We start from the raw sequence: 49,575 nt of genomic DNA, 5'->3' as shown, positions 1-49,575 counted from the left end.
CAAAGCCCTATTGACCGGTCTAGGATTCAGCGCCCGCCAAGCTGGAAGCCATATCACTTTCGCCAAGGGAGCCAGCCGGATCACCATTCCCGCCGCTTCTCAGGTAAAGCCGGTATATCTCCACCAGCTTTGCGAAATCCTTAGGGGGTTGGGTCATTAGACCCTCCCCCACCTCAAAGGCCATTAGGAAGGGTTTACAATGAAAGAAACCGTTAAAAATCTGGAATATTACATTAATCTCCCTTGGTCTTTCAGCGTTGAGCGACACAACGAAAAAGGCCGGGAATATTATGCCTCTAGGGTAAATGAATGGAAGTGTTTTTCAGACGGCGCAACACCAGCGGAAGCGATGAACAATTTAATGGAGGCGCTACAGCTTCACATTGAAGCCTCTATTGAAGATGGGACGCCTATTCAGGAGCCTCCCAAACCTGAAGAATTCAAAGGCCAAATCGCCTACCGTACAAAGCCTGAAAAACATTACCAGATAGCGAAAGAAGCCAATCGCCGGAACATATCAATTAACAAGCTGATTGATCAGGCGGTTGATTCTGTAATATCCGCTTAACTAAAAGCCCCCGGTTCGCTGGGGGCTTTTTTAATTTGTAAAGATTCAGGCCGCCAGCTTTACAAAAAGCCGAGAAATCAACGGGCCGTGTAAAGATATCGTATTAATAAGTTCGCCCCATTGGGGGTACCACTCTTTCTCATTAGAGAATCCAGTCTCAGAAAGCTTTTTAGCCTCCTGAGACTTTTGAGTTTTTAGGGGTCTGTGTCGTTCCTGTGTCAGTGACTCGTTTTTTTTACCAGAGTCATATTTCTCTTGCAGCCGATCCATGGCCTGTTGGATATGCTCATTGTTATGATGGCTGTAGCGGTAAACCATTGATGGGGTCTTATGGCCAGTAATCGCCTGAACTGTTGGAAGATCTACCCCGGCCTGAACCAAATGTGTGGTGGCGGTGTGCCTTAAAACGTGCGGCGTTATTTCTTTAGCATCCAATCCCGCATTTGTAACAACCCGGCGAAAAGCCTCTTCCATACTGGTGGAATAGCCTGATTTGGATTTAAAGTTGCCAATGCTCGGAAACAGCCAGCCTTCTCTCAAGCCATGGCCGGAAATATGAGTACCCAAGCATTCCGCTAACCGTCTTGTGATTGGCTGTACCCTTGCACCGGCTTTTGCCTTGGGTATAAAAATTGTTTGGGTTGTAAAATCAATATTCTCAACCTTCACCGTTAAAATCTCAGTCTTCCGCATGGCCGTTTCCAAGCCAATCAGGATGAACAAATAAATTTGCGGGTTCCTGTCACTTTTGGCCATTTCTAATAGCCTATTACATTGTTCAGGTGTGAGGTAGACAGTCCGGGCATTGTCTTCTTTTAATAAAAGCTTTGGTTTCCCTGGTAAGTGGCTAATCCAATCCCACTCAACGGCCCGATTCAATAAATGCGAAATAACTGCCAGCTCACGATTGATCGTTGCGGGCATGGCTTCTTTCCCCTTCCGGTATTTTTTATACCGTTCAAGCTCAAAGCTGGTCAGCTCCATCAAGGGCTTTGATTTGAAGTACGGGATCAAATGATTCTTGAGCCTTTGCTCTTTCTTCTCTATATCTTTGCCGTCTCCTTCTCTGAGGCGGGCAATATATTTTTGCGAAGCCTCTTTAAAGCCCACAATGGTTTTTCTGCCTTTAGGAAGGTTTAACCGTTCGTGCCGGGCATCGGTCCGGGCTTGCTCAATAAACTTTTCGGCATCCTCTCGGGTAACGCCTTCAGACTCCAAGCCAACCGTTCTATGAACCCGCTTTGTATCCACCCTGATATTCACGATAAATCGGCCATCCCCATTGGTAAGGCGTTCAAAAATAATGCCATGTTCCTGAACCCGTTGACCGGGTTCCAGCTTTCGCATGTTCGGGCGGGTAAGAATATCAAACTTCTTTGTCATGGACATCTTTCTTTAAAATGGAATATCGTCTTCAGTAAGGGTTTCAGAATTGTTTTGTGTAACAACTCTTCGCCCTTCAACTTTTCTTTCAACTGGCATCCAATGTGTTAAAAGTTTGACGGCATTTGGTTCGTCAGGGACTTTTTTTAAAGTTTCCCAGTCTGCAATAACTTTTTGAATGTTTAAGTTGGACTCATCTCTGGTGTCCCAAATGAATTCATCAGAGCGGCTTTCTCCAACCCAATAAAAAGCGTTATCACAAATGGTCTTCCAGATTAGTTCTTCTTCATAGGCCATCAATTGAGGCCAATCGTATGCCAGCCTGATGAGTCTAACCACTTCAGAGGGATCCCATAACCGATCAAGCATCAAGGTGGGCTCACTGAGAGTGAAGCCTGTTGAGTCATTGATCGCTAATCCCTCGTCAGGGTCATTTACCAAAGCGCTAAGAGCCCTTTCCATAACTGAAGTTAAGGTTCTATGTTGCTTTCTACAAAGGAGTTCCAATCCATACTTTAGTTTTGGATTTACTCTCATTGTGAGTGCTTCGGCCTTGTTCTGAGAGCCTTTTGATGCTTTTTTGGCCATGTTGTCCTCAAATGTTTCTTCTGGAATGTTCTAGTTTTATCTCAGCCATTGCATCAAGTCAACAATTTGATTAAAGTGTTCTCCAGTGATACATGAATTCGTTTTTTGGATGGAGAGAAGAGCTTTGGAAACCTTGAAAATTCAGGTAGAAGTGTTCCCGGATGGGCGTTTGGATACGGTAAACGCCGCCAAATACCTGGGCCTTAAAGAAAAAACCTTGGCCATGATGCGCTGTGATGGCAGCGGCCCGCAGTTTATCAAGCGGGGGCGCATCTTCTATTTTAAAGAAGATTTGGATGCGTGGCTGAATGCAGGTGGTAAAGCGTTCAGTACTGCACAAGCTCGATTAACAAGGATCTAGGAACGATGGGATTGAGTGAAATCAAAAATTGGCTTTGGGAAGGGACGCGCAGCTCCCAAACTACCAGCTCCGGGCCTGGTACCTCTTCCCAACACCATCTTCTATTAACCGGAATCGACGGTGCCAGCGCAGAGGCTCAAAGCAAATATATGAACTACCAGACAACAATGAAAGGGTTTAGGAAGGGCGCCACTCAACTTCCACTCAATCCGGTCTTCTTGAGGCCTCTTTTGTGTCATCTGCTACCAATGAAACCGAAAAATCAGAGACTGGGGCTTAAGGCTAAACCTAATATAAATAAAAGAGAGCCTAAGGTTGTACCCGACATCAACAATTCCACCAAGCCTGGAACTACCTCTTTGGACGTTACTCCTCTTGATGCGCTTGGGAGGAGTAATCCCCTCGAGAATGGAGGCTTAAGCTCTAATTTTAAGAATAGCATTTCTACTACAACCCCGCAATCCTTCAAGCAAGCGGTTAAACTGACTGGCTCGATAAAAGAAGTGGTTAATCAAGCCAATGGTAGAAAACAAAGGGTTAATTTAAAAAAGAAAAAAGAGTTGACGGTAAACCCCGCTGATTTACCCAGTGAATCCAAGTCACCCACTGTTACTTCGCAAGCAAGCACTCAAAAACTTGGGAATGATGCTCCGGGCGGGAGGGAAGTCAACTCTGAAGCATTGAAAAAACTGGAGTTACTCTGGGAGAAGCTGCAGACCACTTCTCAAACCAACTCCGGTGTTGGCTCGAATTCTCAAGGCTCCCTGATTGAAGCCGGAACGGAAGCCAGGCTCGCTAACGATCAAAGTAATACATGCCAGAATAGCATTCCTAATATGGCTCCGCAAGCCTTCAAACATCCGGTTAAATTGACTGGCATCTTCGATCAAACCGTTGAATCATGTGGAGTGCAATTAGTTGATTGGAATGATACAAAGCCAAAGATATTACTCATTATCTGCCGGTTCTTCAAAAGTGAAAGCCAAGCCTCTAGCGCCAAAACCTCTCTTGTAAACCGCCAGTTGCACCCCAAAATGAAACCGTTGGTTGCAGAAAGCCATGGCCATGTTGCTTGAGTCACCCGCCACCATTATTCAGAATGAATCCGATCGGCCTTTTCATCATGAGCTGGCCATGGCCGCCTATGAGGAGAGCTTTCGGCATCGGTGCCTGACTGACAAATACCGAGTGAATGAAATCCGGCGGCTTCAGGATGTTTGCTCAAAAGTATCTATTGCGGATCCTGAACGGGTTGACGCTCAAAAACTGGTGGATACCTTTGATTTGTTCAATCCCTATCAGGCGGCCAAAGTACGAGAAGCGGTTTACCGGGATATTCCCTCTAAGGCGGGTGCGGTGGCTTGCCTCAAGTCTATCGATCGCTATTGTCGATACCTGAAAGACAATCCCACGGTTTCCATTGAAGGCCAGCCGTCTCTGTATCTGCCAAGCCTGTATGGCCCCATTGAATCCCCCGTCAACCGCTATACCATTCCCCGGAACCAAGCGGATCGCACACCCAACCGGAACTATTTAGAGGCATCGGAATATCAGCAATGGCTCAAGTTCACCTGGAGTCAGATCCAGCCGGGTTTATCCATAGATAAACGACTCAAGGCCAGCCAGCTTCATTTAATGTGTGTGATTGCCGGGGAAATGGGCTTGCGGCTCAAGGAAATACTGGGCCTGCAACCGGAGCATTTCATTTTGCCGGATGGTGTTTGTGTGGTCTTACGGGGTAAAGGCTCCAATGGATCAGGCGATAGAAAACGGGTCGTTCCACTTTCCGCTTTGGTGAAAGCAACGTTCTCTGATTTTCTGAAGTCTTTTCCCCGTAATAAGGGAGAAGCCCTGTTTCAGAACCGCCATGGCCAAAGGTTAAGCAGTAATACGGCTCATCACTGGATGGATGAGCTGATTGAAAAAATTCAGGCCGCTGGCTTGCCCATCTTTGTGGAAGCTGGCTTTGGCTGGCATGGTTTTCGCCGCACCTATACCCGTCACTATCTGGAGCAAGGCGGCAATATCTTTGAACTCAAGCGCAACACGGGCTGGGTTTGGACCAGTACCATTTCCCACTATATGGGAGATTGTAAGCAGAAAGCCACACCCTCCGGGCCGCCATTACTGGGAAGGATGCCCGGCCATGGCCGTTGAGTGGCAACTTCAGGCGGTGATGCAAGATCGAGGCATTCGGAATGCTTCTCAATTGCAAGCGGCCATGGCGGATAGGCTGGGGATTCAGATTAGCCGGGTGGCTCTGGATAAGTTGCTCAAGAAAGCGCCCGCTCAAATCCGTTTGGAAACGGCTCAATACCTTTGCACCTTATTACAGGTCCCACTGGAAAGCCTTCTCATCATTACGCCGGAAGCGCTCATTCGCCAGCCGGTTTTGATTCAGCCTTTTGGGAAATCTTCTCAAACAAGCGAACCCTTCATGGTTGATCCCAGTCAGTTTTTCTAATGGCGGATTTGCCCCAAGCCATCCGGCCTTATTTTGAGGCCATGGCTCATGGGCTGGAAGCCTTACTTCCCCCAAGCCGGATTCAGAACCGGGGATTATGCTCAATCTCCAAAGCGCCTGGGAAGCGAAGCCAAGTTTCTCTCAATTGGATTTGGAACACCTGAGAACCATTATGGAAATGGCGGATCGGGTGGCTTTTCCCCTGATTGAAGATGTGAAAACCTTTTGCCAAGCGGAAGCATTACTGTTTCAGGCTTTGCCGAATATGGGGCGGTATGAAATCCAGCTAGCCATGCGCTGGATGCTATTTTTGTTAGCCCGCCATGGCTGTTTAAAGGTGGATTTATCCACCATTCAGGATGGGTTGCTGGTTTGGCGGGGCGTACAAGGCTTGCCAGCAAATGAAAAGACATTTACAGAGGGCTTTGTTTACTGGATGGAAAGCAAGGGCTTTTCTCTCCGTAGTATGACAGACATTTTAAGAGAAGCCCGCAAGTTCCGGGCTTGGATGAATGGCCATGGCCTGAACGGATTAAACGAGATTGGCAATCTTGAGCTTCAGCGGTACTTGCTGTATCGGGCCAATGGGTATAAGAACTCATCCAAAAAGGAGATATTAGGGCGTATTCGGGCCATGCTGTACTATTATCAGGAAGCGGTTGAAGGTGGCTACCGGGTGCCGGATTACACGGTGAAAGCTCCCCGGCTTTTGGGGGTGACTGAATCTGCCACCAGTGAAGAGATTGAAAAGCTGTTGGATGCCTTGACGCATGAGGCGCTTCCGGCCATGGCCGGGCTGATGCTGGTTTGTGTGCTGGGCTATGGCGTTCCCCTGAAAACCTTACCGCTTTTGAAACTGGCGGGAGAGCCGGGCCTATTAACCTATAGAGAAAGGCTCCCTTGTCGGCGGGGCAGTGTGGAACGCTTCCTCTCGCTGGATTTATCGTTGCCCTGGATTGCCAGCTATTGGCGGGACTGGATGGCAGAGCGAGAGGAAGAGGGGGAAGCTTACCTCTTCACTTCCGGCCATGGTCAGAAACGAGGGCGGCCTGTTTCAGCGAGTCATTGCCACCGGGTTATTCAAGCGATTACAAAAGCGGTTCTAGGCTACTCTATTCCCGTCAATCACTTGGAGCGGGGCGCATTGAAGCGATTGGCCCGGATGACCTCATTGACCCAATTTATGGTGCTAACCTCCGATCTCTCTAAAACCCGTCTCACCCGGATGATGAACTGGATGGTTCAAAGTGCCTTGGCCTAGCGCTTTACCCTACTATGGGAGGGGGCTTTGCATGCGTTACTTTTGTATTATGATTTGTTAAGTATTGTTGAGCCTCAAGCTCAACCGAAAAGATCACTCTCAAGCCATGGCCCTACAAGAAAGTATTACTCTCAGCCATGGCCAGCTCATAAAAAACAGACAGCGTGGAGAATCCTTATGGCGGGTGGTAAGAAGTCCCCTAAAACGGGTAAAGTATCGACTTTAAGCTTTGAGCAACAGCTTTGGCTGGCGGCGGATAAGATGCGGGGCCATATGGACCCGGCGGAATACAAGCATATCGCCCTGGGCTTAATCTTCCTAAAATTCATTTCCGATGCCTTTGAAGAGCAATACCAAATCCTGAAATCTCAGGAGGACGAAGGTGCAGACCCGGAACACAAGGACGAATATACGGCGGAGAATGTTTTTTGGGTTCCTAAAGAAGCCCGCTGGCAATCCATTGTGGAAAAAGCCAAAAGCCCCGAGATTGGAAAGCTTTTAGATGATGCCATGCTGGCCATTGAGCGGGAAAACGTCTCTTTAAAAGGTATTTTGCCAAGGGATTACAACCGCCCGTCTCTGGATAAACAACGCCTGGGCGAATTGATCGATCTCATTGGCAATATGGGCCTGGGCGATAGTGTGAGCCGCCAAAAAGATTTGCTGGGCCGAGTGTATGAATACTTTTTAGGGCGTTTTGCCAGTGCAGAGGGCAAGGGTGGCGGCGAGTTCTATACCCCGCCTTCCGTGGTTCAGGTATTGGTGGAAATGCTGGAACCCTACAAAGGCCGCATTTATGATCCCTGTTGCGGTTCAGGCGGTATGTTTGTGCAATCGGAAAAGTTCATTTCCGCTCATGAGGGCAAGCGAGGGGATATTTCCATTTACGGGCAAGAGAGCAACCCCACCACCTGGCGTTTGTGTAAAATGAACCTGGCCATTCGGGGCATTGATGGCGATATTGGCCAACAAAACGCCGATAGCTTCCACAATAACCTGCACAAGGACATGAAAGCGGATTTCATTTTGGCCAACCCGCCCTTTAACATTAGCGATTGGGGCGGCCAGCATTTGCGGGAAGATGCCCGCTGGCAACATGGCATTCCCCCGGTGGGGAACGCCAACATGGCCTGGGTGCAACATATGGTGCATCATCTATCCCCCCGAGGGTTTGCCGGGTTTGTACTGGCCAATGGCTCCATGAGTTCCAATACTAGCGGGGAAGGCGAGATTCGCAAAAACCTGATTGAATCCAATCTGGTGGATTGCATGGTGGCCTTGCCGGGACAGTTGTTTTACACCACCCAAATTCCGGTTTGCCTGTGGTTTTTAGCCAAGGATCGCAGCAATGGGCTGATTAAATACCCCTACAACGGCGGCGATGCCAAATTGCGGGACCGCCGGGGGGAGATTTTGTTTATTGATGCCCGCAAACTGGGCTACCTGGAAGACCGGGTACACCGCAACCTGAGCAAGGCCGATATTTATAAAATTGCCGATGCTTACCACGCATGGCGGGGCGAACCCCTGAAAGACCCCTTCCGCAAGGATGATGAGGGCCAGCCTTACCAAACCGAATTTGCCGATGGTTATAAAGACATACCCGGCTTTTGCAAAAGCGCCACGCTGGAGGATGTGCGCCAACACGGCCATGTGCTAACCCCCGGCCGCTATGTGGGAGCCGCCGAGGAAGAAGAGGACGGCGAACCCTTTACCGAAAAAATGCAACGCCTGACCACTACCCTAAAAAACCAACTGGCCGAGAGCCGACACCTGGATGATGAAATAGCAAAACAATTGGCAAAGGTGGGTTATGGGGATTAAAACTTTAAAAGAGGCTGTTATTAAAGCTAATACAGGGGCAGATGCTATCAAAAGAGCTCCTATTGTTGATTATGACACTGGTTTTAGATGTTTAAGAATTACGGACATTTCTCAGAAAAAATCTTTTGAAAGTTGGGGGTTTTGCACTGTTTCCAGTCAGGACTTTTCAAGATTTCAGTTGAAAAAGAACGATATTTTTGTTGCTAGAACTGGTGGTTCTGTGGGGGTAAATCAGCTTATTGAAAAAGACTATAATTCTGTTTTTAATAATGGCTTAATTAGACTGAAGATTAATACAGATCTTTATTTGCCAGAATTTATTTACTTTCAATTGCAATCAAATGCTTTTAAAGAGTTTATTAATACTATAGCTTTTGGGACTTCAACTCAGCCGAATATTCAAATTCAGGATCTGTTAAGATTTGACATATTTGATTATGAGCTTGAGTCTCAAATAAGTATTGTAAATATTTTAGTTGCCTTAAATGACAAAATTGAAGTCAACCGGCGGATGAACGAAACGCTGGAGGCCATGGCCAAGGCGCTGTTTAAAAGCTGGTTTGTGGATTTCGACCCCGTGCGGGCCAAAGCCGAAGGTCGCCAACCGGAAGGCTTGGCCCCCGAGATTGCAGCCCTCTTCCCGGATGGGTTTGAGGATAGCGAGCTGGGAGAGATCCCGAAGGGGTGGGAAGTTAAGAGCCTTGATGAAATTGCTACCTATTTAAATGGCTTGGCGTTACAAAAATTTCCGCCAGATAATAATGACTTTTTACCTGTTATTAAAATTGCCCAACTCCGAAAAGGGGATACAAAAGACGCTGATAGAGCCAGTATAAATATACCTCCTGCGTATGTCATTAATGATGGAGATGTTTTATTTTCTTGGTCTGGTAGTCTTGAAGTAGTGCTTTGGTGTGGAGGAAAAGGGGCGTTAAATCAACACTTATTCAAAGTTTCATCAGGCGTTTATCCCAAGTGGTTTTATTACTTATGGACAAAACACCACTTGGCAGATTTTCAACATATTGCAGCCAGCAAGGCTACCACTATGGGGCATATTCAGCGACATCATCTAAAAGATGCTAAAGCCTTGGTACCTCATGATTCTCTTTTAATAAAGATGAGTTCAATTTTCACCCCTCTTGTCGAAAAAGCGATACTTGGCAACATCGAATCCAAAACTTTGATGCAAACTCGTGACTCCCTCCTCCCCAAGCTGATGAGCGGGGAAATTCGGGTGCAGCAAGCGCAATCTCTGGTGGAGACGCTAGCATGAGTCTTGATGCGGACAGCTTATTAACAGCACTACTCACACAAAATTACTTTCCGAACCAAAAAGAAAAAAAAGATGAACTTCCGCCTTTCTTCTCAACGATTACTTTTAGTAGAGAAGTAGCTAGTCAACTTCGTAGTTTGAACAATTCCAAGCCAAGGAAAGAGGGCTATGATCAGGTAGATATCCGTTTTACACGGCATAATAATCTCTTTCGGCTTATGAATATTCCTCATCCCAAGGCATATGCACATTTATGCTTTTGCTTACATGAGAATTGGGCTGAAATTTCAAAAATATCAAAAAATAAAAACAGCCTTATTCGTCCTAAAAAACATAGTGACGGACGAATGATTATTATGGATTATGAAGGTTTTAGAGTTCGGAAAGATCGAGAATTTCGCAAGTCATTTGGAAAACAGTTTCTAGTTCATACTGATATTACCAATTTTTATCCAAGTATTTATTCTCATGCGATACCTTGGGCTGCTGTTGGAGTTCAGGAAGCGAAACGCACAAAAAATGAAGTGGACAAATGGTATAATCAGCTGGATAGGTATGTTCAGAAGAATAAAAGAGGTGAGACCAATGGTATAGCTATTGGTCCTGGTGCTTCCAACATCATTGCAGAATTATTATTAGAGAAGATAGACGCTGAGCTTTCAGAAAAATATTCATTTGTACGCTTTATTGATGATTATAAATGCTATTGTGACACTTATGAAGAGGCAGAACATTTTATAACGGATTTGTCAGAAAAGCTTTTGGATTTCAAGCTGTGTCTTAACCTGAAAAAGACTGAAATTATAACTTTACCTGCAAATATTAATGATGTTTGGGTTTCGGATTTGTCTACCAGAATGCCACAAGGTAAAGATATTAAACTGAGAGACGCCTTGAGTTTTATTGACTATGCTGTGGATATCCATAAAAAAAGTCCTAATGGTAGTGTTTTAAAGTTTGCCATTAACTCTATTGCATCAAGATTGGAAAAAAAGACAGACTCTATTATTGACTTTAAAAAACGTTTGCTTGGACTTTCTTTCCATTACCCAATATTGTTACCTTCATTACGTTTTGTTAGCGATAATATTTTTGATAATTGGACCCGTTCATTCAGAAATAAGTGGCTCTCCTATACTGAGCAGGAACTAAGTAGTATTTTAAGAGAGAATGCAAAATATAAGCGTTCAGATGCTATGGTTTGGTCCTTGTATTTCTTACAGAAACAAGGTTTAAACGCTGATCCAAAGTGTGTTGAGGCTGTTATAGAAACAAAAGACTGCCTGGCAATAACAGCTCTATTAAATTATGAAGAAAATAATCACAAAGTTTTAGAGTTCATATCCGGTATAACCAACACAGAAGATAATTATTTTATGGATAATTATTGGATTTTACTTTATGAAGCTTACTTTAGAGGCCTTATATCAAATCCATATATCAACGACAAAACATTTTCGATTCTTAAGCGTAATAGAGTATGCTTTTTGACCAACCCCCTCAGCAATGAAGAGTTGCATTGACGATGAGTAAGTCTAGTAGTCCATTACTGATTGTCATTGGCGGGCCGAATGGGGCGGGTAAAACCACAGCGGCCATGGCCGTATTGCCGGAGGCGCTCTCTTTGGTGGAGTTCCTCAATGCCGATGAGATTGCTAAGGGGCTTTCCCCGCTCAATCCCTCCTCTGTAGATATTCAAGCGGGTCGCTTATTGCTGGAGCGGGCGCATCACTTTCTGGAAAAGGGCATTTCCTTTGGTTTTGAAAGCACCTTGGCGGCTTCTACCCCGGTTAAACTGATGAAAGAAGCCAAGGGGAAAGGGTATCAAGTTGTGTTGCTCTACTTTTGGCTCTCTTCCCCGCAATTATCCATGGAACGAATTCGGCAAAGAGTCCGTAATGGCGGTCATCATATCCCGGATGATGTTGTTCTTCGTCGCTATGAGCGAAGCATGGACAACTTAAAACAGAAATATATCCCCCTGGCCGATGTTTGGCTGGTTTTTGACAACTCCAATGATAACCCCGTGCTGATTGCCGAGGGTGAGCAAGAAGCAAACATGATTCACGTTTATAATGATAGTACTTGGCAGCAATTGATGAAAGGAGCCCAAACATGAGTTCTTCCTCTGAAAAAGCTTCTGCAAATGGGCAATATGGCGAAATGCGAAAAAAAATCAGTCAAGTCGCTACCAAAGCGCTTCGCTCCGCTGCCAAATCCTCTAAAACTGCTGCTGCCGGGGCGGTAAAAGTCTCAAAGGCTATTAATACCAAGCCTTCCGGAAAATTAAAATAATATAAAATTGATATTGTTTGGATAACGGTTTAAAAAGTTTAGATGAATATCTCATTAGGACGGCTGGAGAAGGTCGATTTACGGCATATCTGGGAGAATGAAGCGACTGCGTTTACCCCTTGGCTAGCACGGGAAGAAAATTTGGCCTTGTTAAGTGAGGCCGTGGGGCTGGAATTGGAGCTGGAAGCGCAGGAAAAAAGTGTTGGCCCTTTTAGTGCGGATCTTCTGTGCAAAGACTTAGATACGGATAACTGGGTTTTAATCGAAAACCAGCTTGAAAGAACGGATCACAAGCATTTAGGACAGTTATTAACCTATGCGGCGGGTCTAAAGGCTGTCAGTATCGTCTGGATTGCTCAGCGTTTTACTGAAGAACACCGTTCAGCCTTGGATTGGCTCAATGAAATTACGGATGAACGCTTTAACTTTTTTGGGCTTGAAGTGGAACTATGGAGGATTGGAGATTCTCCGGTCGCTCCCAAGTTTAATGTAATTTCCAAGCCTAATGACTGGACCAAAAGAGTGGTTCAGGGCGCAAAGCATTTAGAGCAAGAAGCGTTAACCGAAACAAAGCAACTTCAACAAAAGTTCTGGATGGAGCTAAAAGACTGGATTGATGGGCATAACGCTCCTTTCAGAATGATGAAACCTTCTGCTCAGCATTGGACCAGTGTATCACTGGGTAAAAGTGGGTTTAAATTATCTCTGATTCTCAATACTCGCTTAAATGAAATTCGAGTTGAGTTATGTATTACCCATCCGCAAGGCAAGGCTTATTTCAAAGCACTGGAGGAGCAAAAGGCTTTTGTTGAGCGTGAGTTAGAACAGGCTCTCGCTTGGCGACTTTTGGAAGAGAAGAAAACAAGCATTGTTGAGTTGAGCCGTTCTGGTTTTGATTTGCAAGATTTCTCTCAATGGCCAAGTATGAAAGATTGGTTTTTAGAATATACCAGCAAGATGTACGCAGTTTTTGCCCCTCGCATCAAGTTACTCGATCCAACACCTTGGCTTGAGTCTTCTGTCAGTGATGAAGAACCTGAACATGAACTTTACTGAAAGCGTGGTTGAAGATGCCAGTCTGGCATGGCTGGAAGAGCTGGGATATGAAGTCGTTTTTGGTCCCAATATCGCCCCCTCTGAAATGTGGGCCGAGCGAGACGATTATAAGCAAACCTTCCTGCATAACCGCTTAAAGCGTTCACTGGAGAAGATCAACCCAAGTATTCCACCGGCGCTCATTGAGGAAGCCATCCGGCATTTGCACCGGCTGGAACTCCCAAGCCTGATTGAAACCAACCGGGCCTTTCATCAATTGCTGGCTCAGGGAATCCCTGTGGAAATCCGGCGGGAAGATGGCTCATCCGGGTTTGTACCGGTCAATCTGATTGATTTTGAAACCCCGGACAATAATGACTGGCTGGCGGTCAATCAGTTTACGGTGGAACATGGTTCTAAAAACCGGCGGCCCGATGTGGTGGTTTTTCTCAATGGTTTACCGTTGGCGGTGCTGGAACTCAAAAACCCCGCCGATGAAAAGGCCACCATTCATAAGGCATACACTCAGCTTCAAAATTATAAAAATGATATTTCGCCTCTGTTTAACACCAATGGGATTCTGGTTATCTCGGATGGCCCGGAAGCCAGAATTGGAACCTTGTCCGCAGACTTTGAACGCTTTATGCCCTGGCGAACGGTAGACGGCCAAACGGTAGCCTCCAAAGGGATCTCTGAGCTGGAAACCCTGATTAAAGGGGTATTCAATCAGCGGGTATTTCTGGATTTACTGCGCTATTTCAGTGTTTTTGAGGATGATGGCAAAAAAATTATCAAAAAGATTGCCGGGTATCACCAGTATCATGCCGTCAATAAAGCCATTGAACGCACTATTGAGGCTACCCAGGGCCAGCATCGGGCCGGTGTGGTCTGGCACACCCAAGGTTCGGGCAAAAGCCTGACCATGGTTTTCTATTCCGGCAAAGTGATCCAGCATCCGGCCATGAAAAACCCCACTCTGGTTATCCTGACAGATCGAAACGATTTGGATGATCAGTTGTTTGGCACGTTCGGCAATTGCCATGAGTTATTGAGACAAAAGCCCATTCAGGCCGATGATAGAGACGATATACGGGCTTTATTAAAGACCGGCTCGGGCGGGGTTATTTTTACCACCATTCAAAAATTCTCACTGGCGGAAGGGGAGGAAACTTTCCCGGAACTCTCGGATCGCTCCAATATTGTGGTTATTGCCGATGAAGCGCACCGGAGCCAGTACGGCTTTAAAACCAAAATTGATGCCAAAACCGGAGAAAAGTCGGTAGGTTTTGCGGCCATGATTCGCCAAGCCTTACCCAATGCTTCTTTTATTGGCTTTACGGGAACTCCGGTGGCGGCAACCGATAAAAACACTCAAGCCGTCTTTGGCGATTATATTGATATTTACGATATTCAGAGGGCCGTAGAGGACGGGGCCACCGTTCGAATCTATTATGAGAGCCGCTTGGCTAAAATTGAACTGGATGAATCCGAAAAGCCTAAACTGGATGAGGGCTTTGAGGAGGTTACTGAAGGAGAAGAAGAAGGCCGCAAGGAAAAAGAAAAATCCAAGTGGTCCCGCATGGAAGCTTTGGTAGGTGCTGAAAAGCGGGTTAATCTCATTGCTCAGGATATTGTCACTCACTTTGAAAACCGCACGGCGGCCATGGCGGGTAAAGGTTTAATTGTTGGGATGAGCCGCCGAATTTGTGTGGCTCTTTATGATGCCTTGATTGCCATTCGTCCTGAGTGGCATAGCGATGATGATAACCAAGGGGCCATCAAGGTTATTATGACTGGTTCATCATCTGACCCGGAAAACTGGCAACGCCATGTGCGAAGTAAAGACAAACGGGACGCATTGGCCAAACGGTTAAAAGATCCCAAAGATCCTTTGAAACTGGTAATTGTCCGGGATATGTGGCTCACTGGCTTTGATGCCCCTTGCTTACATACCATGTATGTGGACAAGCCCATGAAAGGCCATAACCTGATGCAGGCAATTGCTCGGGTCAATCGGGTATTCAAAGATAAGCAAGGCGGCTTGGTGGTGGATTATATCGGTATTGCCGATCTCCTCAAAAAAGCCTTGATGGAATATACCGAAGGGGATCGAAAAGAGGCGGGTATTCCGATTGAAGAAGCCATTGCGATTATGCTGGAAAAGCTGGCGCTGGCTAATGACTTGCTCCATGGCTATGACTATAGCAAAGGAATCAATGGGACACCCTCCGAGCGTTTAACTACAATTGCAGAGATCATGGAGCATATTTTAGGACTGGATAAGGGTAAGGAGCGCTTCATGCAAATGGTGCTGGAGCTTTCTCACGCTTTCGCTCTAGCCTCCACTACCAATGAAGCCATAGAGGTTCGGGATGAGGTCGGCTTTTTACAGACCATCCGGGCGGCTTTTGCTAAAAGTTCGGCTGGCTCTGGCAAAACAGTTGATCAATTAGATACGGCCCTTCAACAAATTGTCTCTAAAGCAGTCTCTTCAACCGAGATTGTAGATATATTTTCGGCGGCTGGTCTGAAAGTCCCTGATATTTCCATTCTTTCGGATGAGTTTCTGGCTGAAGTACAAGGGATGGAAAAAAAGAATCTTGCGCTGGAACTCTTACGAAAGCTTCTTACTGATGCCATTAAGACCCGTTCTAAAAAGAATGTGGTTCAGGCCCGGAAGTTTTCCGAAATGCTGGAAAATGCTATTAAACGCTATTATGCCAAGCAAGTGGAAACCGCTCAGATCATTAATGAGCTGGTAGAAATGGCCAAGGATTTTCAAGAGGCAGGCCGCCGAGGCGAGGAATTGGGGCTTCAGGAGGATGAGGCGGCCTTCTATGAGGCTTTAGAGGTCAATGATAGTGCGGTCTTCGAACTGGGAGACGATGTATTAAAAACCATTGCCAAAGAGCTGGTTGCTACAGTTAAGAAAAATACCAGCATTGACTGGACCAAAAAAGAAAGCGTTCGGGCAAAGCTTCGGGTTATGGTGAGGAGAATCCTGAGAAAGTATCAGTATCCCCCTGATAAGCAAGAATCAGCGATTAAAACCGTTATGGAGCAAGCGGAAGCCTTAACGGAACAGGAGCTTGCAGCGTAAGCATAGGGGAGGGGGAGTCAAATACTTGGCTTCTTTGTTTCAAGATCGGTGCCATGGGGTAATTTTCCTTGTGCCAATTCAGAAAGTAAAAGTAGATTTTTCCTGTGTCATCTCTGTGTCATTCCTGTGTCGGCTGGCATAGAAATCGTTAGAATTTTACCGATATATGCAAAAGAATCAGAAGCTTGAAAGCCTGTATCTACAGAGAGAAAACGGATTAAAAGGAACTTGGTAGAAATATCAAGAATGTTGATTTATGAGATTCGAATTCCCCTGGGGGTACCAAAATGCCTGCGCTCAAAACACAAGAGTAGCAGGCTTTTTAGTGTTTGGCCGTTTGGAGATCATGATGCTGTGGGACACTGGTGGGGCAGTAGTAAATTTTGTCATGTTTCCTCGGGCAACTCGCTCAAGGTGATCCCTCTTCGGGACTTTGTGAGCATAGGTTCGAATTTTGTCGTCCTCACCCAAAGCCACAAATATGAAGTGACATTATATAGGTTGTCAAAAAATATTTTGTGTTGCGGCTCCGGCGGCTCATTCAGGGCCAGATGTTAAAAAGTCGGTATCCAAAGTCCGAACTGTAAAGCGTTCAACTAAATAACAGGCGATATACCTCCCTCAAAAAGGTCGACAGCCATGGCCAGCTAGACCATAGTTATTTTGATAAGACCTACCAAGCGCCTGCTTAAAGCTGACCCCGGCGTTTTTTTTGATTTAGGGGAAATATCACCTGTGTTTCCCGTACGGTAAAAAATATAATAACTGGACTCAGATAGTATCTAATTTTCCTGTACGGTAAAATTTGGTTGTCATCACCTTCTAAATATACAAATATTTCCCGTACGGGAAATATTATGATAAGGTAGGGGCATATAGAGTTTCCAATTATCTTTAATGGATCAAATGAGTATAGAATCTGCAAATGACTTTGGGGCTTTGATCAAGAAGGTTCGGAATGCCCAAAAACTGACGCAATCAGAGCTTGCAGGGGCATGCGGCGTGGGATTGCGTTTTATTGTTGATCTGGAAAAAGGCAAGCCTACCTGTGAGATTGAAAAAGCGCTCATGGTTGCTAACATGCTTGGCATCAAGTTAACAGCTCAAGAACCTCCGAACCTCAATGAGGCATCTCATGGCGAATAGAGCGCTATCAGTTCGCTTATATGGCAAGCACATCGGGCTATTGCATCAAGACGAAAATGGAAAAATGGGCTTTCAGTATGCTCCAGGAGTAACAAGCACGCTGACACTTAGTATGCCCGTCAAGGAAGAACCTTATTCACAAGAGGTTTGTGAAGCTTACTTTGGAGGGCTTTTACCCGAAGGTGAGTCTGCAAGGTTAGCAATTGGTAAGCGTTTTGGGATTAACTCAAAAAACACTTTCAGCTTGTTAAAGGTCATTGGCCAAGATTGTGCGGGAGCTGTCTCCCTGCATGAGGTGGCAGAGCCAGAAAGTGCAACCGATTTATTGCCTTTGAGCGGTAGAATATTAGATGAAAAGGAGTTAGCGGTACATATCAAAGATTTGCCGACAAAACCTCTTTTCCTTGGTCTGGATGGCCTCCGTTTGTCTTTGGCAGGAGTGCAGGATAAAGCGGCGGTATGTCTTCTTGAAAATGAAGTAGCGCTTCCTAAGGATGGCTGTCCAACAACTCACATCTTAAAGCCTGAAATTCATCTTTTAAAGAATACGGTTCAAAATGAGTATTTCTGTTTACGAATTGCTCAAAAGCTTGGTTTTGATGTTCCTAATGTTGAAATGAGACGGGCTAACGGTGTCCCTTATCTACTCATTGAACGGTACGATAGAGAGCGGGTCGGGGATAAGCTCAGGCGTATTCATCAAGAAGATTTTTGCCAAGCCTTAGGTATCACTACAACTTATAAATATCAAAAAGAAGGTGGGCCGGGATTTCAGCAATGTTTTGAGCTTTTAAAGCAAACATCTCAGCCTGCAAAGGCCAGAATCCGCTTAGCTGAAATAGCTATCTTTAACTATCTTGTAGGGAATACAGATGCTCATGGAAAAAATTTCTCTCTTTTGTACAAAGCAAATGGAGGCATCATTTTAGCGCCTTTCTATGACATCTTGTGCACCCAAGCGTATTCAGGTCTTACCAAAAGCATGGCCATGGAAATTGGAGGGGAACACCAAATCTCTAATATTAGGGCTGAGCATTGGAAGAACTTTAGCAAAGTCATTGGTTTTACTTATCCACGTATAAAGACCATGATTAAAGACCAGCTAGAACGCTTGGTAGAAGCCGCTGAATCAGAACGAGAATTAATGCGTTCTGGAGATTTTGATGCCAGAACGCTTGATAAAATGATCCTTCTCTTTAAAAAGCAGGTTTTTGATGCGACAAAACGCTTGGAACTGAACAAAGCGAGTCAGTCTCAAAAGAATTTAACCGCTAAGCCAAAAAAATCAGCTATTGATGAAGCATAGCAGTCTTTAACTCAGCTTCTAATCCGTATGGAAGTTCAAGTAAAGCTGTCCAGCAAAGGGTACCAACATGCCTGCGCTCGATAATCAAGAGTGGCAGGCATTTTAGTTTTTAGGGATTGGATCAATTTGCGTTTCTGGCGCACTCTTGGACAACTCTCCGTGGAAGAGGGCCGTAAATCACCCTATTAGCATTGAATAAAATATCAAAGCAATTTAAATGGGCTGCTGATGCTTGATTTAAGATACGGTTGGGGTTTATGCTTATTGTGCCAATCAAATGAGAACGCTGCCAATGGTGACAAAAGAATCCACTCCTCCTAAATTAAAGCCCATTTTACTGATCCCTAAACGTGAGGCAAAGCAGAAGTTAGAAGAACAGCTTTTACGCGGGAAAGAGCTATACAATCAAAAAATTAACAGTTCAGCTGAATTAAACAAAGCGCAAGCCAATAAATTTAAATGGGGAGAATTTACAGAAGCGCTCATTGGTTCTATTGTTGATAACAGTGAGGATTTGGTTGGGACATATAGAATGGCTAACCGTGTTTCTGTCCGTTTTACAGGGAACACGGTTAACAATTATAAACAAAGGCTTCAGCGCTGTATCACGCTCTTAGAGTCAATCATTGAAAGATTAGAACTTTTGCAAGAAAGACTGGTTAATCATGAAAACTTTGTCCATGATGCCCTCCCCAGCCTTCCCTCTTCAAGGGAAATCTTTATTGTACATGGCCATGATGAAGCTACCCGAGAATCAGTTGCGCGCTTTCTTGAAAAATTGAATTTAAAACCCATTATTTTGCATGAGCAAGCCAATGGGGGCATGACCATCATTGAAAAATTGGCGAGAGGAATATATAAATCGCTCCGTGCTTGCGGTGGCTGTATAGTCATATGAAAATATTGCATACTTCTGACTGGCACATTGGCCGAACCCTATATGGTCGAAAGCGCTATGCGGAGTTCGAGGCCTTTTTGAACTGGCTGGTCGATACCATTCAGCACAATGAAATTGCCGCTCTGCTGGTGGCGGGCGATATCTTTGATACATGCGCTCCAAGCAACCGGGCTCAGGAACTTTATTACCAGTTCTTATGCCGGGTGGCCTCTTCATCCTGTCGTCACGTTGTGATTGTGGCTGGCAACCACGATTCCCCTTCGTTCCTGAATGCCCCCAAAGGGCTGCTTAAAGCACTGGATGTGCATGTAATTGGTAGTGTGTCGGAAGCCGTGAAAGATCAAGTGTTCGTGCTACGGAGTGATCAGGATAAGCCGGAATTGATTGTTTGCGCGGTTCCCTATCTTCGGGATAAGGACCTTCGGGTGGCGGAAGCCGGTGAAAGCATTGAAGATAAAGATAAAAAGCTGATCGAAGGCATTCGAAATCATTACGCCGCTGTTGCTACCCTGGCCGAACAGAAGCGCACGGCACTAGGGATGGATATTCCTATTGTCGCTACGGGACACCTTTATGCAGCTGGTGGACAAACGGTCGATGGTGATGGGGTGCGGGACCTCTATATAGGTTCGTTGGCACAGGTGACAGCCGGAATCTTTCCGGCCTGCTTTAACTACCTTGCGCTGGGGCATCTTCATGTGCCGCAAAAGGTGAATGGTTACGATACTATACGCTACAGTGGCTCCCCTCTGGCCATGGGGTTTGGTGAAGCAAAACAGCAAAAGAGTGTTTGTCAGGTTGAATTTCTGGACACCATAGCCTCTGTTCAACTCATTGATGTGCCAGTGTTTCAGAAGCTTGAGCGGGTTAAAGGATGCTGGAACAGTATTTCTAACAGTATTCTTGAACTGTCGGCGACCAGTTCCCGGATCTGGATAGAGGTGATTTACGAAGGTGATGACGTTATGGGAGATCTGCGGGAGCGACTGGAAGCAGCGGTTGCTGGCACTCAGGTGGAAATTTTGCGAGTGAAGAATAACCGCATAATCGACCGGGCACTTGGGCAAACCAATGAAAAGGAAACGCTGGACGATTTGAATGTAAATGATGTGTTCGAACGATGTCTTACCGCCAATGAGGTACCCGAGGAGCAACGGCTTTTATTGTTAGGCGCCTATCAGGAAGCGCTCTCCTCTCTTTATGAAGATGATCCGCAAGCGGAGTAAGGAGAGGCTGTCGATGAGAATACTACAGGTGCGATTCAAGAATCTGAACTCCCTGATCGGCGAATGGGAAATTGATCTGACACACCCGGCCTTCCTCTCTGATGGCATTTTCGCTATCACTGGCCCAACGGGTGCTGGAAAAACGACGATTCTGGATGCCATTTGCCTTGCTCTCTATGGTCGAACGCCTCGCCTTAATAAAATTACTAAAAGCGGCAATGAAATTATGTCCCGCCAGACCGGTGAATGCTTTGCCGAAGTTTCATTCGAGACGCAAGAAGGACGTTTTCGCTGCCATTGGAGCCAGCGCAAGGCCCGTAAAAAGGCGGATGGCGAACTTCAGGCACCAAAACATGAGATTTCCAACACGGATTCAGGTCAGATTTTTGAAACCAAAATCAGGGGGGTGGCAGAACAGATTGAAGCGGCGACCGGCCTGGATTTTGATCGTTTCACACGTTCTATGCTATTGGCCCAAGGGGGCTTTGCCGCGTTCCTTCAGGCCGCTCCAGATGAGCGGGCTCCAATCCTGGAGCAGATAACAGGCACGGCGATTTACAGTAAGATTTCCATCCGTGTTCATGAGCGCCAGCGTGAAGAACGGGATAAGCTAAACCTGCTTCTTGCCGAAACCTCAGGCATAGTGGTTCTGGAGTTAGAGCGGGAGCACGAGATTCAGCTGGAACTTGAGGTAAAGAAAACCGAAGAAGCCGTGCTTAACGCTAAGTTATCGGAAATGGCGAAAGCCATGACCTGGCTGACCAGCATTGATGAATTGAAAAAAGAAATTAGCAATCTCTCAGAGCAAATGATTATACTGCAGCGTGATATCGATGCGTTTAAACCCCAGCGAGACACACTGGATCAGGCACTGAAGGCCGCAGCACTGGATGGGGCCTACGCCACACTCACAGCCGTCCGAAAACAACAGCAGGCGGATCATACGGCCCTGACAATGGAGGAAGAGACTCTTCCTGAGCTGGCCTCCTCCGCTAAGGATCAGGCTGCATTATCGGATGCGGCGGAACAGAAAACTCTCAAAGCGAAAGAGGATCTGGAAGCCACTGCGCCACTGATCCAGAAAATACGCTCCCTCGACCAAACGCTTGCGGAGAAGAAAAAAGCGGTTTTGGAAAGCGAAGAGAGTTATAAAAAAGCTTCAGAAAAGATGGATACTGACAAGCAGATCAGATTGATAGAGCTGGAAAGGCGTACCCAGGCTGAAAAAAATCTGGATTGTGCCAATGAATATCTTAAAGCGCATGGACAGGATGAATGGCTGATCGGTGGGCTCGCCGGTGTGGAAGCACAACTGGAAAGCCTGTTATCCCGGCAAACCGAGATTACTCAAAAAGAGGCGGAGCAAGAGAGAGCCGTTGCGTCTCTGGGGCACGCCTCAAGATTTCTTGAGGCGTGCCGGACACAGTGTGGCACAAGAAAGCAGGAACTGGAGAGCGCCACAAAAAATCTTCAACAAGAAAAAGCGAGGTTGGTTCAATTACTAGGAGGCCTTCTGCTGCGTGAATACCGTGCAGAAAAGGATACGCTGCTTCGTGAATTAGCCTTTCTTGCAAAGATAGCAGAACTTGAAGACCACCGGGCTAAACTGGAAGATGGCAACCCTTGTCCGCTGTGTGGTTCGGCAAAGCACCCTTTTGCGGAAGGGAACATTCCTGTTTCCGATGAAGCTGAAAAGCGGATTGAGGCGCTGGCGGTACTCATCAGCAAGGCTGAGGATCTGGAAGTCGCCATTAAAAAACTGGAAGTGGCTGAAGTTGCGGCACGTCAAAATTTGGCGGATAGTGAAAAACTTGAAACGGCCGCAGTTCATGAGCAAATGGCCGCCGAGAAAGATTGTGCGGGGTTGAAGGATGATTTGGCAGCGCTCTTCATTCATTTTATCGAACTGAAGCAGGCTGTATCTGAAAAACTTCAGCCACTTGGCATTATAGAAATTCTCGATTCCGATATTTCATCACTCATTGAATCACTTCGGGAACGTCTCAATGCGTGGCAAGACCAAATTAAAAAAAAGACTGAAATCGAGAATGAGATTTCCGATCTCGATAGCGAGCTGAAGCGGCTGGATGCGGTCATCGAAACGCAAAGCACTGCGCTGGCCGAAAAACAAAAAAGCCTGGAAGCTCTTAAGGCCGAATACGTCACGGCAAATGATGAGCGAAACGCATTATTTGGTGATAAAAACCCTGATACGGAAGCGCTTCTGGTGAGGCAATCTGTTGCCCTTGCCGAAAAAGCCGAGCAGGAAGCCAGAACCCTGTATAACGAACTGCAAACTCAACTCAATATGGCAAAGGCTCGAGTTGAATCTCTGAAAAAGCAAATTAGTCAAAGAGAGCCAGAGCTAAAGCGGTTGGAAACCGAATTTACCACAGGGCTTCAATCGGCAGGCTTTTCGGATGAACGACAATTTTTGAACGCAAAACTAACCACCGAAAAAATGAACACGCTGTCCGCAAAAGCCAGGGAGCTGGACGATGGCCAAACAGCGCTTGCTGCCAGGCAAAAAGATCAAGAAACACGATTGACCACAAAAACAATCCAGAAGGTTACTGACAAAACCCTTGAGCAAATAGAACCAGAACGCAAAAAGCATGAAGAAGACTTGCGGCAACTGCGGGAAGCCATGGTCAGCCATCAACACATGCTGAATGAAAATGCGATTGCCAAAGCGCAGATAATTGACAGGCAAACGACCATAGAGGCTCACAAAACAGAATGTCATCGATGGGAGACGCTACATGCGTTGATCGGCTCGGCGGACGGAAAGAAATACCGAAACTTTGCTCAGGGGCTGACGTTCTCCATGATGATTGGTCATGCCAATCAGCAACTTCAAAAAATGACTGATCGCTACCTGCTGGTTCGGGATCATGCCCAGCCTTTGGAGCTGAACGTGATGGATAACTATCAAGCGGGTGAGGTTCGATCCACCAAAAATCTTTCTGGTGGTGAAAGTTTTATCGTCAGCCTTTCGCTGGCACTGGGCTTGTCTCATATGGCCAGCAAAAATGTGCGGGTGGATTCCCTGTTCCTGGATGAAGGTTTCGGTACGCTGGACGAGGAGGCCCTCAATACGGCCCTGGAAACGCTGGCAAGCTTGCAACAGGATGGCAAGCTGATTGGTATCATTTCCCATGTGTCAGCCCTTAAGGAGCGTATCAGCACCCAAATTCAGGTTGTGCCTCAAGCTGGAGGAAAGAGCTGGCTTTCAGGGCCTGGATGTTCAGCACTGGGTGTTTGAACATCCTCAGCGGCTCTATCGTCCAGCCATCCCAAAAAATGGGTGGTACGGACCGGGCACCGTTGAGGGCTTGGGAGATAAGCGCTCCGGTAAAAAGCTGTGGATCGACTTACCTCAACGTTAGATCCCAACGTTAGCCCCTAACGTTAAACATGATACTTTGTCCGGGTGACTCATCTGGAAACAGTTTCCAAACCGGTTGAAAGATAATTGAGGTGTTATAAAGTCTATTTTTTTCTTCCTGTAGAGGGCCGGTCATTGTTCTGTCCCCGGATACCCTGTGCCGATGCTGCGCGAACCTGAATGGTGGCTGTGTTTTCGTCCACTTTATTCACTTCGGCAACCACATACTGCTTGCCGTGAGAGGCGAAACTGACGCCAATTTCAGGGATATACTCAAAATCATCAACAAACAGGGTTTTGTTGCCTGCTTTAACAGTTGTTTTAATGGTCATTGATCTACTTTCTTGAGGGTAATTGACACTTGCAGAGTGTATGGTTTGGTTCAAAAAACGAATGAAGTGGGGAGCTGTGATTTTAATGGCTTTAAACGTTTAAGCGCCTTTTATGCCTGTTATTTCAGGACTATCACAGGCTCGAAAAGCAAAAAATCCTGTCGGGCTTTAAAAGCTGACAGGAATTATATTTTCACCTTTAAAGAAATAGTATTCCAGAGAAATATACCTATTACAACAATATCGTTACACACTGGCCTCCTTGATACTGCTTATGTAACGCTGGCTGCTTCAATCGTTACAACTCAGGCAAATTCCTCAGCTCCCATCCTGATTCAAGCGGGTGCGATTGTGGAAAAACGATGAACGGTAATGTTAGCTGAATTGCACAGCGTTTGTTCAAGGCGGCGGCAACACAGTGGCCGAGCTCCTTTGCTGGTAGGGTTGCTGTTTGTGGTAACGTTTGAAGGGCGTTATGGAAAGCAATTTCCTTTTCGGGTTGTTTTAGAGTAGGGGTACCCGCTTTTATAGGCCATTCTTTATAAAAGCCCTCCAACGGACTGAAGGATTTTTCGGATGCAAGTAAGCCGTCCTCATTTTTCTGGTCAATGTTATGCCAAACCTGCGCACAGCCGCCAAGCCTCTCTGACTGGCAGCGTTGTTCCCTCTGAGCCGTCGGCTCCGGCCCCTGAACCGCTAGAGGAAAGAAGGCCTTTGACACTGCTGGATTTGCCGGAGGGTACGCTGGGCTTGATTACTGAAAAAGTGAAGTCAAAGGATCGTTATCAGGACTTTATAGCCCTGCAAGCCTTGCGACTGAATGAAACCTTTAAAAGAGTCATGGATTCTCTCCCAGGCAACGATTACGCAAGGCTAAGAGATCAGGTGAATGACCAAGCCCAAAAATATAGAAGCTTTGCACCCCCCGAAGAGCATATCCAACGCCTCCAATTACGCTTTATGCCCCCAGCGAAACGTCAGGAACTGATTAACCACACCTTCTTCAGGCTGAATGGGGTGCAAAAAGCAACTGCCATCCATAACCTGGCCAAACAGCTACCCGTTTTGGATAACGGACAACACCAAGCACTGGTGGATGAAATCAGCCAGGGGCTCCGTGATAAATATAAAGCCAAAGCTGTTGCGGGATTTGGTAAACAACTTCATGTCCTAACTGCACCACAACGCCAGCACCTCATGGATGCAATATTCAGGCTTCGTGGTCAAAAGAATCAAGCCATTGCCATTCAAGGTTTTGGGGAAGGGCTGTCTGCTCTGGATAATGACCAGCGGAATCAGCTCCTCAACACCTCGATGGCGATGCGAAATGAAGAAACTAAAGCCATCGCCCTTAAGGGAGTCGGCTATGGGTTGAAAGCCCTGGATAACAATCAGCGTACGCTACTCATTCAAGCCGTGCTGAATATAGAAAGTGAAGCGTCTAAAGCCATCGCCCTGAAGGGACTGGGTCAAGGGCTACCAGTTCTGGAGCATGCTCAGCGGCAACAGCTCATTGACGCGACCCTTAATATGATGGGGGACTATAGTAAAGCCATCGCTATTGTGGGATTGGGTCAAGGGCTACCAGTTCTGGAGCATGCTCAGCGGCAACAGCTCATTGACGCGACCTTTAATATGATGGGGGACTATAGTAAAGCCACCGCTATTGTGGGACTGGGTCAAGGGCTATCAGTTCTAGAGCATGCTCAGCGGCAACAGCTCATTGATGCCATGTGCAATATCCAGCATGGAAGGGCTAAAGCCGTTGCTATTAGGGGGCTTTGCAAAGGGCTGGAAGTCTTGAATGATACTCAGCGCACTCAACTCATCCAGGCCATTGGTCATATCGAAGATGAAGATTTCAAAGCTCTTGCCCTCACTGGATTTAAGAGTGGACTGGAACGGCTGAATGGTACCCACAGTGCTCAACTGATTGAAGAAACGCTTAGGCTGAACCATCGGCCGTTGAAAGTCGCCGTCCTTCAATCGTTGTTATCGGCACTTAACCCCCAGGACGAATTACAGCGCCAACCTTTTATCGATGCCATCAGGAATGCTGTAAATGCAGCCGAATAGGGTTTTGTATGACCCGTGTTTAAAGATAAAGTCACCTACAGGGCTATGGATTCATCAAGAATAGGCAGGCCTGATTTTTAGTTGAATAATATCTCAGGGCTGGATTGTCTAACCCCACCCCGTGCGATACACAGCTCCCTTCCAGCCATTAAAAAACAACCCGGATCGCTCCGGGTTGTTTCGTTGATTTTTATAAAGGTCTAGTGCTTGCGATGGGCCTTGCTGGTCATCAAGGGCATCCATTTGCCATCGTCACCCAACATGGAGGATGTAAACACTTTGTGGTCCTTGTCCTTCAATTCAATCACTTCCCGAAATTTCATTAATTTACCGGGGTTCATGGGGCAAGTGCCTTCGCTTTCCAGCGTTAAAGTGTCGCTACCAGGGGCTACCGTTCCTTCGTATTTCCAAAGTTGACCGGTCATGGAATCCACCCAGGTACCAACGTATTTCTGTTTTTCGGTATCAAAGCCTAGCGTCATTAAGCCTTTGAACGGCGCGTCCATCATGGTGCTGTTGATTTCTGATGTGGTCCAAAAACCGCCCAAAGACTGAATACTTTCAGTTCCTTTGGCATGTACCGGAGGCTGCGTGGGATCTATGAAGGCCTCGGTTTCCGATTCCCATTCACCCACAAACTTTTGCAGCCACTGGTGTTCCGGGGTTGGTTTGGGGAAATCATGCGTTTCGCCTGCCCAGGATTTGATGGCGGGAAAAACCATCAAAGAAAGTGTGGCGCCCATTAACACCATAGATTTTTTAGAAAAAGTTAATTTTGTCATTGTCTGCTCCATTAAATAACATCATAAATAGTGAATTCAATTGGGGAAATTAAATAGAAATCAGTTGCTCCAGATTATCCAGCGCATTGGTCCAACCCACCGAGTGGCCTTTGGCCTCTTGGGGATCGCTAAATCCGGTTTGGGTCAACACCAGTTCAGTACCGCCATCCTTGTCTGTAAACTCAAGGGTCACCAGGGTTTCTACCCGCTCACGGGTTTCCCACTGATGCGTAAATGATAAGCGATCGATTGGCGTAATTTCCTGATACGTTCCGCATGCAATGTGAATGCCACCGCTGCAATTCATGGTCACCCGAAAGGTGCCGCCGGGACGAATATCTGCTTCCAAAGCCACGACCCGATCCAGCCCTGCATCGCCTGCAAACCATTTTTTGAGCATTTCAAGTGAGGTCCAGGCCTCAAACACTTTGGCCCGACTGGCTCGAAAATGCCTGGTTAACTGAAGTTGATCTGCGGTCACGATCATAAAGCTGTCTTTCTTTTTACTGCGGCTGGTATGAATCCCTTTGGCAGGCAGTGCTGCCCGCAAGCAAAATGGGCCATGTTGCAAGGCCCGCTGAGGTTTACTCCGGTTGCACTTCACTCAAGTAGGCTTCCAGCCGATCCAGGCGGTCGTTCCAGAACTGCTGGTACTGATCCATCCAGGATACCGCCTCCTTCAGTGGGCCCGCATTCAGACGGCAAGGGCGCCATTGAGCCTGTCTGGCCCGAGTAATGAGTCCGGCTTTTTGCAGCACCTTCAAGTGCTTGGTCACTGCGGGAGCGCTGATATTAAACGGCTCGGACAGCTCTTTCACCGAGGCTTCTCCAATCGCCAGTCGTGCCAAAATTGCCCGACGGGTGGGGTCGGCCAAAGCGGCAAAAGTAATACTCAGGGGATCACTGGACATGGTTGATATGCCATTCGGTTAATTAACCTAATGGTTAAATATAAGGCCTGACTTGTCAATGTTTGAAGCCAAACGCCCAAAAACCAGCTGGCTTTTGGGCGTTTGGGTAAAGCGAATGTTTTGCTCACTCAATTTGAAAGTATTGGCCTTTATGATTCAAGCAAGCAGAACTTCACCAACGGCGATTCACTTAAAAACGCTTGTTTGTCTCCCACTGCCAGGCAGACTGTATGATTGTTTTTAAGCTGCTAAATTGAGGAATCCAGTTTAGCTTCTCTTTCACCAATTGGGATTGGGCCACCAATACAGAGGGATCTCCCGCTCTTCGGGCTATTTCCACGGTGGGAATAGGATGACCTGTTATTTCTCTACAGGTTTCAATGATTTCTTTAACGGAATAACCGGTTCCTGTGCCCAGATTCAGTGTAATGCTCTCTCCAGAACCGGCTTGCAGATATTCAAGCGCTTTGATATGAGCATCTGCCAGATCGGTTACGTGAATATAATCCCGAATACAGGTTCCATCTGGGGTTGGATAATCGGTGCCAAAAATACTTAAATGAGGCTTCTCGCCTTTGGCCACTTTTAAAGCCAAGGGTATGAGGTGGGTTTCTGGATCATGGCTTTCCCCAATTTGCCCATCCAGATCCGCCCCACAAGCGTTAAAATAGCGAAGCCGCACAGACTTTAAGGCGTAGGCCTTGTCATAGTACTCCAGAATGTTTTCAACCATTCGCTTGGATTCAGCGTAGGCATTAATCGGTTGACTGGGGTGCTTTTCATCCAGGGGGGTATATTCTGGATTGCCATAGATAGAGCAAGTCGAAGAAAATACAAAATTCAAAACACCCGATTCCACCATGATATCTAAAAGCTGCAGGGTGTTTTTGGTATTATTGTTAAAATATTTATGCGGAAAAACATTGGACTCTCCCACCAAAGAAAATGCCGCAAAGTGGATTACGGATTTAATGGGATATTTTTTGAATACTTCTCTGATGGCTTCTTTGTCATTAAGATCCACTTGTTCAAAGTGCGGGGTGAGAACGGCTTCTGGATGGCCTTGGCTTAAATTGTCTAGAACCACCACTTCATAGCCGGATTTCATGAGTTCTTTGACGGTATGGCTCCCAATGTAGCCAGCGCCACCTGTTACCAGAATCATGAGGCATTCTCCGTTTGAAAGGGTCGTGCTACAACGATATTGCCTGATAATTGGGCGGACTCTTGATCCGCAATTTTTGCGGCGCCTTCCCAGTAGATGATGCCATCACGGTAATACTCATCCCGATTGGTGGGTAGAGGGAGCGTTGTTTTTCCCGCATATAAATCATGAAGGGTTTCAATGTATTGAGCCGGATTACCGATATCATTCCAGTAACCTTGAACCGTTTGCGCCCAGACAGGGCCTAAGCCCGGTTGCTGCTGGCTTAACTTTAAAAGCACCGGGAATAGATCGCTGGCGAAATCAATAGAAATCTCATCAGGCAGCGGGGCGTTGTCTTTGCGAGCTTTTTCCTGAGCGGTTTTCAGCAAGTCGCTATAAATATCTGGAATGAGAGACAGCGCTTTGGGAGAGAAAATATAAAAGCCGGTATTCCCTAAACGGGATAAGGCTTCTTCCTGTTTTGGCTTTTCCTGAAACGCCACAATTTTTCCCGACTGTCCATCAGGGCCAGACTGGTCGGTAACAATAATGCCAAATTTGTCTACATCTTTTTCCGCCACCAGCTGGCAGCCAATGGTAAGCAGTGCCTGGTGGGTGATGTGCGCTTCCATCAGCTCGCTAAAATTGGCATCGCTGACCGAGTCGCCCTGTACCACTAATAATGGCTCCATAGGGTTCAACAGAGGCTTGAATGGGGCATCCATCAGCATTTTACGAAGCCCGCCCGCTGTGCCAGAGGGTTCAGCCTCATCAATATAAGAAACCTGAGCATTTTCACATCTGGAAAGGCTGGCCTTCAGAGACTCTGGCTTGAAATAGGTGTTGACAATAATCTTATTAAAACCGTGAACCGCCAAACTGTTTGCAATGCATTCAATAACGCTTTTATTACCCGTTAAGGGTACGGCGGGTTTGGAGTAGTTTGTGGTGTCTCCCGAAATCCGCTCAAAGCGAGTTGCCAGCCCAGCACCGAGAATGGTGGCCTGATGGCTATGGGTTTGAGGCGTGATGGGGCTGACATGGCTTTCTTCACGGTTCTGGTTAGCGCTCAGCTGGCTGCCAAACAGCTCTAACGTTGTATGGCCCACCTTAATTTTGGAGCCTTGCAGCGCAAAATACTTAATGCCTAACGGAGAGCTGATGATAGCCATCAAGCCCCCTTTGCCCGAGAATAACTCAATGCTATGCGGGGATTGGGGGCCCTGCTGGAGTCGCCCTAACTGTACATTGGTTTTCTGGTCAACAATGATAAAGGTTTCCGGGGTATCCTGAGGCTCCAGAACAATCTGAATGTCCTCTACCTGGTGATGAATGTGAATGTTGTTTTCATGGATTGAATTCGTTGTAGCCATAATCAAGCCTTGTGTTTTTAATTGGTTAGGAAATTTTTGCAGTTACCGTCACTGTGGAAAGAATGATCAATTGTTTAAAGGTGCTTATGATTTTATTGGCGTTGGCATGTCGTCTGGATTGAGACTGATTATCCCATAGATAAAACAATCTTTCCTACTCTGAGTTGAACTGAATCAGGATGGACAGGTTTGTTATGAACCTCAGCTTTAGTATGGACTGCTTCATATTGAACGCAGAAGGTTTTTAAAATGTACTGATATCCTTTTGGGCTGATATAGGGTTCATTTAGGGTTAAGTAGTCTTTAAAATTCGTATCCAGTTCAAACAAGCCGAAAACCGAGGGCAGGGCGAATAAAATCAAGCCAAACAGGTAGAGGAAAAAGAAATTTTGCGCTTGGCAGGAAGCCAATAAATAGCTTGAAATTAATATAAATAATGCAATCATCAGCGATACTGAGTGCATCAATAAGACCGCTTTAGAGCGCATCCACCCTTTATTGTGCAGGTGAAGGGTGAGCGGCAAATCAAAAAAGCAGGTGTGAATTAACTCGTTTAACGCCAATATACTTGCGCTCATGCCCAATATGAACCAAGCAATACTCCAAAGCAGTTGCCATATAAAATGAATGAAAAAGGTGAAATCATAGAACATAGTAAATGCAGCATAGTATCAATACATAAGCTTGTAAATTAGCGCCGCAAAAAAACAGTTCTCTATGCCGTTTAGCCTTTACTGTACAGGGTTTTTGGGTGGCGATTCGTTCTTTACCTCCCTGCAGTAATGCTTTCATGGAAAATAATATGACGTTCACTGGATGTGAAAATATATCCTTTTGGTTATCTTTAAATCATTGTGTTACGAATTTAAAAGCATACTTTAACGGGCTTTTATGGCTCAGTTTTCCTGTGATAGCGCTTGAGAAGCTCCGAACTAAAGGGAAGGCGCTCAATATAATGAAGAGGTTGATCACATATCGGGCCTATTTTTTTCGGCGGGTGCTTAATGTTTGTTTGCAAAAGCATTTTCAAGATGAGTTTTCATAGTATTTTAAGTTACTACTTTTATAATAAGGGGTTACCTATGGCATCTTCAACTTTTTGGGGCAGATATGACATACGCGCTGTGGTCGGTGAAAACTTTGGCGCCATTCAATACCGATTGATTGGCAAAGCGTATGCCAGGTTCCTAAAGAGCAATCTGGAAAGCGCCCAACAAGAAGATTTATGGGTATCGGTGGGTTTTGATGCCAGGCTACACTCCACGGAATTGGTGCAGGCACTCACGGAAGGGCTTACCAATGAAGGCATCAACGTGGTCGATTTGGGGCTTTCCACCAGTCCGCTGGTCTATTTCTCAGAGCATTTGAGCGCCATCAATCCTGCATTTCCCGATGTTCAGGGCGCCATTATGGTGACAGCCAGCCACAACCCCTCAGAGTATAACGGGGTTAAGTTTACGTTCAGGAAGCATTCTTTATCGGATGCGGAATTTAATGATTTAAAAAATCAATATTACGCATTAAAAGACGAGGACCCACATTTCAAAGGCCCGCTGGGCAAAACGCTCTCTTACAATGTTATTCCAGAATATTTGAACTGGTTTGGCCAGCATTTTGGGGCCATCGGCAAGGAGATTAAGGTTGTGGTCGATTCTGGCAACGCCACTGCTGGCATCGTGGCCCCTGACGCGTTCCGCTTACTGGGCTGTGAGGTGGTTGAACTGTTTTCGGAGCCAGATGGCCGCTTTCCCAACCATCACCCCGATCCTTGTGTGCACCATAACCTGAGATTTCTGATTGAAAAAGTTAAAGATTCTGGTGCCGATATTGGGATTGCCTTTGATGGCGATTCGGATCGACTGGGTATTGTTGATGAAAAGGGGCGTATCCTTCCGGGCGATCTGATTACGCTCTTCTTATCTGAAAATGTCCTCAGCGAGAGGCCAGACAGTACGGTTGTTTTTGATATCAAAAGCACGCAAACCATATTTGAATACATCAAAAATATCAATGGCGTTGCGCTCCTTGCTCCCTCTGGGCATGCCTTTATGAAACGAATTATGAAGGAAAAGGACCTCTCGCTCGGCGGAGAGCTAAGCGGTCATATCTTCTTTAGAGATAGGCATTGGGGATTTGATGATGCGCTATACGCGGGCTGCCGTTTTATCGAAAGTTTCGCTTTAAAGCAGGGCCAATGTTCGGATTACACGCTTTCCCGGTTTGCGGATTCTTTACCTCAAACCCTGATCTCAGAGGAAATTAGAATTCATTGCACCAAGGAGCAAGGTTCCACCCTGATCGCCTCTATAGAGGCTGCCGTCCTGCAGGATTCCTTCTACTTTGGCGCTCCATTGAGTGATATCCTGAAGATTGATGGTCTTAGAATCAATATTGAAAATGGCTTTTTCCTGATCCGTCAAAGCAATACTGAGCCTTGCATCACCCTTCGGTTTGAAGCGCCAGATGAGGCCACTTATAAAATCATCGAAAACCGGATTGCCCAGTTCAGGAGCCAACTTGAGGAAGCGGTTGTCTCCATGCTTCACTAGCGGGTTTTTGAAGAAATCGGGTTCCTTTGTTTAAGGGCAAGTTTTAACAGTTGGTTTAGGCAGCAATGCCTGAACCAACATTGGTTCTTGTTTTTAGAGAATGCTCACGTCAAAATAAACGCTTGGTGAAAATACGATATATAGATGAGCTGCGCCCACATCGCACAGCAACCCTTGGGGAGCCGCTCATCAGGCAGGCCAATACCTCACTCCTTTGTCAGCCAGGCTATTTGGCTCCCGGATTTTTCACCTGAGCAGGTACCTTTATGTTTCAAGAGCACAACCCATCATGCATGCAGTTAGTAAACATTTTATCACCCTTGTTACTGACTTGAACCCAACAGACTCATAAGGAAAATACGGACGTGTCCATATCTACCGAACTTTTAACGCGTAGTCAGTCATCTGTCATACCGATTGATCAACCCACTCATTCTTACAGGTTGGAATCACACGCTTCGCCATCCATCCAGTTGCAGTTACAAATTAAAAGAGTGGCGGACTTTCTGCTTTCCTTGATTGGTCTGGTGTTTATCAGTCCCATGTTGTTGGTGCTTGCCATTCTGGTTCGCCTGTCGTCTCCAGGGCCTGTTATTTACAAGAGTGTACGGATAGGCAAAGATTATCAGCCCATTTATATGTATAAATTTCGCACCATGGTTCAAAATGCGGATCGCTTATGGGATGACTTGAAAAAAGATCAGTCGGCCCAGACTGAGCTGTTGAAGTTAAAAAATGACAATCGCATTACGCCGCTCGGTAAATTCTTGCGTAAATACAGTCTGGATGAGTTTCCCCAGCTGTTTAACGTACTCAAGGGAGAAATGAGTCTGGTGGGTCCTCGGCCTTTTGTTCCTGCGGAAAGCAATATTTTTAAATACCCTTACACTTCCAGATTTTCGGTGATGCCTGGCATGACTGGGCCTTGGCAAGTGAGTGGCCGTTCAGACCTTTCGTTTGATCAGCTTTGCAATATTGAATTAAAATATGTAATGCAGTGGAGCTTGTTGACCGATATTTTGATTCTTCTCAAAACACTTCCCTGCGTACTTTTGAAAAAAGGCGCTTATTAATAGCTGAAGGCAATGATCCAGCTTAGCCCACCAAGTGGTGCTTTTATAAAAAGTGTCAGTCCACTGTTATATTGATTTAAAATCAATTCATTTTAAGCATTCCGTAATGCTTAACTTGCCAAATTTCTTTTTTGGGTGATAAAAAGGGCAATAGAAAGCAGTGTATGAATGCTCACGTTAATATTGTTGACGCCGCTTTGAATACGCTTTACCACTAGGGCTGGCCTGATAGTGGTTGAGTCGTTTGCAATGGGAAGCCACGTGGAACGGGCATTCGTGGATGATGAACAGCAGAACATCTCCCGGCCAAATACTTGGGGAGGATTCCACGCCTTCCTACGGCAATAGTGCTTTCAGCCCATCGCCATTTTTCTAATCTCCGTTGTAAACGACGGGGACTTGAATAGGAAGAGGGCCGTATAGCACCGTAGGCTTGTTAGATTGTAAATTACAGAGACTGCGCTCCATCCCGTGAGGACGGACCTTTTTGAACGCAGTAGTAAATCCAGGGACTTTGGGTATCCTGTTCGATGATTTGTCCTTGCTGATTGACGGCTATGGGGGCTTGCCGAAAACCTGCCTGGGCCAGCTGTTTAATTTGCTCGTCGATGCCAATAGAATAAGTGACTAAGCCGCCATGCGTCTCATCCCAGAAAATTTCATATTCAGCGGCTTGAGCCGTAAAGCGTCGGTTTTTGAAACGCCTCCAGGCTTTTCGAAGTTGCTTGTATTTTTGCTTGAAAAGCAAGCCCGGATGCTTGGAAATGGGAGCAGGTTCAATATAATTTCGGTTATGTGATGAAAAAACAAAGTAACCCTCAGGAACCAGTATTCGATAAATACCTTTGAGCGTATGCAGTCTATCGACATGACTCATATAATCCAGGCCGTTAAACGAAAAAAAGACCAGCCCTGTTTCATTATCCGGGTACAGTGAAAGATCTCGTGCGTCTCCCTGACTCAGTACAACCGATGGAAAACGTTTCTGGCAAGCCTCAATCATGGCACCTGAATAATCAAGGCCGCTGTAATTGTTACTAATAGCGAGTAGAGGACGAATGGTTCGTCCAGTCCCAACGCCAATATCTAAAATCTTTTTGCCTGAAATGCCGCTATGTATACGATTTAAAATAAAGGCTTCGGCTGGTTGCAACGCTTCATCCAGAAGATATTCCAGAATAACCTCGTTCTTGCTATAAGCCATCAGGTTAATTTCATTGGAGGACTGAGTAATCATGATAAGGTCAGGGGTTCTCAAAATTCAGGGTATTACCATGGTATTAATGCCCGTAATCCTGAAAGATTGCTCAGATCCCAGGGTCGTCTAAGCATTTCAGGCTAAACGGGTTCCTGAAAACAAAATCCGTTATAAATATTCTATAAACCTTATCGCTTTTTCTATATTCTATATTTGTAATTCACCCTCTGCGGGTTAAAAGATGTTATGTTTTGCCAGCTTGCGATTTCTTATTGCTCATTTGCTGGATGCTTTCCATCAGCTTGATAAAGCGGTCGCTATAATCGTTCACGCCACCCAGTTCTTCCAGCTTTTTGGCAGTATCCACATGCCCTTCCTTGAAAGCCAGCGTAGCGGGCGTGAGGAACTTGTTAGATGTAAAATCAGGCGGATTGCCATTCACCTTGGCCCCCGCTTTGAGCAGCGGCTCAATTTGGTGGGTATATCCTTCCCTGGAGGCGTTTATCAACAAATCATCCAGGGTTAAACCCAATTGGTTGAGTTCGGCGGGGGTGGCTTTAACTTTTTCCAGCGATTGTTGATAAACATCCGCCATGACGGCCTCGTGTTTCGCATTAAGCTGTTGAAGTTCCAACGGAAACTGCGATGTAATTGATTCGGGTATCGGCGAGACGTTTTGTTTATAAGCGAATGCTTTAAAGGATAAATTGTCGGGCAAATTAAACAGACTAACCGGCAATGTCCTTTCATCTTCTTCTGTAAATTGATGTTTTTGTTTGGCATTATTCGTGGCACTCACTTCCCATGCCTCTAAATCTTGAGCCGAGTGAATGGTTGTCTGCTTGTCCAGATTTAGCCCCGCCCCGGCCCTGATGAGTTTACGGATTACAGACTCCATGACTGCATGATTGTCATTATGTTTGATACCGAGACTAATATCATTGCCTTCACGAAACCGTTTAGATTGGGCAATCATTTTTAGTTTTTCCGCTTCCGGGGCTTCACTTCTTCGAATAAAGGCATCCTGATTATTCGCCAAACGCTCATCCAGGTAAGCTTTTTCTAAAATGCTATTCACAACATCGGTAATATCCGGCTCATCTGGAGGTGGTACAGCATGATTGAGGGGCGGGTGATGAATGGGGTTGCCACCAGGATTGATCGCCATAAGGTAAAGCTCCTTGAAGGATTTAAACTTAAAGATTCAAACTTGAAGGTTAAAAATGGATGGGAAGTGAGGTGATGACTATATTGGCTTAAACCAACTCAAGCGATTTTGGTGCGTCTGAGCATCCATAACACAGGAAAGGCACTGGATGGGGGGGATCGTCTGTTTTTTAACCTGAAATACAAGGTAATCCGCTGATTAAACCAGAGTAACGAAGTGTGGGCTCAATCCCTGAGCCCACACTCAGGCATCCCAAAGCGGGACTCTGGGTATCTGGGTGTTTTGCCCAAAGCTCAGGACACCAAACGCTATTACCTATTTGGCTCAAATGAGTATTACCAGCTGAACCAGGGAGGGTCGGAAGGAACATTGTTTTGAGTGCTGAATGTATTTATCCTGCCGTTAAAAAACAGGTAAATAAAAAGAGATTTTCCGGGGCCATTGGTGGTGCCGTCAGAAGTGCCATCTGGATCAAACAAGAAGTTGATTGTGTTTGCAGGGGAGGTTCCGCCAAATGCGTTATTAGAGGCAAGGATACCTCCATTATGCAGTTTATAGCAGAAGTAGGTGGTACAAGATCTAGTGCCAAAAGTGTAGCTTTGATCAACGGTGCTCGTGGTATCGATTGATACATAGTTCATATAAGCTAAAATATCAGACGCTGATGTAGCTGCTGTTGGGGTATTTGCTAAAGAATAGACCTGATACGCAGCCGCAATGGTGCCCATCACTTCTTTAGCATTGGCGTTATAGCTGGAATTTTGCTGATTACTCAGCAGTTTGGGGATGGTAAAGGTTGCAATCTCAGCCAAAATTAACAAACTGATTAAAAGTTCCGTCAGAGTAAAGCCTTTAGAGCGTTCTGGAGTAGCGGGGAGGCCATGAGATTTTTCCTCTTGGGGCAACTATGTACTTTGTTATCGCCCATCAGGCCAAAAACTTGAATCGTATTTTAATCCTTGTCTTGCCCCTCGTCTACCACGGCCCGTTTGCAAATGGTGGCTTGATGTTTTAATGCCTCTGCCAAGATAGTCACTATACTTTTGTGATGAAATGGTCGGGATGACAGGATTTGAACCTGCGACCCTCTGCTCCCAAAGCATCCAAGAAATACCGTGGAAACCCTTGTCAGCATTGAGTGTTAAGTTGACGACTTTTTCCCACTTGACCCTGATATCCGATTTTACAAAAATTTACTAAAATGGCGCTAAATTTGACAAATGCAGTGTATTCGCTAAATTAAAATGTTTGCCTAATGAGGTTCAATGCGGGTCAACTTTCTTAAATACAAGCAGGCTTGTTGGCGATCTTGAAAAGCGGGATGATTCCGTTTGGCTATGATAATAGACGCAGTTGCCATTCTTTTCCCACACGATCAGTTCCGCTTGCTCAATCCCTTCCAAGGAATGCTGGACTTGAAGCAGGAAATGGTTCGTTAAATCCGAAATTTCCCGCTGGTAAACGCTGATCAGACCCTGGTAGAAACAAACACAGCACATCCACCAGCACCGGTCTTGGAAACAGAGAGATTAACGACATTGACTCATATCCTTAGTCTTAAGACTAAAATTCTATGTCATTATGACAGCCTCTTCATTGAAGCCTAGTCACAGCACAGATCAATACATGAAACCCATTTAAAGTATCTTTTATGATATCTAAAATGGTTTTTTATTACTTTGAGTAGCTGTAATGATACTTTAAAGGAATTAGACTGTTAAAGTGTCATTTGTGATATATTAGAGCCAGAAAAGAAAAAAAGGTATTATTAGAGATACTTTATGAGAATAGAAAATCTAACACCGGATGAAGCGGTTCTGGCAGAACTCGGCTCCCGCATTGCGCGGTATCGCCTCAATCGAGACATGACCCAAGAGGCTTTGGCCAAAGCGGCAGGCATTTCTATCATCACCTTAAAGCGGATTGAAAACGGTGAACACGCCACCAATATTGTGAACATCATCAGCCTATTACGAGCCCTGAAGCTTTTGGATAACCTAGAGCTCATACTACCTTCTGAGCCGGTCAGTCCCCTTCAACAGATGCGCACTCAAAAGAAGAGCAGAAAGAGAGCCTCATCCAGACCCAAGAACACTGCGCAAGAGCCGATATGGACCTGGGGTGAAGAGACATGAGTGTTGCTGAAGTTAGACTCTGGGGCAAAACCATTGGAGCCGTCAGCTGGAGTCCTGAGCAAGAATTGGCCTATTTTGAGTATACACCCAGCTTTATCAAAAGCGGCATTCAGATTGCACCCTTGATGCTGCCGTTATCTGAACAGATTTTTGCTTTCCCTGCCCTATCTAAACAGACCTTTCAAGGCCTTCCAGGCCTTTTAGCGGACTCTCTGCCAGATAAGTTTGGAAATGCACTAATAGATACCTGGCTGGTTAGAGCAGGGCGGAGCCCACAAAGCTTTGATCCGGTTGAGCGGCTCTCTTACATAGGCACAGGGGGCATGGGAGCGTTGGAATTCTTTCCGGTTGGAGGTCCAAAGGAAAAGCAATCCAAAAAACTCGATATTGAAGCACTGGTTCATCTCGCCAGCGAGATTCTAACGCATCGAGAAGCGCTGAAGACTTCTTTTGATGCTGAAGATCGGGAAGAGGCCATGCGAGACATATTAAGGGTGGGAACCTCAGCGGGTGGAGCGCGTGCAAAGGCCATTATTGCTTGGAACCCAAAAACACATGAGGTTCGTTCCGGGCAAGTGAATGCCGGTGAGGGGTTTTCTTACTGGTTGCTTAAATTCGACGGCGTAGCCGGAAATCGTGATAAAGAACTGAATGACCCGCTGGGCTATGGTTTAGTGGAATATGCCTACTATCACATGGCGAAGGGTGCAGGCATTCAAATGGAAGAATGTCGACTTCTCTCTGAGAACAATCGCCATCACTTTATGGCAAAACGGTTTGATCGAACGGATACGGGGGCAAAGCTGCATATGCAGTCTCTGTGCGCCTTAAAGCATTACGACTTCAACCTGGCAGGAGCCTATTCCTATGAGCAGGCCATGCAAACGATGATGGAGCTTGATCTTCCCAAAGAAAGCGTTGAAGAGCAGTTTCGAAGAATGATCTTCAATGTCATGGCACGCAATCAGGATGACCATGTGAAAAATATCGCTTTTCTGATGGATAAGGCTGGCCAGTGGCGATTGTCTCCCGCCTTTGATATGACCTTTAGCTATAATCCAGACGGTCAATGGACCAATAGCCATCAAATGACCATCAACGGCAAGCGCGATGACTTTACTTTGGATGACTTTGAAGCCTGTGCCAATCGAGTATTTATCAGAAAAAGTAGAGCACTAGAAATCATTGAGCAAGTTTCGAAAGCGGTCGCCAAATGGCCTGACCATGCGGCATTGGTAGGAATTTCAGAAGCGCGTGCCATCGCAATCCGTAAAACGCTAAGAGGCTATCTGAAAAGTTTAGGCAGGGGCAAGCCGCTTGAGGATTAGCCTTGTCATGGCAAGGTAGATGTCGCTTTGACTGCTGGAAGTGGTTTTCTCATACTCTTTAGCCAATAGGCGATAATGGTTGAGCCAAGCAAAAGTTCGTTCTACGAGCCAGCGGTGAGGCAGAATTTTAAATCCAGTGTCGTTACGTTTGACAATTTCTAAATCTATTTTTAAAGCGCTTTTGGCCCAATCCTGTAATTTGCCGCTGTAGGCTGCATCTGCCCATATCTTTTGAATGGAATGGCCTTGTTTCTTGAGTAGCAGCAATAATAGTTTTCCACCATCCCGGTCTTGGATATTACCCTTATGCACCAGTAATTTTTGCAGCAGCCCCAAGGTATCTACCAGGATATGCCGTTTTCGGCCCTTTACCTTCTTCCCAGCGTCGTAGCCGGAAGCCCCCTTTTTTCAGTCGTCTTAACAGACTGGCTGTCAATAAGGCAGCACTGGGTTGTAAGGAACGCCCCAGTTTCAGGCGTAAACTATCTCTCAAGAGGGCATGAATCTTTTCCCAAGTGCCATCCAGTGTCCATGCACGGTAGTATTCATACACGCTCTGGTGGGGCGGGAAATCATGAGGCAAATCTTGCCATATACAGCCATTTTTAACCCGATACATTATTGCATTTACAATGGCTCGCATATCATGGGAGCGGTGCCGCCCGCCCGGCAAAGCCTCTGGGATGTGGGGCTTTAAATAGCGCCACTGCTTGTCGCTTAAATCACTGGTATACTGCTTCTGAGTCTCCATCTGGCTTTCCTCCCTGATTTACAGGAAAAGACGCCTAAACCACTCAATTTGTTGCACTTCTCAGATAGCCTCTAAATTAAGTCTCCCGATAGATGTGCATAAAAATGGGGCACAATCGCAAAATAAGTATGGATTAGAATTCAAGTTGAAAAATTTACTTAAGCGCCATTAATACCTCCCGAAAACTGGCTAAGCCAGCTTCCAGGTTTTCTATAATTTCCTCAGCCAATTCATCTGGTTCTGGAAGGTTTTCAAGGTCTGTTAGGCTTTTTTATCCTTCAGCCAGAAAATATCGAGGCTGGTCTTATCTTGCGCAATCAATTTATCGTAGGTATATTTGCGCCAGCGGCCTTCGGGATTTACCTCAGGATCGTAGGTTTCACGACGCTCATACCCATTCAATGGATTATAGCAATTGATAAAATCTTCCAAGTCCTCAAAGCGCATGTTCTTCTTTTTCAGGGTGTGATGGATGTTTGTTCTGTAATCGTAATACCAGACTTCTTTAGTCCATGGATTCGGGCTGGCTGGTTTGTTGTCGAAAAACAGCACATTTGCCTTAACTCCGTTGGCATAGAAAATACCAGTAGGTAACCGAAAAATTGTGTGCAGTTTAGTATTTCCCATTAGTTTTTTTCGTACCGTCTCCCCTGCTCCACCTTCAAAGAGCATGTTATCAGGTACAACAACTGCCGCCTGCCCATTACTATTCAACATGGTACGAATATGTTGGACAAAGTTTAATTGCTTGTTTGACGTTGTGGCCAGAAATCCTAGCGGTTATAGGTGAGGTCGTCTTTCTCCTGGTCTCCTTCTTCATTGGTGAAGGTCATACTACTCTTTTCTCCGAAAGGAGGATTGGCTAACACATAGTCATAACTAGGGCCATCTTCTAGGTGAACTCCTGTGGTCTACTATTCTGGTAGAGACAGGAGGGATAGAGGTGGCAAAACGATATGAATTGGCATGGGAGAAAATCGAGCATGTTTTACCCGGCAAGAAACGGGATCCGGGCAGAACGGCGCAAGACAACCGCTTGTTTTTGAATGCTGTTTTGTGGGTGTTGCGAAGTGGGGCCTTCTGGATCGATTTGCCGGAACGACGCAGGGGATGGTCCCGGGGAATGCGCTCTTCCAAATGGACATACGCAAATAATGCAACCTGTTCTTCTGTAATCCCGCGCATACCCTATGCCTCCTGCCAACGAACCGCTACTCCCCATTATCCAAAAAATTAACCCGACTTTTTCAGCAACCTGCTAAACTACTTTGACAGGTAAGAGTCTATCTCAAGAACTTACGGGATAAGCTTTATTCAAGTATTGAAAGGGCGCACTCCCAATTTTCTGTCAAACATTCTGTATCACAGGCAAAAACTGCATTGTCTAATGATTGTGGATAACCATTTCTGTTTGAAGTGGTATGATTCTCTGGGTCAAAATTAGTTGTCTCGGTTGATAGTTGTAAATTTATGTAAACTCTCAGTCCTTCGTCATCAATTACATCACTCCTTTTTTTTTAGACGCATTATCATCGAGAAGTTTAAAGTTAACTTGAAGCCCAGAAGACTTTAAAGTGAAGAAGAAGTTAGAAATAATGTTCTATCAAAGCAACGTTAGCTTGGCCCTGAAATTAAAAAATATTAGAAGAATGGCGCAGCAGGCTCCGTCCTAGTTATCCAGCCTGGTTAACGTTTAAATTTATAATGCCTGATGCTTCAAAAGAAGCTACTAATAATTACCACCCCCAATTGAAAGGTTTTTACAGTAATGATGACCGCCACTCCCGCCAGTCTTTACCAGGAAGAGCGTCCTTGGGGCGATTTTACGGTGTTGCAGGAAATGCCGCATTACAAGTTGAAGCAGTTACGTGTTCAGCCCGGCCATCGTTTAAGCCTGCAACTCCACAACCACCGGGAAGAACACTGGATTGTGACCCAGGGTAACGCCACAGTAACGGTCGGTTCAAAAACATGGGTCGCCGCTACGGGCGAGCATATTTATATTCCAGCACAGACCCAGCATCGGCTGGCGAACCTGGAAGAAACCATGTTGGAAATTATCGAAGTTCAACAAGGCAGTTCCTTTGCCGAAGAAGACATCGTTCGTTTTGAAGATGACTACACCCGAGTTTAAGTAATCTCTATTTCAGTAATTTGTAGAAGAGTAACCAATCCCATGAAAGCGATTATTTTAGCAGGCGGTAGCGGCACTCGACTTTGGCCCGCCTCTACCCAGGCTTTTCCAAAGCAGTTTTTAGATATTGATGGCAACGGCGTTTTGTTATCGCAAACTCTGGAGCGTTGCCAGCGCTTGGGCATGGGGGATGAGTGTTACGTGATCACACGTGGTTCTTATGCGGATCATGTTTCAACTTTAATGAACGCTTTTAATCCCAAGTGCGCCAATAACGTGATTGCGGAACCCTTGGCAAGAAACACGGCCCCCGCTATTTTGCTGGCTGCCAAGTATCTGGAATCGGTTGCAGGAGCTGACAAAACAGATGTGATGCTCTTTTTACCATCAGATCATTTAATTGTGGAAAACCCCACCTTCCTTCAAGCGTTCAAGCTGGGCGAAGATCTGGCAAAAGCGGGCAATATCGTAATTTTTGGCATCCAGCCCGACAAGCCGGAAACCGGATATGGTTACATTAAAGCCCCAGCCACCGATCTGGATACCATAAATCCTTTAATGGGGCAGGCCTTCCCAGTTAAGGCGTTTAAGGAAAAACCCAATCGGGAAGTGGCAGAATCTTATCTCAGCGAAGGTGGCTATTACTGGAATGCGGGTGTTTTTGCCCTCACCATTGAAACGCTTTACGCTGAATTAAGAAATCATTTTTCAGAAATCGAACCCTTTTTAACCTTGGATTACGAAACGCTTTTGAGCCACTTTGCGGAACTCCCCAGCATCTCGTTTGACTTTGCGGTTATGGAGAAAACGGATCGCGCCGTAGTCATCCCGCTAGACGTACAATGGTCCGATGTGGGGAGCTGGGACAGCATTTATGAAATGTTGTCCAAGGACGACGTTGGTAACGTCATTCAAGGGAACGTAATCGCCGATGGCACTACGGGTTCCCTACTCGTCAACAAAACAGATCGTCCCATGGCAGTCAGCGGGTTTTCCCAAATTATTGCCGTTCAAACACAAGATGGCTTTCTGCTAACCAACCTGGGCGACTCTCAAAAAATTGGACAGATTCAAAACCAACTGCAACCCAAATTGGTGACCCTAAGCCCCGTTTAAACCGTGGCCTTTGGGAAAGCACTCACCCACCAAGCCAGAAATCAGGTTTTGCTCCTAAAAAAATGCCCCCATCAGATGGGGGCATTTTTTATTTCTTGCGTTTTTCATATAACTTTTTTTATTTTTTGCGCCTCTACGAAAAGGCGGCAAAAGGCTGCCAGCGGATGTTTTTGCAGTAGGCCTTAATCAAAAAAGGAAGATCATCCAGAATATAGCGCTTAAACAGTCTTTTGGGATTACAGGCTAGCCGATACAGCCATTCCAGTCCTAAGTTACCCAACCAAGTCGGCGACTTTTTTTGAGTGCCTGCGATAAAATCAATGGAACCGCCACAGGGCAAAATCACATAGGGGGCCAGTTGGTCACGATGACGGTAAACCCAGTTTTCCTGCTTGGGAGCGCCTAGGGCCACAAATAGAACCTGCGCCGCGGTGGCGTTAATGGTTTTAATGATTTCCTGGCTTTGAGCGTCATTGCTCAACTCGGCGGCGCTGGGGCAATAAGTGCCAACCACATTGATGTTGGGGAGCTGTTGTTTCAGCTTTTGGCTGGCCATATCCGCAACACCGGGGCCAGCGCCTAAAATAAACAGTTTATACCCTTTTTCGTGAGACAGGCGACACATGTCCTGCACAATGTCACAACCGGGCACCCGCTCAGGCAATGGAATGGTGTTTTCAGAACGCAGACCTTTGGCTTGCGAGAGCCAGATGATGGGCATACCATCCGCAAAAATAAAATCCGCGTTTTTCACCACATTAAAAAACGATTCGTTCTCATTGGTTAAACGCAAGATATCTAAGTTTAAAGTGACACAGAAGTTTTTGGCCTTCCGCTCAATTTGCTCTTCCAGATAAGAAAGCACTTGCTGATAAGTAAGGCTGGCAATTGGAATATTAAGCACATACGAAACTTTATAGGGAGTGGCAGATAGTGCATCTACACCCAAAATGCTTTCTGAACTGGTTTGAACATTGGCTGACATAAACAAGACCTTATGAGATTTTCGGGCACCGATGAATGTAGAAACTGAGGAAACTAAAAACTTTAGTTAATAAAACAGATGCTATTGTTTAATTGCTTAAGGACGACCATTGAATTATTCCGCACATTAATCAAGCCTTAAAGCCTTTAATTGCCGGTGGAGAACTGCTGGGAAACTACAGTGAGGATGTAAAACGAGATTTTTGAAATTCAGAACCAATAGACTCTACTTTACCATATTGTTCTCAAAAGCACTACATTGTCACTCAAAACGGTAGCAGTCTCGTAAACCGCTTAAGGGAGGTCAGACAATGGCTCAATCTTTTCAAATAGACCCAATGCTCTCAATCATTGGCTTTTGGGCAATTGCTGCATGTAGGTCAGGATTTCTGGATCCACCCTGAAATTGTCATCCAGATAATCCCACACGGCAAATCCAATGTGGTTCTGGTGGAGTTCACTAAATACTACAGCCGTGAGTTAAGTTGGTTCCTGGCGAGTCGTGTAGCCTGGTGACATTGTTGAGCAAGTTTTTGGTGCCTTCCTCGCCAATTAGACCAATGTTGAATAAAAGGCCAGGATAGGGTGTGTCTAAAGAGCCGGTGACCCAATAGTTTACGAATTTCCGGCACGCAAAGGGCAATAAGATCTTCTGTTTGAACCCCTTTTTTTGCAGGCTCGCTGCACCACCAAAAATGCAAGGGTCAGCATGGATAGCGTAATATGGCGATACCAACCCTTCCATTTTCGAACTTCATACTGGTCCAAGCCGGTTTCTCCTTTGGCCAACTGAAAGCATTGCTCCACGCTCCAGCGCTGTCCGGCAACGCGCACCATTTAAGCCAATGTGGTATCTGCTTTGCAAAATACCCGGTAAAAGGAGACCTCTTGTGGCTTTTCAATCGAGCGGCGAACCAGAAGATACCGCTGCCAATCTGAACCCAGCATATGATTAGTCGGTATACAGACCCAATCATACCAGCGTTCTCCCTTACTGCCGCTTCCGGCACTAAGCCTCTGCCAGGCTTCAGCAGGTAAGTTTTCCCGGAGTTTGGCAGCTCGCCAGAATTCAAAACCAATGGTCACAGTTTCCTGAGAACAGACACCCAAAACATACGGAATTTGAGCCTTTTCCAACCAATTTCGCAGTTTGCTGTTGTTGCCATATACAGCATCTCCGGTGACCCAACTCACGGGTAAATCCTGCCCCAAAGCGTGCTCAATCATCTCCAGGGCTAGTTGCGGTTTGGTTTGAAAGACCCTATTTTCGGGGATTCCAGCATTTTGGCAACGCTCTGGGGAATTCAGCCATTCCTGAGGAAGATACAGGGCCCGGTCAACCAGGACATTCCCCTGAGTGGTGGTGTAGGCCAGAAAAACACCCACCTGACAATTCTCAATTCGTCCTGCCGTGCCACTATACTGCCGTTGTACGCCAGCTGAATGAATCCCCTTTTTCAGAAAGCCCGTTTCATCCACCACGAGCACACCACCGGGTTCGGCCAGATGCTCTTTGACAGAGCCAATTATCTCATCTCGGGCCAAATCCGCATCCCATACGGCCCGGTCCAGCAAAAACTGCACTTTATCCGGCGTGCTGTCCCCGCAGGCCTCTGCCAGTTGCCAGCTATTCTTTCGCTCCACCGGCTTCAACAAGCCTTCAATATATTTCCAGGCGTTGCCATACGGCGCAGAACGAGAAAAATAAGGCCGCAACCGACTCACCAAGTCCCACAAGTCTTCCTGCAAGGACAACCGATTCATCTGTCACCTGCTCCTCAATACCTTCAATAATCCCACCAGTTTATATCAACTTAACTCACGGCTGTAGTACTAGGCAAAAATGCCAGGCCCATGACAATTATTGAAGCTTGATTCATAGTAATGATGTGCTACTCTTTTTGCTATATTCATAGTAGAAAGCGTAGTATGAGCATCAAATCGTTCTGGGGGCGCTATGATATACACGCCATTGTCAACGAGAATTTTAACCAGTCCAGTTATTTTGATATTGGCAAAGCCTACGCGCTTTTCCTGACGCAGCGTGCTAATTACTTGCAACAACCTCTACGAGTCTGCGTTGGGCGCGACGCCAGCGAGCAATTGGAAATCAAGGTAGAACAGATCCTGGCGAGTTTTCAGCTGGATTCCGGCAACATAAACAATATAGATCATGCAAAATAAGTGAATCGGCCACTGTCTTTAGCTTAAATCCCAGAAGTCTCCATATTGCGATTAAACCATAAAAGTGTAAAACGAAAGACTGCGTATCACCCAGATACCCAAATCATATCCTAACCATGGCTTCCCCGGTTGAAACAAAACTGAGCTAATCAGTCGCCATCCATTGGCATTTTCATTTGTTCACTAACATAGTTAAATTTTAGGTTAAGTCTCAAAATCGACTCAAGCTGTTAAAGGGATTCGTTGTGAAAATTGGTAAACCTGATATTGTAGTACACGGTGATTCCGCAAAGCTGATTGCGTCAGTTGAATTTGCGGAACAAAAAACGGCCCTCTGGTATCAAGTCGATCAACAATACCAGGATTATCTGGTTCATGAAAAGCTAGATGGCTTTCTGGTGGGGCTATTGATCCTGGCTATGAAGTTGGGAGAAGACATTGAGCTAGCGGCACCCGTTTCGGAAAAGCTATACTATAATTTAACCCGCTATTATATGCCGATTCTGGTACAAATCATTCCCGGTTTGTGCTTAATTGACATTCACGCGCACGCCGGTTTTGATTACGGGACGTCTTATGAACCACCCAAAGGGGTGGTAACAGGTTTTTCCGCCGGAATCGATTCTTTCTGCACCCTGGCCGATCATCTGTATCAACCTGATATCCCGGATTCGTTCAAGCTCACCCATCTGGTATTCAACAATGTGGGTGCCCACGGGGACGAGCAAAGCGAACCGGCCCGCACATTATTTAATAAGCGATTTCACAACATTAAATCAATTTCAGAAGAAATCCAGCTCCCCTTCATTAAAATTGATTCAAACTTGAGCGACCTGCTCCAGATGAATTTCCAGCAAACCAATACGCCCCGGAACATATCAGCGGTGCTAATCCTCCAAAAGCTGTTCCGGAAATATTATTATGCCTCTTCCTGTGATTACTCCAAGTCTTTCGTCGGCCCAATCCATGACACATGTTATTCCGATCCGATTACGTTATCCCTTTTATCTACGGAAACAATGGAGTGTATTCCCAGCGGCAGTCAATATACGAGAAGCGGGAAAACGAAAATCGTAAGCGAACTGGCCCTGTCGCAACTGCATCTGAACGTATGCGTGGCGCCGGATGAGGATGCCGGTAACTGCGGACAATGTTTCAAATGCCTCCGCACCCTGCTGGATCTGGAAATTTTAAACAAGCTTGAAAATTACAGTTCATTATTTAACATGACAAACTATTATCGGAAGCGGGATTGGTACAAAATCAAGGTGCTGAGTGGCCATGCAGGTTCTGTTGCCGTCGAGCTGATCCAATCGAAAGAGGAACACGGCTATCACTTTCGCCCTTACCATTATGCAGCGGGCGCTTTATTGAAAATCATACCAGTGCCGCTTATGAAACGCTTTCAGAAAAAACTGGCGATTAAAAACTTGATCTGCTGGACGCTTCAGATCGTTTGGCGGAGCAAGATCGCCGACTCTTCGGTTGCTGCAGCCATTGGTAACTTTGACTGGGCGGCCGCCTTTAGAGAAAAAAGCTTACCCAGCTTCAAACTAGGTTCCTCAACCAAGCGGTAATTCCAGTGGGCAATCAGCAGCGAGACGGCCACGTTAGCGACAATTAAAACCAGTCCGAGCGCCAGAAACTGCCGACTGACGAATTCAACTGGCAACATCGGAAACAGCCAATAAGCCAAAATATACATGGTAATAAATTGAAACAGGTAAAAGCTGTAAGAAATTTTGCCAAGGTAATTCAAAATTCTGTTTTCCAGCCAAGAGAATTTCTCAGAAGGACTGTTGGTTAGCATTCCCAGCAGGATGAAACTAAGCATTGTCACGGGTGCTCCCCGCAGCAGGCCGAAACTGCCTTTCATCAAGAGGGCGTTAATACCAACGTACAAAAGAAAGACCACTATCTCGTTCATGGGGATAGCAGCCAGTCGTCCAAAAAAATCGTTCCATTTGGGAAGTACCAACCCTGCATAGAACATGAGCATAAAGATTGGAAGCGGGGAATGTATAGCCCAGCTTAACGTCAGCAGGGCGAGCGTCGTGATCCCGTCTCCAAGCTTGTTAGAACTCATACGGTAACTTTTTGAAGGCAGAGCATGGCACAGCCAAGCTGCCAGAAGGCTTCCCAGTTCTGCCAGTGATACTCGTAGCGGATTTCAAGCTTTCTAAATTTGCCCAGCCAGGCAAAGCAACGTTCAATG

42 protein-coding genes and 3 pseudogenes are annotated in these 49,575 nt (G+C 46.0%); 28 read left to right on the top strand and 17 right to left on the bottom strand.

The window, feature by feature from the left end:
* Positions 1–19: 19 nt before the first annotated feature.
* Positions 20–157 (bottom strand): hypothetical protein, encoded by a 138-nt coding sequence (locus ACEW81_RS00225; protein WP_373530949.1) that lies wholly within the window; start codon positions 155–157, stop codon positions 20–22.
* A gap of 42 nt (positions 158–199) precedes the next feature.
* Between ACEW81_RS00225 and ACEW81_RS00220 the strand changes: the two genes are divergently transcribed.
* A complete protein-coding gene (locus ACEW81_RS00220; protein WP_373530948.1) occupies positions 200–568 on the top strand; it encodes a type II toxin-antitoxin system HicB family antitoxin in 369 nt (122 codons plus the stop codon).
* Positions 569–613: 45 nt separating this feature from the next.
* Here ACEW81_RS00220 and ACEW81_RS00215 read toward each other — a convergent pair whose 3' ends face one another.
* Positions 614–1,951 (bottom strand): tyrosine-type recombinase/integrase, encoded by a 1,338-nt coding sequence (locus ACEW81_RS00215; protein ID WP_373530947.1) that lies wholly within the window; start codon positions 1,949–1,951, stop codon positions 614–616.
* Positions 1,952–1,963: 12 nt separating this feature from the next.
* A complete protein-coding gene (locus ACEW81_RS00210; RefSeq protein WP_373530946.1) occupies positions 1,964–2,539 on the bottom strand; it encodes a hypothetical protein in 576 nt (191 codons plus the stop codon).
* A gap of 124 nt (positions 2,540–2,663) precedes the next feature.
* Here ACEW81_RS00210 and ACEW81_RS00205 point away from each other — a divergent pair, with 124 nt between their 5' ends.
* From ACEW81_RS00205 to ACEW81_RS00125, 17 genes are all read left to right on the top strand, one after another.
* Positions 2,664–2,900, top strand: a complete 237-nt coding sequence (locus ACEW81_RS00205) for a helix-turn-helix domain-containing protein (RefSeq protein ID WP_373530945.1) — start codon at positions 2,664–2,666, stop codon at positions 2,898–2,900.
* A gap of 5 nt (positions 2,901–2,905) precedes the next feature.
* Positions 2,906–3,976 (top strand): hypothetical protein, encoded by a 1,071-nt coding sequence (locus ACEW81_RS00200; RefSeq protein WP_373530944.1) that lies wholly within the window; start codon positions 2,906–2,908, stop codon positions 3,974–3,976.
* A complete protein-coding gene (locus tag ACEW81_RS00195) occupies positions 3,966–5,057 on the top strand; it encodes a tyrosine-type recombinase/integrase (protein ID WP_373530943.1) in 1,092 nt (363 codons plus the stop codon). The genes ACEW81_RS00200 and ACEW81_RS00195 overlap by 11 nt, the downstream gene beginning before the upstream one ends.
* Entirely contained in the window at positions 5,047–5,364 is a 318-nt protein-coding gene (locus tag ACEW81_RS00190; RefSeq protein WP_373530942.1) for a helix-turn-helix domain-containing protein, read from the top strand. The genes ACEW81_RS00195 and ACEW81_RS00190 overlap by 11 nt, the downstream gene beginning before the upstream one ends.
* Before the next feature lie 145 nt (positions 5,365–5,509).
* The gene (locus ACEW81_RS00185; protein ID WP_373530941.1) at positions 5,510–6,625 is read left to right on the top strand and encodes a hypothetical protein; all 1,116 of its coding nucleotides are present in this window, start codon (positions 5,510–5,512) and stop codon (positions 6,623–6,625) included.
* A 177-nt stretch (positions 6,626–6,802) separates the two neighbouring features.
* Complete coding sequence (locus ACEW81_RS00180; RefSeq protein ID WP_373530940.1) at positions 6,803–8,449, top strand: type I restriction-modification system subunit M; 1,647 nt, start codon at positions 6,803–6,805, stop codon at positions 8,447–8,449.
* On the top strand, positions 8,439–9,725 hold the full coding sequence (locus ACEW81_RS00175) for a restriction endonuclease subunit S (protein ID WP_373530939.1): 1,287 nt from the start codon (positions 8,439–8,441) through the stop codon (positions 9,723–9,725). Before ACEW81_RS00180 ends, ACEW81_RS00175 begins: the two co-directional genes overlap by 11 nt.
* Complete coding sequence (drt4, locus tag ACEW81_RS00170; protein ID WP_373530938.1) at positions 9,722–11,248, top strand: antiviral reverse transcriptase Drt4; 1,527 nt, start codon at positions 9,722–9,724, stop codon at positions 11,246–11,248. Before ACEW81_RS00175 ends, drt4 begins: the two co-directional genes overlap by 4 nt.
* A 2-nt stretch (positions 11,249–11,250) precedes the next feature.
* The gene (locus ACEW81_RS00165) at positions 11,251–11,844 is read left to right on the top strand and encodes a zeta toxin family protein (RefSeq protein WP_373530937.1); all 594 of its coding nucleotides are present in this window, start codon (positions 11,251–11,253) and stop codon (positions 11,842–11,844) included.
* Positions 11,841–12,020 (top strand): hypothetical protein, encoded by a 180-nt coding sequence (locus ACEW81_RS00160; protein WP_373530936.1) that lies wholly within the window; start codon positions 11,841–11,843, stop codon positions 12,018–12,020. Before ACEW81_RS00165 ends, ACEW81_RS00160 begins: the two co-directional genes overlap by 4 nt.
* 42 nt (positions 12,021–12,062) lie before the next feature.
* Positions 12,063–13,076 carry a DUF4268 domain-containing protein gene (locus ACEW81_RS00155; RefSeq protein WP_373530935.1) on the top strand — a complete coding sequence of 338 codons (1,014 nt, stop codon included), beginning with the start codon at positions 12,063–12,065 and terminating at the stop codon, positions 13,074–13,076.
* Positions 13,063–16,155 (top strand): type I restriction endonuclease subunit R, encoded by a 3,093-nt coding sequence (locus ACEW81_RS00150; RefSeq protein ID WP_373530934.1) that lies wholly within the window; start codon positions 13,063–13,065, stop codon positions 16,153–16,155. The genes ACEW81_RS00155 and ACEW81_RS00150 overlap by 14 nt, the downstream gene beginning before the upstream one ends.
* 906 nt (positions 16,156–17,061) lie before the next feature.
* Positions 17,062–17,301 carry a helix-turn-helix transcriptional regulator gene (locus ACEW81_RS00145; protein ID WP_373530933.1) on the top strand — a complete coding sequence of 80 codons (240 nt, stop codon included), beginning with the start codon at positions 17,062–17,064 and terminating at the stop codon, positions 17,299–17,301.
* Positions 17,291–18,607 (top strand): type II toxin-antitoxin system HipA family toxin, encoded by a 1,317-nt coding sequence (locus ACEW81_RS00140; protein WP_373530932.1) that lies wholly within the window; start codon positions 17,291–17,293, stop codon positions 18,605–18,607. The genes ACEW81_RS00145 and ACEW81_RS00140 overlap by 11 nt, the downstream gene beginning before the upstream one ends.
* 292 nt (positions 18,608–18,899) lie before the next feature.
* The gene (locus tag ACEW81_RS00135) at positions 18,900–19,505 is read left to right on the top strand and encodes a TIR domain-containing protein (protein ID WP_373530931.1); all 606 of its coding nucleotides are present in this window, start codon (positions 18,900–18,902) and stop codon (positions 19,503–19,505) included.
* The gene (locus tag ACEW81_RS00130) at positions 19,502–20,731 is read left to right on the top strand and encodes an exonuclease SbcCD subunit D C-terminal domain-containing protein (RefSeq protein ID WP_373530930.1); all 1,230 of its coding nucleotides are present in this window, start codon (positions 19,502–19,504) and stop codon (positions 20,729–20,731) included. The genes ACEW81_RS00135 and ACEW81_RS00130 overlap by 4 nt, the downstream gene beginning before the upstream one ends.
* A 13-nt stretch (positions 20,732–20,744) precedes the next feature.
* The gene (locus ACEW81_RS00125) at positions 20,745–23,996 is read left to right on the top strand and encodes an AAA family ATPase (RefSeq protein ID WP_373530929.1); all 3,252 of its coding nucleotides are present in this window, start codon (positions 20,745–20,747) and stop codon (positions 23,994–23,996) included.
* A 227-nt stretch (positions 23,997–24,223) separates the two neighbouring features.
* Here the strand turns inward: ACEW81_RS00125 and ACEW81_RS00120 are convergent, their stop codons facing one another.
* The gene (locus tag ACEW81_RS00120) at positions 24,224–24,451 is read right to left on the bottom strand and encodes a hypothetical protein (RefSeq protein ID WP_373530928.1); all 228 of its coding nucleotides are present in this window, start codon (positions 24,449–24,451) and stop codon (positions 24,224–24,226) included.
* 750 nt (positions 24,452–25,201) lie between these two features.
* Between ACEW81_RS00120 and ACEW81_RS00115 the strand changes: the two genes are divergently transcribed.
* Positions 25,202–26,527: a hypothetical protein gene (locus ACEW81_RS00115; protein WP_373530927.1), complete on the top strand. Its 1,326-nt coding sequence runs from the start codon at positions 25,202–25,204 to the stop codon at positions 26,525–26,527.
* Between the two features lie 200 nt (positions 26,528–26,727).
* Here ACEW81_RS00115 and ACEW81_RS00110 read toward each other — a convergent pair whose 3' ends face one another.
* From ACEW81_RS00110 to ACEW81_RS00085, 6 genes are all read right to left on the bottom strand, one after another.
* Positions 26,728–27,309 carry a DUF1579 domain-containing protein gene (locus tag ACEW81_RS00110; protein ID WP_373530926.1) on the bottom strand — a complete coding sequence of 194 codons (582 nt, stop codon included), beginning with the start codon at positions 27,307–27,309 and terminating at the stop codon, positions 26,728–26,730.
* A gap of 49 nt (positions 27,310–27,358) precedes the next feature.
* Positions 27,359–27,913: an SRPBCC family protein gene (locus ACEW81_RS00105; protein WP_373530925.1), complete on the bottom strand. Its 555-nt coding sequence runs from the start codon at positions 27,911–27,913 to the stop codon at positions 27,359–27,361.
* A complete protein-coding gene (locus ACEW81_RS00100; RefSeq protein WP_373530924.1) occupies positions 27,894–28,220 on the bottom strand; it encodes an ArsR/SmtB family transcription factor in 327 nt (108 codons plus the stop codon). Before ACEW81_RS00100 ends, ACEW81_RS00105 begins: the two co-directional genes overlap by 20 nt.
* Positions 28,221–28,410: 190 nt before the next feature.
* Positions 28,411–29,385: a UDP-glucose 4-epimerase GalE gene (galE, locus tag ACEW81_RS00095; RefSeq protein ID WP_373530923.1), complete on the bottom strand. Its 975-nt coding sequence runs from the start codon at positions 29,383–29,385 to the stop codon at positions 28,411–28,413.
* On the bottom strand, positions 29,382–30,740 hold the full coding sequence (locus tag ACEW81_RS00090; protein WP_373530922.1) for a nucleotidyltransferase family protein: 1,359 nt from the start codon (positions 30,738–30,740) through the stop codon (positions 29,382–29,384). The genes galE and ACEW81_RS00090 overlap by 4 nt, the downstream gene beginning before the upstream one ends.
* A gap of 128 nt (positions 30,741–30,868) precedes the next feature.
* Positions 30,869–31,318, bottom strand: a complete 450-nt coding sequence (locus tag ACEW81_RS00085; RefSeq protein ID WP_373530921.1) for a hypothetical protein — start codon at positions 31,316–31,318, stop codon at positions 30,869–30,871.
* 504 nt (positions 31,319–31,822) lie between these two features.
* On the opposite strand from ACEW81_RS00085, the gene ACEW81_RS00080 reads away from it, so the two are divergent.
* Positions 31,823–33,289, top strand: coding sequence for a phosphomannomutase/phosphoglucomutase (locus tag ACEW81_RS00080; RefSeq protein WP_373530920.1), 1,467 nt, complete (start codon positions 31,823–31,825; stop codon positions 33,287–33,289).
* 365 nt (positions 33,290–33,654) lie between these two features.
* On the top strand, positions 33,655–34,362 hold the full coding sequence (locus ACEW81_RS00075) for a sugar transferase (protein ID WP_373530919.1): 708 nt from the start codon (positions 33,655–33,657) through the stop codon (positions 34,360–34,362).
* 448 nt (positions 34,363–34,810) lie between these two features.
* Here the strand turns inward: ACEW81_RS00075 and ACEW81_RS00070 are convergent, their stop codons facing one another.
* The 3 genes from ACEW81_RS00070 to ACEW81_RS00060 form a co-directional block, all read right to left on the bottom strand.
* Positions 34,811–35,599, bottom strand: a complete 789-nt coding sequence (locus tag ACEW81_RS00070; protein ID WP_373530918.1) for a class I SAM-dependent methyltransferase — start codon at positions 35,597–35,599, stop codon at positions 34,811–34,813.
* A gap of 205 nt (positions 35,600–35,804) precedes the next feature.
* Positions 35,805–36,728, bottom strand: coding sequence for a hypothetical protein (locus tag ACEW81_RS00065; RefSeq protein WP_373530917.1), 924 nt, complete (start codon positions 36,726–36,728; stop codon positions 35,805–35,807).
* Positions 36,729–37,063: 335 nt separating this feature from the next.
* Positions 37,064–37,633 carry a type II secretion system protein gene (locus ACEW81_RS00060; protein ID WP_373530916.1) on the bottom strand — a complete coding sequence of 190 codons (570 nt, stop codon included), beginning with the start codon at positions 37,631–37,633 and terminating at the stop codon, positions 37,064–37,066.
* 876 nt (positions 37,634–38,509) lie between these two features.
* Here ACEW81_RS00060 and ACEW81_RS00055 point away from each other — a divergent pair.
* Positions 38,510–38,863: a helix-turn-helix transcriptional regulator gene (locus ACEW81_RS00055; RefSeq protein ID WP_373530915.1), complete on the top strand. Its 354-nt coding sequence runs from the start codon at positions 38,510–38,512 to the stop codon at positions 38,861–38,863.
* Entirely contained in the window at positions 38,860–40,191 is a 1,332-nt protein-coding gene (locus ACEW81_RS00050) for a type II toxin-antitoxin system HipA family toxin (protein WP_373530914.1), read from the top strand. Before ACEW81_RS00055 ends, ACEW81_RS00050 begins: the two co-directional genes overlap by 4 nt.
* On the opposite strand, the pseudogene ACEW81_RS00045 reads toward ACEW81_RS00050, so the two are convergent.
* Positions 40,162–40,942, bottom strand: a pseudogene (locus ACEW81_RS00045) (IS5 family transposase). The gene ACEW81_RS00050 and the pseudogene ACEW81_RS00045 overlap by 30 nt on opposite strands.
* 154 nt (positions 40,943–41,096) lie before the next feature.
* Positions 41,097–41,829, bottom strand: a pseudogene (locus tag ACEW81_RS00040) (HsdM family class I SAM-dependent methyltransferase); the annotation flags it as partial.
* 56 nt (positions 41,830–41,885) lie between these two features.
* Here ACEW81_RS00040 and ACEW81_RS00035 point away from each other — a divergent pair.
* The 3 genes from ACEW81_RS00035 to ACEW81_RS00025 all read left to right on the top strand — a co-directional run bounded on the left by ACEW81_RS00035 (position 41,886) and on the right by ACEW81_RS00025 (position 44,192).
* Positions 41,886–42,179 (top strand): transposase, encoded by a 294-nt coding sequence (locus ACEW81_RS00035; RefSeq protein WP_373530913.1) that lies wholly within the window; start codon positions 41,886–41,888, stop codon positions 42,177–42,179.
* Positions 42,180–42,710: 531 nt separating this feature from the next.
* Positions 42,711–43,076 (top strand): phosphomannose isomerase type II C-terminal cupin domain, encoded by a 366-nt coding sequence (locus ACEW81_RS00030; RefSeq protein WP_373530912.1) that lies wholly within the window; start codon positions 42,711–42,713, stop codon positions 43,074–43,076.
* A 42-nt stretch (positions 43,077–43,118) separates the two neighbouring features.
* Positions 43,119–44,192: a mannose-1-phosphate guanylyltransferase gene (locus tag ACEW81_RS00025; RefSeq protein ID WP_373530911.1), complete on the top strand. Its 1,074-nt coding sequence runs from the start codon at positions 43,119–43,121 to the stop codon at positions 44,190–44,192.
* Positions 44,193–44,325: 133 nt separating this feature from the next.
* Here ACEW81_RS00025 and ACEW81_RS00020 read toward each other — a convergent pair whose 3' ends face one another.
* A complete protein-coding gene (locus tag ACEW81_RS00020) occupies positions 44,326–45,177 on the bottom strand; it encodes a WecB/TagA/CpsF family glycosyltransferase (protein WP_373530910.1) in 852 nt (283 codons plus the stop codon).
* A 614-nt stretch (positions 45,178–45,791) separates the two neighbouring features.
* Positions 45,792–46,940: pseudogene (locus tag ACEW81_RS00015) on the bottom strand (IS701 family transposase).
* Between the two features lie 165 nt (positions 46,941–47,105).
* Here ACEW81_RS00015 and ACEW81_RS00010 point away from each other — a divergent pair.
* Positions 47,106–47,360: a hypothetical protein gene (locus ACEW81_RS00010; RefSeq protein ID WP_373530909.1), complete on the top strand. Its 255-nt coding sequence runs from the start codon at positions 47,106–47,108 to the stop codon at positions 47,358–47,360.
* A 245-nt stretch (positions 47,361–47,605) separates the two neighbouring features.
* Entirely contained in the window at positions 47,606–48,937 is a 1,332-nt protein-coding gene (locus tag ACEW81_RS00005) for a hypothetical protein (protein ID WP_373530908.1), read from the top strand.
* Positions 48,938–49,575: the final 638 nt, after the last annotated feature.

This window comes from Vampirovibrio sp. (assembly GCF_041737375.1).
Taxonomy (GTDB): domain Bacteria; phylum Cyanobacteriota; class Vampirovibrionia; order Vampirovibrionales; family Vampirovibrionaceae; genus Vampirovibrio.
Note: the sequence above shows the minus strand (reverse complement) of the source record. Positions and strands in the feature narration are given on the sequence as shown.

Excerpts from the sequence above, each read along its gene's own strand:
- ACEW81_RS00225 (WP_373530949.1), bottom strand. The coding sequence starts at position 157 with ATGACCCAACCCCCTAAGGATTTCGCAAAGCTGGTGGAGATATACCGG.
- ACEW81_RS00220 (WP_373530948.1), top strand. The coding sequence starts at position 200 with ATGAAAGAAACCGTTAAAAATCTGGAATATTACATTAATCTCCCTTGG.
- ACEW81_RS00215 (WP_373530947.1), bottom strand. The coding sequence starts at position 1,951 with ATGACAAAGAAGTTTGATATTCTTACCCGCCCGAACATGCGAAAGCTG.
- ACEW81_RS00210 (WP_373530946.1), bottom strand. The coding sequence starts at position 2,539 with ATGGCCAAAAAAGCATCAAAAGGCTCTCAGAACAAGGCCGAAGCACTC.
- ACEW81_RS00200 (WP_373530944.1), top strand. The coding sequence starts at position 2,906 with ATGGGATTGAGTGAAATCAAAAATTGGCTTTGGGAAGGGACGCGCAGC.
- ACEW81_RS00195 (WP_373530943.1), top strand. The coding sequence starts at position 3,966 with ATGTTGCTTGAGTCACCCGCCACCATTATTCAGAATGAATCCGATCGG.
- ACEW81_RS00190 (WP_373530942.1), top strand. The coding sequence starts at position 5,047 with ATGGCCGTTGAGTGGCAACTTCAGGCGGTGATGCAAGATCGAGGCATT.
- ACEW81_RS00180 (WP_373530940.1), top strand. The coding sequence starts at position 6,803 with ATGGCGGGTGGTAAGAAGTCCCCTAAAACGGGTAAAGTATCGACTTTA.
- ACEW81_RS00175 (WP_373530939.1), top strand. The coding sequence starts at position 8,439 with ATGGGGATTAAAACTTTAAAAGAGGCTGTTATTAAAGCTAATACAGGG.
- drt4 (WP_373530938.1), top strand. The coding sequence starts at position 9,722 with ATGAGTCTTGATGCGGACAGCTTATTAACAGCACTACTCACACAAAAT.
- ACEW81_RS00165 (WP_373530937.1), top strand. The coding sequence starts at position 11,251 with ATGAGTAAGTCTAGTAGTCCATTACTGATTGTCATTGGCGGGCCGAAT.
- ACEW81_RS00160 (WP_373530936.1), top strand. The coding sequence starts at position 11,841 with ATGAGTTCTTCCTCTGAAAAAGCTTCTGCAAATGGGCAATATGGCGAA.
- ACEW81_RS00155 (WP_373530935.1), top strand. The coding sequence starts at position 12,063 with ATGAATATCTCATTAGGACGGCTGGAGAAGGTCGATTTACGGCATATC.
- ACEW81_RS00150 (WP_373530934.1), top strand. The coding sequence starts at position 13,063 with ATGAACTTTACTGAAAGCGTGGTTGAAGATGCCAGTCTGGCATGGCTG.
- ACEW81_RS00145 (WP_373530933.1), top strand. The coding sequence starts at position 17,062 with ATGAGTATAGAATCTGCAAATGACTTTGGGGCTTTGATCAAGAAGGTT.
- ACEW81_RS00140 (WP_373530932.1), top strand. The coding sequence starts at position 17,291 with ATGGCGAATAGAGCGCTATCAGTTCGCTTATATGGCAAGCACATCGGG.
- ACEW81_RS00135 (WP_373530931.1), top strand. The coding sequence starts at position 18,900 with ATGGTGACAAAAGAATCCACTCCTCCTAAATTAAAGCCCATTTTACTG.
- ACEW81_RS00130 (WP_373530930.1), top strand. The coding sequence starts at position 19,502 with ATGAAAATATTGCATACTTCTGACTGGCACATTGGCCGAACCCTATAT.
- ACEW81_RS00125 (WP_373530929.1), top strand. The coding sequence starts at position 20,745 with ATGAGAATACTACAGGTGCGATTCAAGAATCTGAACTCCCTGATCGGC.
- ACEW81_RS00120 (WP_373530928.1), bottom strand. The coding sequence starts at position 24,451 with ATGACCATTAAAACAACTGTTAAAGCAGGCAACAAAACCCTGTTTGTT.
- ACEW81_RS00110 (WP_373530926.1), bottom strand. The coding sequence starts at position 27,309 with ATGACAAAATTAACTTTTTCTAAAAAATCTATGGTGTTAATGGGCGCC.
- ACEW81_RS00100 (WP_373530924.1), bottom strand. The coding sequence starts at position 28,220 with ATGTCCAGTGATCCCCTGAGTATTACTTTTGCCGCTTTGGCCGACCCC.
- galE (WP_373530923.1), bottom strand. The coding sequence starts at position 29,385 with ATGATTCTGGTAACAGGTGGCGCTGGCTACATTGGGAGCCATACCGTC.
- ACEW81_RS00090 (WP_373530922.1), bottom strand. The coding sequence starts at position 30,740 with ATGGCTACAACGAATTCAATCCATGAAAACAACATTCACATTCATCAC.
- ACEW81_RS00085 (WP_373530921.1), bottom strand. The coding sequence starts at position 31,318 with ATGAGCGCAAGTATATTGGCGTTAAACGAGTTAATTCACACCTGCTTT.
- ACEW81_RS00080 (WP_373530920.1), top strand. The coding sequence starts at position 31,823 with ATGGCATCTTCAACTTTTTGGGGCAGATATGACATACGCGCTGTGGTC.
- ACEW81_RS00070 (WP_373530918.1), bottom strand. The coding sequence starts at position 35,599 with ATGATTACTCAGTCCTCCAATGAAATTAACCTGATGGCTTATAGCAAG.
- ACEW81_RS00065 (WP_373530917.1), bottom strand. The coding sequence starts at position 36,728 with ATGGCGATCAATCCTGGTGGCAACCCCATTCATCACCCGCCCCTCAAT.
- ACEW81_RS00055 (WP_373530915.1), top strand. The coding sequence starts at position 38,510 with ATGAGAATAGAAAATCTAACACCGGATGAAGCGGTTCTGGCAGAACTC.
- ACEW81_RS00050 (WP_373530914.1), top strand. The coding sequence starts at position 38,860 with ATGAGTGTTGCTGAAGTTAGACTCTGGGGCAAAACCATTGGAGCCGTC.
- ACEW81_RS00030 (WP_373530912.1), top strand. The coding sequence starts at position 42,711 with ATGATGACCGCCACTCCCGCCAGTCTTTACCAGGAAGAGCGTCCTTGG.
- ACEW81_RS00025 (WP_373530911.1), top strand. The coding sequence starts at position 43,119 with ATGAAAGCGATTATTTTAGCAGGCGGTAGCGGCACTCGACTTTGGCCC.
- ACEW81_RS00020 (WP_373530910.1), bottom strand. The coding sequence starts at position 45,177 with ATGTCAGCCAATGTTCAAACCAGTTCAGAAAGCATTTTGGGTGTAGAT.
- ACEW81_RS00010 (WP_373530909.1), top strand. The coding sequence starts at position 47,106 with ATGAGCATCAAATCGTTCTGGGGGCGCTATGATATACACGCCATTGTC.